We start from the raw sequence: 57,671 nt of genomic DNA on the forward strand, positions 1-57,671 counted from the left end.
ATTTCCAAGGAAGATTGGTCCCTCCATCGCAAAGGATTTGACGATCAACAGCGCCATCAGGAAAAAGTCCAAGAAGCCATTCGTAACAATTTACCGGATTTAATTTCAGAAGAAAACATCATTATGTCAAACGGCCGAGAAGTGATCAAAATTCCGATTCGTTCATTAGATGAGTATAAAATTCGCTATAACTATGATAAAAACAAGCATGTCGGCCAAGGTGACGGAGACAGTCAGGTGGGCGATGTAGTGGCCCGTGATGGATCAGCTCAGCAGAAAGGACCTGGAAAAGGGCAGGGTGCCGGAGACCAAGCTGGTGAGGATTATTATGAGGCTGAGGTATCTTTAATGGAGATTGAAGAAGCTTTGTTCAGTCAGCTGGAGCTTCCCAACCTGCAGCGAAAAGAGCTGGATGAAAATTTCGTAGAGAACATTGAATTCAATGATATCCGAAAAACAGGACTCATGGGCAATATCGATAAAAAGAAAACCATGCTTACGGCCTTTAAGCGTAATGCTTTAAGCGGCCAACCGAAGTTTCATCCTATTTATAAGGATGACCTTAAATTTAAGACCTGGAATGAAGTCGTCAAGCCCGAATCCAAAGCGGTTGTTCTTGCAATGATGGATACATCGGGATCGATGGGATTATGGGAAAAATATATGGCGCGCAGCTTCTTTTTCTGGATGACTAGATTCTTGCGAACGAAATATGAGTCTGTGGAAATTGAGTTTATCGCACACCATACAGAAGCAAAAATTGTATCGGAGGAAGACTTTTTCACAAAAGGTGAAAGCGGAGGTACGATTTGTTCGTCAGCCTATCGCAAAGCATTAGAAATCATTGATTTTAAGTATAATCCTCAGAGGTATAATATTTATCCGTTCCATTTCTCCGATGGCGATAACTTAACCTCAGACAATGCCCGTTGCGTCAAGCTCGTAGAGGAAATTATGAAGGTTTCGAATATGTTTGGGTATGGGGAAGTGAATCAATACAACCGTCACTCCACACTCATGAGCGCCTACAAGAACATTAACAACGAAAAATTCCGCTACTACATCCTTAAGCAAAAATCCGATGTATTCCATTCGATGAGAAGCTTTTTTAAGAAGGAAGAGAGTAAGCAGTATGCTTAGTTAAAAATATATTTTCCTGTACGGTATTATTACGTACAGGTTTTTGTTTTTATAGGATTTTATTTGTCAAAGCTCATTTGGAAGTAGGATGTTGGGTGTGAGTGTGAAGGCGAGAAGTAAAAGATTCACAGGACTAGCGCTTACTCACTGACACAGGCGGTTTATCCGTAGCCTCCCCGCTTCCCTGGTTCCCATTGGCTGATTCTATTGAACCAGTAAGTGCCATCAATTGTTGATCAACCGATGATTCAATATAATGTAGAGGGAGCAACCGCTTCCAATAAGAAGACTTCCACTGTTTCTCCAAGGGAAGCTATTATGTTAAAGGTGGACATATATGAAAAATATAGCTATTGTTGGTGCAGGATATGTGGGGTTAGTGACGGGGACTGCCTTCGCCCATATAGGGAACCGGGTAACTTGTATAGATATAGATGCTGATAAGATCAAGTTGCTTTCTGAAGGGATTTCTCCAATTTTTGAACCAGGTTTGGAAGAAATGCTTAAGGAGAATTTGAGTAAAGGGAAATTGTCTTTTACCACTAGCATGAAAGAGGGAGTTGAGAGTGCAGAGATCATTTTCCTGACTGTTGGGACACCACCAATGTCTGATGGCAGTGCGGATTTATCGTTTATTTTTAATGCGGCTTCTGAGGTAGGCAAGCATTTGGCTCGAGACAGCATTGTCGTTACGAAAAGCACCGTTCCAGTGGGAACAAATGAAAGGATCAAGGAAATACTTGAGGATCACAAAAGTAAAAACATAAGAATCGATGTGGTATCGAATCCGGAGTTTTTAAGGGAAGGCTCTGCCATTCATGACACCTTCCATGGAGATCGGATTGTAATTGGCTCTGAAAATCCTAGAGCTGCTCATGTAATCGAGGAATTATATAGTCCTTTTCAGATTCCGATTATGAAAACAGATACACGTAGTGCAGAATTAATCAAATATGCCTCTAACGCTTTTTTAGCGACAAAAATTAGTTTTATTAATGAAATGGCGATATTGTGCGAAAAACTGGGAGCCAACATTGACGAAGTTTCCTCCGGAATGGGCATGGATCAACGAATTGGCAATCAGTTTTTACAGGCGGGAGCTGGCTATGGTGGCTCTTGTTTTCCGAAAGATACTCGAGCACTGATTCGAATAGCAGAAAATGTAAATCATCATATTCCTCTTTTAGAATTTGTCATAAACATTAACAATCGCCAACAAGAATATTTGGTTAAGAAAGCCCTTGAAAGGTTTGGTAGCTTAAAAGGGAAAAGTGCTGCCATATTAGGGTTATCTTTTAAACCAAACACGGATGATGTGAGAGAATCACCTGCCATTAAAATATGCCAGAGCCTAATTGAGCAAGGGGCGTACGTTACAGCCTTTGATCCTATTGCAATGGAGAAAGCAAAAGCGTATCTGCCAAAAGAAACGAAGTATGCATGTTCAATAGAAGAATGTCTACAAGATGCAGATCTTGCCTTTATCGTGACAGACTGGAACGTATTTAAAGAGATGACTGCAGAAACATTTATTAAGTGTATGAAACATCCGATTGTTTTTGATGGGCGAAATTGTTTTAGTCTAGAGGCGATGAGGCAATATGAAGTCGATTATTATTCAATAGGAAGACCTATTTTACAAAATTGGAGCACGAAGAATGGGAAATAGACACAAATGATGGATCACTGTTTTGTTAACAGCGCACCTGTCGACCGATATCTAAGTTCTGACGACCGATATCTTGCTTCTGACGACCGATATAATAAGCTGACGACCGATATCTAAGTTCTAACGACCGATATCTTGGTTCTGATGACCGATATAATAAGCTGATGGCTGATATGTTGCAACTGATAACCGATATATGGAGATGCCATCCGAAATCTTGCTCCTCCGAAAGCTCTAATTCTATTGATTTAAGCGGAAATTTTGTGGATTTAAGCGTTCAGTGCTTTGATTTAAGCGTTCATCCCATTGATTTAAGCGAAAATCCCTTCGATTTAAGCGAAACCTTTTTCACGGTCTACCTACTCTCTATAGACGACCGATATCCTGGTTCTGACGACCGAAATCTTGCTCTTGACGACCGATATCCTGGTTCTGACGACCGAAATCTTGCTCTTGACGACCGATATAATAAGCTGACGGCCGATATCTTGCTCTTGTCGACCGATATAATAAGCTGACGGCCGAAATCTTGCTCCTATGATTGAAATATTAAAATGACTGATATTTTGTACTTAATGACCGATATAATGGAATCATGGCCGATATCTTACTCCTAATGGTCGCTCAACTAGAATTTCGGTCGATAAATGGCTCCTAAAAGACCAGATTTATATAAGGAGATGAACAAATGGAAAGAGTTCAACTAGCAGAAGATTTATCTTTTTCGCGTATTATTCATGGTTTATGGCGTTTGGCGGAGTGGGAGTATTCTAACGAAGAGACGCTTTCATTAATTGAGCATTGTTTAGAACAAGGAATTACGACGTTTGATCATGCGGATATTTACGGCAGCTACACTTGTGAGGAGCTGTTTGGAAAAGCGATGGCTCTTAAGCCTGAACTTCGTGAAAACATGGAGATTGTCACCAAGTGTGGCATCGTGCTGGAGTCTCCAAACCGTCCTGAGCATCGATCGCATCATTACAATACAAGCAAAGAGCATATTATTAAATCAGCCGAGCAGTCCTTAAAAAATTTACGGACTGATTATATCGATGTACTGTTAATTCATCGACCGGATCCTTTGATGAATCCTGAAGAGGTGGCGGAAGCCTTTATGAAGTTAAAAAAAGAAGGCAAAGTCCGTTATTTCGGAGTTTCTAACTTTAAGGATCATCAATTCAATATGCTGCAATCGTATTTAGATTTCGATTTGGTCACGAATCAAATTGAGGTTTCAGCTTATCATTTAGAGAATTTTGATGATGGAACATTACATTTCTGTCTTGAGAAAAGAATCAAACCTATGGCATGGTCTCCTTTAGCAGGCGGAAAAATATTCTCCAGTAATGATGAAAAAGCGGTGAGACTGCGAAGTACATTAGAAAAGATTGCAGGAGAAATTGGAGCTGAAGATTTAGACGAGGTGCTGTACGCTTGGATATTAAAACATCCTGCGAAAATTATGCCGATCGTAGGTTCTGGGAAAACAAAACGTATAGACAGTGCCGTTAAATCCCTAGATCACAAGTTAACCCTTGATCAGTGGTTTGAGATTCTACATAGTTCAATGGGGCATGAGGTGCCTTAACATCTAAGCTAAAAAATTCATTCAACCAATATTCTTAATAACAGGGCTGGAAATAGTACTTCCGAGTGGGAATGCAGTTTCCAGCCCTACTATTTAAAATTAAAGGTCGTTTATCACGATGAAAGCAGAACCATATAAAGGATCTCAGCCACCAGGACTATTGCTCTTAATCGATGTTTTACATTATAACACGAAGCGATAATCATCTACCGCCACTCCAAAAGACCGTTCAAATCGTTGTATTCATAATTCGGAGTAACAGGCAATTTTTCGGTCGGCATGTTTTGACGATTGATCCAGGCGGTTTGAAATCCGAAATTTTTTGCTCCAGCAATATCCCAGCCATTGGACGAAAGAAATAACACCTCATCTTTCTTCACTTTTAAAACGTCAACAGCGTGTTGATATGCTTCTTTAACCGGCTTATAGTGTTTCACGTCATCTACACTGATGATGATGGGTAACCATTCATGTAATTCGGACTCATGAATTAAGGGTTCCAGCATATCTCTTGAGCCATTAGAAAAAACAGCCACTGTTTTTCCTTGAAGCTGGCTCAGTACATCTTTTGTTTCTTGGAATGGTTCTAGGTTCCGATAGGCGATTAGTAACTGATTCATTTGTTCCGCATTTATGGTTTCTCTGCTTTCTTCCACTGCATATAAAAGAGAATCCTTTGTCACTTCGCTAAATGAAGTGTATTGGCCCATCATCTCACGCAAAAAAGAATATTCGATTTGTTTTTTTCTCCATGTAAGGCTTATTTGTTCACCCTTTGACGGGAAGAACTCTTCACATTTTTCCTTTACAGAATATACATCAAATAATGTTCCGTAAACATCGAACAGAAAAACATTAGCTTTTTTCAAATCATCACCTCCATTATTTTTATTCTATTTTTGACACAAATTCATTAAACCCTTTATTTGTTCCTATTAAAACAACAAAAACAAACTAAACCTAACTAAACCAAACTAAAACTAACTAAATGTTATTGACAATACGATTTTCCTAGATTTTAATAAAAATAGTACGTACTGGTTTTTTTATCCATAAAGAGTGAGGTTTGCCAATGGTCGAGAATTATTACACAGTAGAAGAAGTAGCAAATCTTCTGAAATTATCTAAATATACCGTTTATGAAATGGTAAAACGAGGTGAGTTATCTGCAGTAAAAGTAGGCAGGCAGGTCAGAATTAGCCGGGATGATATAAATAGAATGATAGATAAAGGCAAAAGACAGCATTCTCCAGACGATTTTTCGAAAAGTGTACTTCCCATTCCTATTATGTTTATCGGGAGTCATGATTTATTAGTAGAAAGCGTTATCAATTATGCGAATGAAAAGAAAAATGGATTGCTGATCATTCCTGCATTTGTAGGAAGCATGGAAGGCTTATTGAGTTTATATTATGGACGGGCTGATATTGTAGGCTGCCATTTATTTGACGAGGAAACAGGTACATACAATATCCCTTTTATCAAAAGATTGTTTCCCGGTGAAACACCAGTTGTCGTTCGTTTTGTTTCCCGAAACATAGGATGGATTGTTCCAAAAGGTAATCCGAAAAGGCTTGAAGGATGGAACGATTTACTCAGAAATGATCTAACCTTCATGAATCGCCAAAAAGGCTCCGGTACAAGAATACTCCTCGATTTTCACTTGAAAAAACTAGGAGTGGACGGTAGCCAAATCAAAGGCTACGAAAAAGAAGAAATGACCCATTACAGTGCTGCTTCAGCCGTTTCAAGAGGGGAGGTGGATTTTGCTTTAGGTACGGAAAGTGCAGCACAAGCACTTGGCCTTGATTTTGTAGTTCTTGAAAAAGAACGATATGACCTTGTTATGAAGAAGGATTTTTATGCTAGCCATCAATGGAAGAATTTAGAGAGTTTATTACTTTCAGATGAAATAAAAGAACGGATGTCCAAGCTTGGAGGCTATGAATGGATCCATATTGGAGAAAAAGTGACGGAGGGGCTTTAAATGAAAACAAATAAATCATGGTTGGTATGGACTTTATGCCTGTTGTTCGCAGCTTTCATGATGTCTGGTTGCTCTGCTGAAAAAGAGGCACAACCAGCAAGCAATAAAGAAAAAGAGACGACTTCAGCAGCTACTGAAAATAAAAATCTTTCAGGTGAGTTGATTCTAGCGACGACAACGAGTACACAAGATAGCGGTTTGCTCGATGTACTGATTCCGTTATTTGAAGAACAAACGGACGTAATGGTTAAAACGATCGCTGTAGGAACTGGAAAAGCGTTAGAAATGGGGAAGACAGGCGAAGCAGACGTACTATTAGTTCATGCGCCAGCTGATGAGGAAAAGCTAGTTGAAAGCAAGGATGCTGTTAACAGACAGCTTGTCATGCACAATGATTTCATGATTGTGGGTCCAAAAGAAGACCCAGCTGGTGTGAAAGGTAAGACTGTTCAAGAAGCATTGAAAAAAATAACGGAATCTAATGCACTGTTCGTTTCACGTGGCGATGATTCTGGTACTCACAAAAAAGAGCTTGCCCTTTGGAAGGAAGCAGGAATTGAACCTTCAGGTAAAATGTATCAGGAAACAGGCCAAGGAATGGGAGACACGTTAAAGGTTGCTTCTGAAAAAGGCGGCTACACGATCACAGATCGAGGGACTTATTTAGCATTAAAAGACAATTTGGACATGGACATTTTGGTGGAAGGCGACGATCGTTTACTCAATATTTATCACGTCATGCAGGTGAACCCTGAAAAATCAGAGAAAATTAACGGGGATGCTGCAAAAGCCTTCGTTGAATTTATGATCGATCCAGACATACAGAAGGTGATTGGTGAATTCGGTGTAAAGGAATTTGGAGAGCCATTATTTTTCCCTGATGCAGTAAAATAAAGAGTACAATCTAATGGGCTGTCCAAATAGGGCACCTTCATTAAAAATTGAAAATCAAGAATGGTGATATATCCATATTCTTGAACATAAAAAGGGGCATCCAAAAGCCGAATATTCGACTTATTGGACTGCCCCTTTTCAAAGAGAGTTCATAATTCGGGGGATTCATTCATATGGAAATGATCATAAATGGAATAATAGAAGCATTTCGGATGATTTTTACTGGCGATCCTGAAATTTTTTCCATAACTTGGCTGACTTTGAAGGTGTCAGGGCTGGCCACATTTATTAGCTTACTGATCGGAGTTCCATTAGGAGTTGGATTATCTTATACTCAATTCCCTGGAAAAAAACTATTAATGAGTGTGATTAATACAGCAATGGGATTTCCTCCGGTTGTCGTGGGCTTATGGGTATTTTTACTACTAAGCCGTAATGGTCCGCTTGGCTTCTTGAATTTGCTTTACACCCCCACAGCTATCGTGATTGCACAAGCTGTGATCGCTTCTCCCATCATTATCGGTTTAACGTGCGCGGCGATTATGCAGGTGGATGATCGGCTGAAGCTTCAGATCAAAGCGCTGGGGGCAAATCGTTTTCAATCGCTTTTGTTGGTGATCAGAGAGGCGAGATTTTCTTTGCTGGCAGCATGTATTGCTGGATTTGGCGCGGTTGTGAGCGAGGTTGGAGCTTCTATGATGGTAGGAGGAAATATTAAAGGCTACACAAGGGTATTAACCACTGCTACGGTGATGGAAGTGTCGAAAGGGCACACTGAAGTCGCCATTGGTATATCTGTGATATTGCTGCTGCTAGCCTATCTTGTGACGCTGGGATTGACTATGCTGCAGCAAAGAGAAAGAAGAGGCTGATTTACATTGATCACGATTCAGAATGTAACGGTTGAAAAGTATGGAAAAAAAATATTGTCCATTCCACATTTAGACATTCAAGAAGGCGAAATGACAGCTATTATTGGTCCAAATGGAGCCGGTAAAAGCACACTTATCAAAACAATTGCTCTATTGGAAGATACGGCAACGGGAAGCATCCAATTCGAAGGTCAATCAATCCACCCTTCAAATGCTCCTTTAGGTGCTAGAAGAAGCATCAGCGTTGTATTCCAACAGCCCCTCATGCTAGATACTACTGTGTTTGGAAACGTTTCGGTCGGGTTAAAAATCAGGGGTTATTCCAAAAAAGAAGTAAAAGAAAAAGTGAGCTATTGGCTAAACCGCTTAAACGTTGGACATCTTGCAAACCGGCATGCCAGAACTCTATCGGGTGGTGAAGCGCAAAGAATCGCTTTGGCACGGGCGTTAGTAACAGAACCGAAAATATTGCTGCTGGATGAGCCTTTTTCCGCTTTGGATTTGCCTACGAAACGAGCTATTCTGCACGATTTGAAAACGATTTTAAAAGAAACCGGAATAACCACTCTTTTTATTAGCCATGATTATCAGGAGGCTCTTTTTTTAACAGATGAATTCATCGTCATACATAGGGGCGAATTAATTGGTCGGTATACATATGAGAATTTAAAGCAATTTAATTCATCAAAAGAATTAGGCTCTTTTATTAAAGAGTGGATGACACCTTTAGTGGCTAATGTTTGAAGTTCTATTGCTTTATTGGTTAAGATGGAGGAAAAAGAAGCGGAGGACAGAAATGAAAAGAGTATGTTCCCAGCCTTATATTAAAATAGAACGGTTGATTCAGGATTTTAAGCAAAAAATAGTGGAAAAAGAAGAGTTCCTTCATTTATGTGACCATTATATTACCACACCCACTCATCAATTTCATTTAAAGGAAGTTCATGATCTTTCATTTAGAACGATTCATAAAGACTCAGGTTTATTATATCTTCATACCAATCAAGGCCTTTTTGCTTATCATGTAAAATTGACTCCACACCGCTTTATGGACGCTTTCCAAGAATTAAAGCAGCGTTATTTTGAAACATAAGGATGGTCGGTAACCCAAAATCGCCAAGGGTAATCCTTTGCTTCTCCTGCATTTGGAATGCCTATTCGAGGTCCGGCCGAAATATTGGAAGGAGTAAAGCCGTTTGCGATCAATAATGGTGGGAGCATAAAGCTGCCGCCATAGTCACTCATCGTAATGCCTAAGGCCTTTGTTAATTTTCCAGGACCATTTGTTGTTTTTCTGAGGTCTTTCACGTTTCGTCTTTTGAGCATCAATTCCTGTCCAATAAACGGTTCAACCGCACGAATTAAAATTGCTTCAGGCTTGTTAATCGGTCCGCTTACAACATTGACAAGGCAATGTGTATGCATCACATATGTATAAATTCTCCCAGCTTCAGCATACATGATTTCCGTTCTTTTTGTCCTTCGATTGTTAAAGCTATGGGCTGCGCGGTCTTCTGGCCCCAAATATGCCTCTGTCTCTACAATAAATCCTCCTGCAACGCCTTCGGATGTCTCTTTCATTAGCAAGCATCCAAGCAGCGATTGAGCAAGCTCCAAAGTTGGCATAGAGAAGAACTCAGCAGGCAGCGGTTGTATTGGCAGATTGCAAATCCATTTGTTACTCATCGTATTTCTCCTTTCCATGAGAGCTCCATCCTATTTGTTCCCGAATTCTATATAAATTAACAAACTCAATACACTAGATTAAAAAACTCTTCATTAGAAAATAATACTTTATTCTGTGGTTAAAAGGTGATTGAAACACATTCAAAATAGAAACAAGATTCACCCAATCTCTGGGTGAATCTTGTTCATTGCAGACAAAGTATGTTATACACACATTCAGGCTGTTTTATGAGGTAGCTTCTTCAACTGGTTCATTGTCCTGCGCTTTGTCTCGTTTAATTTTCCCTTTGCCCACTGCTAAGGCAACGAATATTCCTAATGCTAAGATCGAAAGTCCGGTCAAAAACACAGCAGAGAAAGATTCTGTCCAAGAAGTTTTTATTGTGGTAAGGACAATGTTTTTTACATCCTTCGGAAGCTGGAGAAGTTCAGGATGAATTAATAATCCAAATAATTCATCCGTTTTCTCAGCCATAGCTCCTAGAATTTTCTTAATCATCGGATTGGATTCAGCTTCAGCAGCTCTATCTATTTTATCTTTCAACGTGCTGTTCATCACGGCATTCAAAATTGTAATCCCAATGGTGCCGCCGATTGAACGGAAGAAGGTTGATGCTGAAGTAACAGCACCCAGCTGTGATTTCGGAAACTCATTTTGAACTGCAATCATTAAAGTTGGCATAACAAGCCCCATACCTGCTCCAAGGACAACCATATACGCATACGCTGTGAATTGACTAGATTCCAAGTCCATTGTGCTCATTAAGTAAAATCCGAGTGTTGCAATGATCATTCCTGTAGTTAAAACAGTTCGGAATTTTAATTTCAAAAGCAGTCTACCGCCTAGTATGCTAGCAATGATCATCGAAATCATCATTGGCGTCATTGTTGAACCTGCACGGGTTGGAGATACACCAAGAATACCTTGCATGAACATCGGTACAAACATGATGGCACCAAACATTCCTAGCCCGAGTAAAAATCCGAGCGCATTCGTTGTTGCAAACACTCGATTTTTAAAGAGTGATAAATCTAAAATTGGCTCTTTTGCTTTTTTTTCTATGAAACCAAACAGGAGGATTAATAGGAATGCTCCCCCAAAAATCATAGCGGAAGTTCCAGACTTCCATTCAAATTTATCTCCACCAAATGTCAACCCTATAAGCAGCAATACAAGCCCTGGAACTAAGGTTGCAATACCCAGGTAGTCAATATGCACCTTGCCTTGTGTATAAATGGTTTCATGCTTCATACCAATGTAAATCAATCCGGCTGAAAGCAAACCTGTAGGGACATTAATTAAGAAAATCCAATGCCAGCTGATATGGTCAACAATGAGTCCCCCAATGAAAGGACCAATAACAGAGCTCAATCCGAAAATACCGCCGAAGACTCCCTGCCATTTTGCCCGCTGTTCAGCTGTAAAAATATCGCCAATAATGGTTTGGGAAAGAGGCATGATCATACCGCCACCTAAACCTTGCAGACCTCGGTAAAGGATTAGCTGTTCCATAGAAGTAGCTGTTGCACAAAGTGCTGAACCAATGGTAAAAATAATGGTTCCAATTAAATAAAGAAGCCGTCTGCCGTATAAATCAGAAAGCTTTCCAACAATGGGTACAATGGTTGTGGAGGTAATTAGGTAGGCAGTCGTTACCCACGCAAAAATGGAAAAGCCATTCAACTCTCCAATGATCGTTGGCATAGCTGTTCCTACGATCGTTTGTTCTAAAGCACTAAAAAACATACCTATTATCAATCCAGCTAATACAAGTTTTCTATTGATTCCTTGTTGTTGGGTTTTCATATAAGCTAACTCCTAACTTTCAAAATGACTTAATGGTCAAGATTATACCTGTAAAATGACCTTTAAGTCAATAATTTTATCTTAGATAGAAAACAAACTTGTTTTTTGTATATAATTGAGAAGGAATTTGTTAAGACTGGAGCGTTGATTCAATATGAAAATAGGTTTTATCGGTTGTGGAAAAATGGGCCAGGCCATTTTAGAGGGAATTCTATCATCAGGCGCTCATAGAAAAGAAGATGTAATCATTAGCGCTAAAACGGAGAGTACTCTTACTACCATTAAGAATACATATCATGTATTCGTTACTCAGGACAACACACAGGTTGCAAGGGAAGCTGATCTTTTGTTTCTTGCTATTAAACCTGAGCTTCATCAACAGGTGATTGAAGAAATCAGAGACTTTGTCAAAACATCCGCTATTGTCATAACAATGGCTGCAGGAATAAATATAGAATTTGTTGAAAAAGCGTTTAACAAGGAAACAAAAATCTTTCGTACGATGCCCAATACTCCGTCTTTGGTTAGAGAGGGCACGACAGCGGTTTGTTATAACGATCTTGTCAGTAAAGAAGATTGTAAGAGGGTGGAAAATCTATTAAGTAGCATAGGAAGAGTAGAGTTTATCCCGGAATTTTTAATGGATAGTATTCCTTCCATAAGCGGGTCTTCCCTAGCATATGTATATATGATGATTGAAGCATTAGCAGATGGAGGAGTAAAGCAAGGAATTCCGCGTGAACAGGCATATAGACTTGCAGCAAGTACTGTCTTAGGAGCAGCAAAAATGGTTTTAGAGACGATGGAGCATCCAGGAGCACTAAAGGACCAAGTGTGTACACCTGGAGGAGCGACCATTGAAGCTGTTGCAGAGCTTGAAAAAACAGGTTTTCGATCCTCTATCCTTTCAGCTATGGAAAAGTGTACGGAAAAAGTTAAAAAGTTATCTAGATAAGGCGGCTGAAAAAGCTGCCTTTTTATTGCCCCAGTTTAATCTATCAGATCTTATAGAATTTAACCCGTTTTGGAAATCATTCAACCCAATTCTTAAAATCATTCAACCGGTTTAGAGTAAAGAGGGAAAAAAATCGGTTTTTCGCAGTTTAACTCCTTAATAACATATGGAATAGATTTTAAATCAAAGGGGATGATAAATCTGGAAGGAGGGACTAACTTCAAAGAATAGTTGGAATAAAAATGACGGATCCTACAATAATTCTGACTTGACTTATAGGAATAGTTATTTTATAGTTTTTTCATTATTATATATAAAGGAGGAACTATGATGGAAACAGGACTTATGCTAGTGAATCTAGCGGTAATGCTTTTACTTATTGGTCTATTATTCTATATGCAGAAAAAACATGTTTCTTTTTCAAAGCGAGTTTTCACTGCATTAGGATTAGGGATTTTGTTTGGGTTTGCCCTGCAATTCCTATATGAACCGGGTTCTAAGAGCTTAACCAATTCAGTTGATTGGTTTTCTATAGTGGGAAGTGGATATGTTAAATTTTTGCAAATGATTGTTATGCCTTTAGTTTTTATTTCTATTTTGTCCGCATTCACTAAGCTGAAATTGACAAATAATATTGGAAAAATCAGTGTGTTGATTTTAGGGATTTTAGTTGGTACAACTGCCATTGCTGCAGCAGTTGGTATTGCCTCCGCAGTTGTCTTTGATTTAGAAGCCGTTCAAATTGAAAAAGGAGAGGCTGAAACAGCTCGTGCTGCAGAACTTGAGGAAAAGTTTGGTACAGTAGAAGATAAAACAATGCCTCAACAAATTTTAGAACTGATCCCTTCTAACCCTTTTTTAGATTTTACGGGAGCTCGACCAACCTCCACTATATCTGTGGTAATATTCGCAGCTTTCCTTGGATTGGCATTCTTAGGAGTAAAACGGAAGCAGCCTGAGCAAGCAGATTTGTTTGCAAAAATTGTCGCTTCGTTCTATGCTATCATCATGCGTGTTGTAACACTTATCCTAAGATTAACACCATATGGCGTGCTTGCTATTATGACAAGTACTGTTGCAACTAGCGACATTGATGCAATCTTAAAATTAGGGAAATTTGTTTTGGCCTCTTATATAGCGCTCGTTGTCATGTTTGGAATTCACTTGTTACTCTTAACATTTGCTGGCTTAAATCCATTCACGTATGTCAAAAAGGCATTTCCAGTATTAGCATTTGCTTTTACATCCCGTACAAGTGCCGGTGCACTACCGATTAATATTCAAACCCAAAAGTCACTTGGAGTTCCAGACGGTATTGCAAACTTTGCAGGTTCATTTGGATTATCCATTGGTCAAAATGGTTGTGCTGGTATCTATCCTGCGATGCTAGCTGTCATGATTGCACCAACTGTAGGAATCGATCCGTTATCACCAACCTTCATTATTACATTAATTGTTGTCGTCGCCATCAGTTCGTTTGGAGTTGCTGGAGTAGGTGGTGGAGCGACTTTTGCAGCATTGCTCGTTCTTTCCGCGATGAATCTTCCAATCGCATTAGCCGGTCTCTTGATTTCAGTCGAGCCACTCATTGACATGGGGCGTACTGCGGTTAATGTAAGCGGAAGTATGACGTCCGGTATCCTTACAAGTCGTATTACAAAAGAATTAGATACAGACGAATATAATAGCCCAGCAAAAGAGCTTGAAGTAGAGGCTTAAATGAGAGGAGACTAACCACAAAAATGGTTAGCCCTCCTTTTTCATGTAAAGTAGTCGATCTATCATGCTAATAGTCGATATAAAGTGCAGCATGATATTAAAGAGTGCTCCATATAAACTTGACAGTTAATATAAACTAACAAAAAAACGCATGAGATCTTTTGAAAAGATCCATGCGTTTTTCATTAATTTTCCATGAGTTGAACAAGTTTTTTAGAAATCAGCAGAAGAAGGGAACCGGCAGCGATTACGGCGATCGCAATAACTGTAAATACTTCCATGTATCCCATAGACTGCGTGAATCTAGCAACTTGTCCTCCGACAAAATTTGCTATACCAGAGCTAGAAAGCCATACACCCATCAACAATGATGCCAGTTTAACTGGAGCAATGCGGCTAACCATGGATAAGCCGACTGGTGATAAAAACAATTCGGCAATCGTATGGAAGAAGTATGTGATGATAATAAACATGATATGAACGTTTCCGACTAAATTTGCTTCATTGTTGCCGTATCCTAATACAGATCCTACAAGTACAAGGAACCCGATTCCTAGTAGGATTAAAGCGATACCCATTTTAACTGGTGCACTTAAGTCCCCACGTTTTGATTGACCTAGTTTTACCCAAAGAATGGAAACAAGTGGTGCAAATAGAATAATGAAAAGTGGGTTAATGGATTGAAACCAAGGCGTAGGAATTTCAAAGCCAAAAACGGTACGATCGACAAATTTATCTGTATAAAGTGTAATAGAACTTCCTGCTTGTTCAAATCCAGCCCAGAAAAAGACAACAAAGCAAGCTAAAATCAAAATAACGGCAGTGCGTCTTTTTTCTTTAGGAGTTAAAGGAGTATTCTGTTTTACACCATTGTCGCTTAATACAGGCTTTCCTGTAGGTTCTTTACCAAGATCGCCTAAATAACGGTTACCAAAAACATTAAATAGGACTTGTCCAATTACCATTCCAATGGAGGATGCCAAAAAACCATATTTATAACCGTAAACAAAAACTCCATTTACTGAATCAGAAAGCCATTTGTCTGTAATGAAGGCGATGACAAGTGGTGCTAAAAATGCTCCTAAGTTAATACCCATGTAGAAAATGGTAAACGCTGCATCTCGTCTCGGATCCTTTTCTTCATATAAGTCCCCTACGAGAGTAGAAATGTTTGGTTTAAAAAAGCCGTTACCAACAATTAACAGAGCTAATCCTGTATACATGGCCCATTCTGCTTGCTCCAGGAAAATGACGAAATTTCCAAGAGCCATGAAGATACCGCCGATTGTTATCGCAAGCCTCTTCCCAATAAAACGATCTGTTAAATATCCACCTACAAGGGGAGTGATATAGGTAGCACCTGTATAAAAACCATATATACTCAAAGCGAGGCTTGGGTTCATGCCTAGCCCACCGCTAATTAATTCTTTCGTTAAATAGAGAATAAGTATACCTCTCATTCCATAATAACTGAATCTTTCCCACATTTCGGTGAAAAACAGTAAATAGAGACCGGGAGGATGCTTCATTTTCTGCTGATTTCCTACTGCCGATGTTTGCATAAGAACCTCCTAAAAATTTTAAAAAATGTATGAATATTAATTGTCTTGTATTATTTTAAAATAACTTTTATAGGACGTCAATTAATCGAAAAAGCAATAATAATTGAATTCTTTGAAAAATAATACTATATTAAGAAAATAAAAAAAGAGTGGATAGAGAAACAATTGTAAAATTTTATTAAAAAATTGACATTTAATGAAGCATAGGTAATAGAAAATATGATATAAAATAGGTAAAAAGTATTATGTAGTTGTATTTTTGTTACATATAGGAGGGGCGTTATGCCTAATTTAGAAACGGAAAGATTACAATTAATTCCATTATCTCTTGAGTATGTAATTGCTGCAATGAGAGGGCGTGAAGAGTTAGAGGCACTCTTGCTTCACAACGTATCAAGACAGTGGCCCAATACAGATTTTGCTCAAATATTACCAATGTTAGCAGATGAATTGGAGAAAGAACCATCTAAAGCAATATGGAATGGATTAATGATTCAAAAAGACGAGAAGATGGTTATAGGTGATATGGGATGTAAAGGAGGACCTGATCGAAACGGGGTAGTAGATATTGGATATGGGGTGGTCCCGGAATATAGAGGTCAAGGATATGCAAGTGAGATGGCAAAAGCTCTCGTAGTTTGGCTCCTTTCTAGAAAAGATGTAACCAAAATTACAGCAAACTGCTTAGAAGATAATATCGGTTCTATACGTGTTTTAGAAAAAGTCGGATTTACAAGATTAAGTGAAAGTAATGGATTACTCTGTTGGGAGTTCGAAAAATAAGCTAAATGGAGGATCTATTTTTAAGGCTCTTTTCTAAAAGATTGTTGTTTTTACATAGGTTCTGGGAATGAAAACCGTTGATAAAAAAGTTGGTTGATTGGAGCGTAAGGTGCGAGACTCCTGCGGGAGCAGCGGGACAGGTGAGACCCCACAGGCGCTGCACGCCGAGGAGGCTCACCGCCCGCCCCGCGGAAAGCGAGCATCCTGGAGCGGAAATCAACCTATCCTCACTACTTGTTAAAAAGCAACAAAGTTTGCGAAAACAGCCATTTTTAAAGAAGTCTGCAGACCGCTTACTATTAACGTGTATACAAAAACTGACGAACATCCTCCAATTTTTGGAGATGCTCGTCAGTTTTTTTATGCTTTAATGTTATAATTTTCTAATGCTTTTTCAACAGGTACATATTCGTAGCCTAGGTCGCGAGCTACTGCTTCATATGTGATATGTCCAGAAGCAACGTTAACTCCTTTAGCTAAAGCTGCATTTTCTTTGATCGCTTGAAAAGCGCCTTTATTAGCAATTTGAAGAGCAAATGGAACCGTTACGTTTGTTAATGCGATTGTAGATGTGCGTGGAACAGCGCCAGGCATATTGGCAACCGCGTAATGAACGACACCATGCTTTTCATAGGTAGGATTGTCGTGGGTTGTAATATGGTCAACTGTTTCAAAAATTCCACCCTGGTCAATGGCAACATCGACAATTACAGAACCCGGAGTCATAGATTTTACCATTTCTTCCGTCACTAATTTCGGTGCTTTTGCTCCAGGAATTAATACTGCACCGATTACAAGGTCGGATTCCGCAACAGCTTGAGCGATATTGTATGGGTTGGACATAAGAGTTGAGATTTCATTTCCGAAGATGTCATCTAGCTGGCGTAAACGGTCTGGACTTAAATCAATAATGGTAACTTCTGCGCCAAGACCGATGGCGATTTTTGCTGCATTTGTACCAACTACGCCGCCTCCGATGATGGTTACTTTTCCTCGTTTTACTCCAGGTACTCCACCAAGCAATATTCCTTTTCCACCTTTAGGCTTTTCAAGGAATTGAGCCCCGATTTGAGCTGCCATACGTCCAGCGACTTCACTCATTGGTGTTAACAGAGGAAGAGTGTTATTCACAGAAACTGTTTCATATGCGATTGCTAGTACACCTGATTCTTTTAACGCTTTTGCCAATTCGGGCTCTGCGGCTAAATGCAAGTATGTGAATAGGATTAAGTCATCTCGGAAATAGTTGTACTCACTTGGAAGCGGTTCTTTTACTTTCATAATCATTTCAGCGACTTCCCAAACAGAAGAGGCTTCATCAACAATCACAGCCCCTGCAGCCATGTAAGAGTCATTTGTAAAGCCTGAACCCAAGCCAGCATCTCTTTCAATGTATACTTCATGGCCTGCATTGACGAGGGCAACTACTCCTGCAGGGGTTAGTGCTACACGGTTTTCGTTATTTTTAATTTCTTTAGGAACACCAATTCGCATGTTATTGAATCCTCCAGACATAGCATTTGTTCTTCTTCTTTTTAAAATAGAAAGGTCAATTGTTCCAAACATCAGGTTTTGGCAAAATGGCAATTCGTTTGTCATCACAATTGTTTAGGAAAGTAGGGATCAAGAGTCTAACCAATCCTTTTGGGTCCGTTTCTTATCCTTTTAGAAAGAAGAAAACCTCTTTACAAAAAGTATAACCAGTTGAAACTATTTTTAGTTTGTGAAACTAGAAAAATGAAAAAAGGAGCATTTGTAGATTTCTACAAATGCTCCTTTAGATTGTAGATAAATGCTTACATTTATCTACAATCTACAGTAAGCCGCTCAAGGATTCTGCGTTTTCGGTAAAGCATCATTCCAGTATCTGCAATATCTTGAATCATGGATCGATTGGTGAAGGCTCCAAAAATCATCCCCGCGATCGGGACCATTTGCAATAGTTTTTCCAGCCGAATTGGTCCCTGTACGTATAAACTACCTCCCGCCAGCCCTGTAATTGCGAGACCATTTCTTTTGATTCTCGTTGGTTGTACGTTGACGATAACTCGTTGAGAATCGCTTCTTTCCCAACAATGTCTGCTGACGCAAATTGAAGGAAGGTGTAATTTTATCGAGAACTTTAAAAGGAATCCTCCCGATTTTTTCCCAGATAAAAAGTCCTTTCTGATCCTTTTCCCAATCTTCAATTTCTTTTAATTCCATTAACAAATAGTCTTTTGATTCCATACATTCTCCTGATTGTTTGATTTTGTTTAATTATACGAAACAGCATCTTTTTCAGTTTCGTATTTCAATAAAACTAATTGAAGCAATAGAGCCATTTTTTCCAATGGGTTTCTTAAATTAATATTTCCAATTTCTGAGATCCTTTTTAATCGGTAATGAATCGTATTGACATGGACATGAAGACTATTTGCAGCATCATAAGGGTTCGAATCACACTCTAAATAAGCATGTAAGGTTTTGATCAGGTTGCTCTGATTTTTTTCATCATATTCTATTAGAAGTTGTATGCCGCTGTGTACAGCCTTATGAGGATGCCGTGACAAAACATCCAAATATTGATAGATTCCCAATGAATTGTATGAATGGATAGGGGCTGTTTCCTTTGGGAATATTTTTTTGATTTTCAAGGTGTACAGAGCTTCGTTATAGCTTTCTTTTGCAAGAGATAGCTTAGAATAAGGTAAGCCTGCGGCCCCAGCAATTTGATCAACAACAAAACGGGTTTTCATCTGTGTAATAAACGAAGTAATAAAATCCTGAATGGATGCTGAAAACGAATCAGATTGAATAGGTCCTACAAGGAGAATGAGCTGGCTCTGGTTAATTGTATAAAAAATGACTTTCAGTTTTTGAGATGTCGTTAACGTATAGTAAATATTTCGTTCCGTTTCAGAAGAAATATCAGTTGGGAATGTAAAAACAATGATTGAAAACAAGGATGGAGCTGTAATGCCGTAGCCTTGAAGTATTTTTTGGATTTCCGCTTCTTCTTCATAGTGTCCGGTAAGCAGTTGCCATAAAAACTCTTGATAGCTTTCTTCTCTTCGTTTCTTTTTAAGCTGCAGCTGCAGGAGCTGGTTTTTGGCTTCTTTTGCTGCAAGCTCCAAAAACTTTAAATCTTTTTCGGTGAATGGCTTTTCCGTCTCTAATGCCCAAATAAAGCCGAGAACTTCACTGTTTTTTCTAATTGAAATCGCGGCCCGTTTTCCCAAGCCAACATTTTGAATCGCTGGAATCAATATGGGTGAGCTGTTTTTCAGTAACGCTGGAATTACACCCTCTCTCCAGAGACTGTTAATGACTTTTTCGGGAACTCTCCTGCCAATGATGGTAGCGATTCTGGCCTGATCTGTTCGGTCATCATGCATGCTATATGCCAGCAAACGGTGGTTGGCATCCTCAATCGTAATAGGGCAGCCCAAAACAGTGCTGACTCGATCGGCGAACTCTACCAAATCCCCATATACCCCTTTGAAAATATTATGGTTGGAACCTTCCACTACAAACTACCCCTTTAGAATGATTAATACTTAAATTTTAATATATATATTTTAGAAGTGCATGATTTTCATAAAAAATAAAAGCCCGAAATAAATCGGGCTTTTAGAAGAATAGATCTAAAATATAATATGTGATGGCTGCTAAAGTACCTGAAATAGGAAGAGTAATAAACCATGTAATGATCATGCGTTGGGCAGTTCCCCACTTAACTCCTTTTACCCGATGAGCAGCACCGACTCCTAGAATAGAAGAGGAGATGACGTGTGTCGTACTTACTGGTAAATGGATATAAGTAGCACCGAAGATGATCGCGGCTCCTGTTAAGTCAGCTGCGACTCCGTTTACAGGGCGGATTTTCATAATTTTTCCGCCAACTGTTTTAATGATTTTCCAGCCGCCTACAGAAGTTCCTAGTCCCATTGCAAGCGCACAGGAGAATTGCACCCAAAATGGAATGTCAGTCGAACTAGCATAACCGTTTGCGATTAATGCCATCGTTATGATCCCCATTGCTTTTTGAGCATCATTCGTTCCATGTGTATATGCCTGAAGGGCTGCAGTTGCGATTTGAATATAACGGAATCGCTTGTTCGTTTTTGGAAGATTATTATTTTTAAATATGATTTTAAAAATGCTGTATACGATAAAACCTACACCAAAAGCCAAAATCGGAGAAATAATCAAAGACTGAACGATTTTTCCGAAGCCTGAAACATTTAATGACCCAAAACCTGCTGCAGCAATGGCTGCTCCAGCGATTGATCCGATAATTGCATGAGAAGATGAACTTGGGATCCCATAATACCAAGTGATAAGGTTCCAAGCAATTCCGGCTATTAATGCGGATAGGATAACAATTGATCCGTTTTCCAAGGTAAAAGGATCGACGATATCTTTTGTAATGGTTTTGGCTACCCCTGTAAAAGTCATGGCGCCAACAAAGTTCATGACGGCTGCTAAAATGATCGCTCTTCTTGGTGTCAATGCTTTTGTTGAAACGGATGTAGCGATAGCGTTAGCTGTATCGTGGAATCCGTTAATGAAATCAAATGCAAGAGCACCAATTACGATCAACACAGTCAATATTAGTAATGTATCCATGAAATTGATACCCCTTATGCGTTTTTCATAATAATGGTCTCAAGCGTGTTTGCCACACCTTGACAGCTATCGGCTATTTCTTCCAGATTTTCGTAAATTTCTTTGAACTGAATGATTCGGATAGGGTCTTTTTCAACAGCAAACAAATTTTTAATGGATTGACGTAGAATACCGTCGCAAGTAGATTCAAAATCCTTAATCTTAATGGCATGGTCACGAATTGGTAATAACTTTTTGGTTGTCAATAAATCGACAGCCTTATCAATTTCATAAGCACTATTACGGATTGCATCTACAAATTTCAACATGTACTCATCAGCATTTACCATAGAATACATCTCAAATAAAGCAGAGCAATGCTCTAAACCATCGAGCACATCATCCATGCTCATAGCAAGGTGCAGAATATCCTCGCGCTCAATTGGAGTGATGAAAGCATTGTTAAGTTCCATGATTACTTCGTGAACAAAGGAATCTCCTTTATGTTCATATTCCTTCATTTTCTCAGAGAAAACTTTAAGATCGCTAACGTTTTGAAGCTTATAATCCGCAAAATAATCAGCAGCTTGCTTTAAGTTCTCTGAGATATTCATAAGTAATACAGCGAACTTGTCTTTTTTCTTAAATACCATGTGTGTTAACCCCCACAATCCAAGAAGAATAAATTTTTTAAGACCCTTTGTCTAACTATGACGAACGAAAAATATTTTACTTATTTATTATTGGCTAAGTAAAGCTACTTTTAATAAAATTTACAAAAAATTAATATTAGGTACCTTTTTCGCTTGTTAAATTTACATTGGTGTAACAATCGTACCTGGGATTCGGAGAAATCTAGAACGATCGTTTTGTTTTTCTATGTCTTACGTTAGGTGAATTTCTTCATAGATAGGGATTGTTCTATAAAATGGAACCCTGGCATAAAAATGGATTGTAATGACATTTTGCGGGGGGGACAGCTTTGATTAAACGCATAGATAAATTATTAATTGAGCTTCCAAGACCAAAACACGGAGATCCTAAGGCAGCAAGGGTTGTACAGGAATTGCTGGGTGGAAAATATGGAGAAATGTCTACATTAAATAATTATATGTTCCAATCCTTTAATTTTCGAAATAAAAATAAGCTAAGGCCATTTTACGATTTAGTGGCAAGCATTACAGCTGAGGAGTTTGGACATGTAGAACTTGTCAGCAACACGATAAATCTCTGTTTAGAAGGAACTACTTCACCAGGAGATCCGGATTCGACTCCTTTACGGGAAGGAGCGAAAGGGAATACGTATCACTTTATTGCTACAGCACAAACTTCACTACCAGGCGATTCTATGGGAAGACCATGGACCGGAGATAACGTGTTCAATAGCGGGAATTTAGTGCTTGATTTGTTGCATAACTTCTTCTTAGAATGCGGAGCAAGAACTCATAAAATGAGAGTCTATGAGATGACGGACAATCCAGTAGCTCGTGAAATGATTGGGTATTTGTTGGTTCGAGGAGGAGTGCACATTTTAGCTTATGCAAAGGCTCTAGAAATGGCAACGGGTGTAGATTTAACAAAAATGCTTCCGATCCCAGATTTGGATAATAAAAAATTTGACCACGCGAGGAAATATGAAGAACAAGGTATTCATACTCGGCTTTATACGTTCAGCGACACAGATTATCGTGAGGTTACAAAGATTTGGAAAGGGAATCATCCGCTCGACGGCAGTCCGCTTCAGGTATATGAAGGGACACCAAAGGGTGCACCTATACCGGATTTACCGGATTTACCTGAAGAATTTGCACCGGGCATTTCACAGGAAGATTTCTTAGAAATTGCAAAACGACTTCAGCAAGCAGGGAATATATCATAGGATCTTTTAAGGATGGTTTGAGGGCTCTTGTAGCATTCCTAGAGTCTCTGAGTGGAGAACCACCAAAAGTAGAAGCACCTGAAATGTATTAAATAAATAATAAAAGCAATCGGTAATTTACTATTTCCGGTTGCTTTTTTTAGCTAGCTCCTATACCTATCAAAAAAGTGTAAAAAGTAACATTTGGCGGGATTTTGTAGAAAACACGCGGGATTATCATGTGACCTGGCGGGATTTTCACACCAATTGGCGGAAATATCTAAAGAACTCGCGGGATTATTACACCAATCGGCGGGATTATCTAAAAAGCTTAAGAGATCATCCCGTGAACTAGCAGGATTATTGTTAAGAGTCCTGCAGATTAAAAACTGCCAATGATCTACCGAATGATTGCGACATTTAGAAATGAATTGAGTATTAAGAGTAGAATAGAAGCAACCATTTAGATAATATTATGTACGAGTGATACAATGAAACATATGAATAACTAGGAGGGAAAAAAATGACGGGTTCCATTCGAGATACGATCACTTTACATAACGGTGTGAAAATGCCGCAGTTTGGTCTTGGCGTCTACTTGGCAGAAGCTGGCCAAACAACCGTCAATGCAGTAAAAAAGGCATTAGAGGTGGGCTACCGCTCTATTGATACAGCTGCTATCTATAAAAATGAGCAAAGCGTCGGACAGGCAATTAAAGAGTCCGGAATTAAAAGGGAAGACATTTTTGTCACCTCAAAAGTGTGGAATGATGACCAAGGCTATGAATCAACATTAAAGGCATTTGAAGATAGTCTAGAGCGTCTTGGATTCGATTATTTAGACCTTTATTTAATACATTGGCCAGTGAAAGGCAAGTATGTTGAAACATGGAAAGCAATGGAAAAGCTATATGAGGAAGGAAAGGTAAGGGCAATCGGAGTCAGCAACTTTCATATCCATCATTTAGAGGAGCTTTTATCTGAAGCGAAACACAAGCCAGTTGTAAACCAAATCGAGCTTCATCCTTTCTTGGCTCAAGAGGAGATACGAGCATTTTGTAAAAAACATGAAATAGCGGTAGAAGCTTGGTCACCAATTGGACGAGGTAAACTGCTTGATGAGCCGACCATTCATCACATTGCATCGAAACATAATAAAACAGCTGCCCAAGTGATTTTGAGATGGCATATTCAACATAATATTATTGTAATTCCGAAATCTGTGACGCCTTCAAGAATTGAAGAAAATGCCAATATTTTTGATTTTGAATTAAGCCAAGAAGAAATGCAACAAATCGATGCTTTGAATAGAAACGAAAGATTCGGTTCGAATCCGGAAAAATATGATGTTTAGTAGTAAATTCAAAATGACTCACAGCATTCTTGTTTGTGGGTCGTTTTTTTATTGCATTTGTGGTTCATTAACCAACGACTTAGTCAACAAAAAAACCCCGATAAAGAAATAAACGGGGTTTCTTGTGTAGAAATCATTCTGTTTATCATTAGATGAAAAGATTTTCACCAAGTTCAGGAAAGATAGGTGGTTGGTCTATAAAAGGTGCATATACTGTAATACATTCCTCAGTAATAGGATGAGTAAGCTCCATTTTATAGGCATGTAAAGCTTGGCGAGGAAAGATGTTTTTTCCTCCGTATAAAGTGTCCCCAGCTAGAGGATGTCCTATATGACTTAAATGAACGCGAATTTGGTGAGTTCTGCCTGTCTCTAGATTGCATTTAATGAAAGTGAGCTTTTTATCAGGAAAATATTTTATTTTTTCGATATGGGTAACTGCTTTTTGGCCAGTTGGCGAGACTCTCCTTCTTGTAGGATGATGGCGATCCCTTCCGATAGCAGCATCGATCTTTAACTGGTTTTTTTTCAAATCCCCATGAACAAGAGCGAGATAGGTCCGTTTAATTTGACGTTCTTCTAGCATCCGGTCAAGTATCGCTCCGACAAAAGGATGCTTAGCAAACAAAACAGCTCCGGTGGTGTCCCGATCCAATCGATGAATATGTTTCACTTCCCTATCTTCTCCCTGCATTGACACATGAAAGGCGACAAAGTTTAAAAGTGTAGAAGAATCCTCTGGTGACGATGGATGAGTATCAATAGAAGAAGGTTTATTCACGATCATGAGATGATCATCCTCATATAAAACATCCAAATCATGAAAAGTTGGGATAATGGTGCTTTTTCGATTTTCAAAGAAAGGAAGTGAAATGGAATCTCCAGGAGTAAGAGGAATGGACCATGAAGCTGTTTTCCCGTTTAGTAAAATGGCTCTATCCATTCTCCATTGATGTACCAATTTTTTAGGTCCTTTCCAATAATCCCTTAATAAGGTATCAATCGTAAAGGACTTCCAATTTTCTGGGATTATTATTTCTGCATATCGACCTTTTTTATTAGTGGGTATCATAGCAACGTAAGCCTTTCTTCTTAAAATGAGTTGTAATAAATTCAATAAGACTTATTGAATTAAAAGATTATAGAATTTTTATGAGTAAATATAACTAGAAAAAAAAAGAATGTGGGAAAAAATCCCACCCTGTTTTTTATAGATTTATGTTATTCTAAAAAAAGATTAAACGAAAACTTATTTGTAATTCAAAGGTCATAAAAAAGGTGGGTTATATGTGAAGATTGTATACTCTTCGACTTATGAGCAGGAAGAAGAAATTTCAGCTCTTATTTCCTATATTTATTCGAATGTTTTTACAAAATACTTGAAAGAAAAGGAAATTAAACAATATAAAAAAATGAGAGTCTTTGATTATCCGAGCTTAGGTACACATTATTATGGAACATTAAAAGAAGCTTATCAAATCATGACTAGCCTGCAAGTGATTATATCAATCATTGAGAAAAAAAATCAATTTGAAGATTGTGACGATGTGAAGCTTGAAGAATTATTTGTTCGTAATGTTAAAATATTAGAGAAGTATGGCATGTTCTTTCCATTAACATTTAAACATTTTTCATCCATAACACCTCTCGAGGGAGAAAAACCTTTTTTTATGGTTCCTCAACCGTCTAACACAATGCTTATTTAATACATAGCCTTGTTTTTGTAGTATTTAATACGAACAGAGAGAGAGGATAAAAAAGTAAAAAGCTGACCTAAAACAAAGAGCCAGTCACCCTTAGTTGCTACATATTGAAACAACGATATGTAGCAACTAGATACGAGGGCAAGGCGCATTTAGGAGGTCAGCTTCATTTTTTATTTCGCGTTTTTTTCTAAAAATTCTTTGTACGCAGCTTCTCCGTCTTTCTCGCTGAAGCCTACGATACGGTCTACTTCTTTGCCTTTTTCAAAGTGGACCAGCGTTGGAGTGGATTCAATTCCGTAGTCATCCCAGCCTTGTTCGAACTCAAGTAGGTTGTATTGTACGATATCTACACCCATTTCATCAGCCAGTGGCATTAAAACTGGTGTAGCTTTTTGACAATGTGGGCAGGTAGGACTGTAAAAATAAACCGTTACGTCTTCTTTATTGTTCAACTTCTTTTCCAGTTCTTCAGGCAGAATTAGGTTTTGATAATTAGGATCATCAAGCTGATCGACAGTTGCAGGATTAAGCTCGTCTTTTCCGTAAGGGTTTCCTTCTGCTTTTTCTTTATTCTGCATGTTTGTTACATATGCGATGCCGGCGAATAAAGCAACAATGATAACAAGGAATAGTATGATTTTTTTCAATACGATCTCTCCTTATGATTTTTCCAAACTAAAAAACTACAAATAAAAATGATGATAAATGCAAGTAAAGCCAAGAAAGGGATCGTTACAAACCCAAACCAGTTGATGTATTGTCCGGTGCAAGGGATACGACCACAAGCAGGAGCTCGATCGGCAAAAAATGACACCTTTTGAAGCAAGTAATGATAGGTAGACATCGTTGCGCCAATTGCGGACAGAATCATCGTGTAAAAGGCTATGCCAAAATCTTTCCTAACAGTGGCGATCCCAAGAATCACTGTAAACGGGTACATGATAATTCTCTGATACCAGCATAGCACGCAAGGCTCATATTGCCTAATTTCGGAAAAATACAAGCTTCCAAACATGGCTACGATGGAAGCAGCCCATGCAAGGAATAACAGGTTTTCCTTTTTCTTATCATGATTGTTCATTCTCTTCTCACCTCATTGTTATTCAAAAAAAATTATAGTATTTTATGATAGGAAAAGTAAAATTTTTTTAAGTCCGTAAAAAATTTACATAAGGATGTGTACTCAAATGGAGAAGCGATGGTGGAAGGAAGCGGTTGTCTATCAAATTTATCCTAGAAGCTTTATGGATTCAAATGGAGATGGAATTGGCGATATTAAGGGGATCACATCGAAGTTAGATTATCTTCAAGAATTGGGTATTGATGTCGTATGGCTTTCTCCTGTCTATCAATCTCCAAATGATGATAACGGTTATGATATAAGTGACTATCGTAACATTCTGGATGAATTCGGCACGATGGCTGATTGGGAAGAGATGCTTTCTGAAATGCATAAGCGCAATATTAAGCTTATGATGGATTTAGTGGTAAACCATACATCCGATGAACACGCCTGGTTTGTAGAATCAAGAAAATCCAAGGACAACAAGTACCGTGACTATTATATTTGGAGACCGGGAAAAGACGGGAAGGAACCAAACAACTGGGAATCTATATTTAGTGGATCGGCTTGGCAGTATGATGATCTGACAGGAGAGTACTATCTGCATTTATTTTCTAAAAAACAGCCGGATCTTAATTGGGAAAACCCAGGGCTCCGCCAAGAAATCTACGATATGATGAAATTCTGGCTTGATAAAGGGATCGATGGATTCAGAATGGATGTCATTAACTTTATTTCAAAAATGGAAGGGCTTCCATCTGCACCTGAGGAGCCTGGCAAAAAATATGTTTCCGGAAGCCGGTATTTCATGAATGGTCCAAGAATTCATGAATTTTTACAGGAAATGAACAAAGAAGTGCTTTCGAAATATGACATTATAACGGTTGGAGAAATGCCGGGCGTAACACCGGAGCAAGGAATTTTATATACAGGTGAGGATCGAAATGAGCTACAAATGGTTTTCCAATTTGAACATATGGGCATTGATGGAGGACCAGGTGGGAAATGGGACCTCATTCCATTCGATCTTGTGAAGCTAAAAAGAATCCTGTCAAAATGGCAAGTTGAGCTGTACGGTAAGGGCTGGAACAGCTTGTATTGGAATAACCACGACCAACCGCGTGTTGTATCCCGTTTTGGCAATGACAAAGAGTACAGGGTTCTTTCAGCCAAAATGCTTGCAACGTGCCTTCATATGATGCAGGGGACCCCATATATCTATCAGGGAGAGGAAATTGGCATGACAAATGTCCAATTCACATCCATTGAAGATTATAAAGACATTGAGACTTTAAATATGTATAAAGAAAAAGTCCATGAGAATGGTGAAAGTCCTAAAAAGGTTATGGAATCCATTTATGCAAAGGGTAGGGACAATGCAAGAACACCTGTACAATGGAACAACCAAGAAAATGCAGGATTTACCACGGGAACTCCATGGTTGGCAGTAAACCCGAATTATAAAGAAATTAATGTAGAAGCCGCTATCGCTGATCCAAATTCAGTGTTCCATTACTACAAAAAGTTGATTCAATTGCGAAAAGAAAATGAAATCATCGTATACGGACAGTATGAACTGTTAAACGAAGAGCATCCGCATATTTTTGCCTATTTAAGAAGCTACAATGGAGAACAATTGCTTGTCGTGACAAATTTCTCAAGTGAAGAACAAGAATTTCATTGCTCCAAAAAATTAGACTATACAAACAGTCAACGATTCATCGGTAATTATGATGAAATAGAAGAAGTGGAAGACATTCACCAATTCCGTTTGCGTCCTTGGGAAGCTATTGTTTATAAGCTTTCATAATAAAATGCCGTGACTCTCTATTTGGGAGTACGGCCTTCTTATTTCTCATTTTTCCCAACAATTCCGTAGAAGAACATATGAATGATTTCATTTGTAAAACGGTTTTTTTGTTCAGAATCTATTAGGTATTCTGTGTAATTTTTCAACCCTTCAGACAGTATATTCAAAAAAAGGATCATGGTCTCTAAAGATATGTCTTGTGATATAGCTCCTTCTTTTTTTCCAGTTTCAAAAAAATCGGTCAAGACGGGCATCATTTTCTTTTCAGTAAATTCTCGGGAAAATTTTGATAATCTTGGATTTTCTATTAGGATGGCTTTTAAAAATTCCGGGCTGAATTTTTTGGTATTGCTCATTTTAAAATGAATCATTTGTTCAACTTTCTTTAAAAAGGGCATGTCGCTTTTTATGATTTCATTCAATTCTTTCAACTGCTGTTCATATAAATATTCAATAACGTCAAACACAAGTTCGTCCTTGCTGCCAAAATAATTATAAATGGTAACTTGTGAGACATTTGCTTTCTTGGCGATTTCTTGAATATTCACCTTTTGAACTCCGAATTGAGTAAAAAGCGAAAGAGCCGCATGTCGTATTTGTTCCATTTTTTGCTGCCTACGTCTTTCAAAACCGTTCATAAATTCACCTCTAATCGTTATCTTATCCTTAATTTTGTAATAATACAATTCATATATTTCATATTTTTCTTTATGTAGGCAAGAAAATTAATAGTACATTCGCTTTAGATTTCCCATGAATACACCAACGAAATGCATAATATGATAAAATGAGGGACAAGCGTTGAACACGTAATCGTTTTTTGTTGAGTTATCAAACAACTTTCTGAAGGGGATTGAACATATGGAGTGGAAACATACATACTTAAAGTGGGATTCCTTTGAAAATCTCGATCCCGAAATGAGGGAGCAGTTAGATGAATTAAGGCATGATGACAAAAAGCTAGAGGATGCTTTTTATAAAAATCTTGAGTTCGGAACAGGCGGCATGCGTGGTGAAATTGGGGTTGGAACAAATCGCATGAATCTTTATACGGTGCGTAAAGCAAGTGAAGGCCTAGCACAATACATATTGTCTTTTGGAGCAGAAGCAAAAGAGCAAGGAGTCGTTATTGCTTATGATTCAAGGCACAAATCGCCTGAATTTGCCATGGAAGCAGCTAGAACATTAGCGACACATGGCATTAAAGTATATATTTTTGATGAGCTAAGACCAACACCTGAGTTATCATTTGCGGTCAGACATTTGAATGCTTTTTCTGGCATCGTCCTAACAGCAAGCCATAACCCCCCTGAATATAACGGCTTTAAGGTATACGGTCCTGATGGAGCACAATTGCCGCCAGGTCCTGCTGATGAGGTTATTAAGTACGTGAATGCGGTTGAAAATGAATTAGAGCTTAAGGTTGAGTCTGAACATGTTCTAAAAGAAAAGGGACTCATCGTAGAAATCGGTGAAGAAGTGGATGATGCCTATAACAAGAAGCTTCTTACAATTCTCGAAAATCCACAGCTTGCAGAGAAGTCTGATATCAAAATCGTCTTCACACCTCTACATGGAACAGCAAACAAGCCTTTAAGAAGAGCGCTCCAAAGCATGGGATACAAAAAGGTGACAGTCGTTGAGGAGCAGGAGCTGCCTGATCCTAATTTTTCCACAGTTATATCGCCAAATCCTGAAGAGCACGCAGCTTTTGAGTTAGCCATTAAAAAAGGAAAAGAAATGAATGCTGACATCTTAATTGCTACAGATCCAGATGCAGATCGTCTTGGTATTGCTGTAAAGGATCAGAGCGGTGAGTATGTTGTATTGACAGGGAATCAAACGGGTGCCTTATTTTTAGATTATTTGCTTTCTCAGAAGAAAGAAAAAGGAACGCTTCCTAAGAATGGTATCGTATTAAAAACCATTGTAACGTCCGAAATTGGTCGAGCTATTGCTGAAAAATATGGATTAAAATCAATGGATGTTCTGACAGGCTTTAAATTCATTGCTGAAAAAATCAAAGAATTTCATGAGACTGGAGAATACACATTCCTATTCGGATATGAGGAAAGCTACGGGTACCTTATTGGAGACTTTGCCCGTGATAAGGATGCCATTCAAGCTGCCATTTTAGCGGTTGAAGTATGCGCCTACTATAAAGAAAAAGGAATGACTCTTTACGAAGGTCTGCTAAGTGTTTTCGAAAAGTATGGTTATTATTTAGAGGGACTTCGCTCCTTAACGTTAAAAGGAAAAGAAGGAGCAGAAAAGATCCAGTCAATCCTGTCAAAATTCCGTGAAGAAACCCCAACAGAATTGAACGGTCTAAAAGTGGTTAAATTCGAGGATTATCAAACAAGTATTCGCTATGACATTGAAAACAACAGCCAAGAAGTGATCGACCTGCCTAAATCAAATGTTATTAAATACTTCCTGGAGGATGGTACATGGCTCTGTCTACGTCCTTCCGGTACCGAGCCGAAAATTAAATTTTATTTTGGCGTACGTGCCAATTCAATGGAAGATGCACAGGAAAAGCTTTCAGATGTCATGAAGGCATTTATGAGTCAAGTTGAAAAGTTGCTTTAATCAAGTTTGAGGGCTTTGTCGCGGATGTCGGCGAAGCCCTTTTTTATTGATGTTAAACATGAACTAAATTTTGTTTAACAAAGCCTTAAAAAGTGAATGTCTTCACCAAAAAAAGAACCCATTTTTATCATGGGTTTCAATTTTGTTTCGCTCTTTATTTCAGCCTGTTTTCGTCCTCTAAAAGTTGTCCCCAAATCAATTGCTTAGGAATATTTTTGATGCTTTAACGAAAAAATATTTTTATACAGCCTATTGTTCGTTTTTGGAAACATTAAACGATTCACATTATGGGAAGAGAATGGTTTGTGAACAGTCTTTTATTTATCCGAACATGGATATATCGTTTGTTGTAACAGATGCAGCATGATCCAAATAGCGGAATAACGCATATAGCTTATTTTGGATGATGGTGTAATCATGCTCGAATTGATAAGCATGAAGAAAATGCTCGATTTTTTTGGATAAAAAATGATCCTTTGTTCGTACCATAAGAATCAATAAATTATCCCATTCAGATCGGTGCGTATAGTACAGCGCGCGATCATAATCCGTAATATTCATTTTTTCTCCTCCTTAATTAGGAGTTGATTATAGTTTGGTTTTTTTGTACAAAAGGTTGTCATGTAAAAGTTGGTCATGTAGCAAAATGGCGGTTGTACATTATTGGCAGAATAACTTGAAGGATCGAAATGCATGATGAAAATAAAGTGTACTTTGTGCTTATTCCTAATACTGAATCTGTTTTCGATTAGGGCCATTGCTGATTATGATACGATTCCATACGATTATGAAAAAGTTACGGAAGGCTTACAAAAGCTTATTGAAATCTATCCTGAAGATATTATGGTTACTTCCATCGGACAAAGTCATTTTGGTAGGGAGCTATGGGCGGCCAAAATAGGCAAGGGAAAAGAAAGTGTGTTATTAATTGGCAGTCATCATGGAAGGGAATGGCTTACATCGAACATCCTCATGAAGCTTTTGGAGGAATATACAAAGGCGTATGCCCGAAATCAAAAGTATGGGAAGTACGATAGCTCTATATTAGATGAGGTTTCACTCATAATCATTCCCATGATCAATCCAGATGGAGTGGCGATTCAACAAGGGAAATTTAAAGAAATGGATTATTGGCAGCGTTTTAATATATGGAAAATGAATGATTTTTCATTTGATTTCAAGAGGTGGAAAGCAAACGGAGTTGGCATTGATTTAAACAGACAGTATCCAGCGGGATGGGAAAAACTTGACAAGGAAATGAAAGCTCCATATTACCAATTTTATCGTGGCACACATCCAGCTGAAGCCGAGGAAGTAAAAGCAATGATTCGATTTACAAAACAGGTAAAGCCTCTTATTGCAGTAGCTTACCATACTTCAGGTCGAGAGATTTATTGGTATTATCAAAATAACTCTTCAAATATGGCTCGCGACTACCATATTGCCAAGAAAACCGCGGACTTAACAGGTTACATGCTGGATTTTCCGGATCAAAATGCGGTCGGCGGAGGATTTACGGACTGGTTCATATCAGCCTTTAAACGTCCTGCTATGACATTGGAGCTTAGTTATTTAGTTGAAGAACGCAATCCGCCGTTATCTGTATTCCAAGAAGAATGGAACAGGAATCGTTTTGTTCCGTTTATGCTCCTTGAAGAAACAAAGCATCATCGTTTTTGAGCATTTTTTATTAAAAAATCGATGTTCGGTTTTTTGTAAGGAGAATGGAACGTCATTTTCCAGAAATATCGGTCGTCAGGAACAAGATATCGGTCATCAGCGTTAAAATATCGGTCGTTGTATCGATATATCGGTCGTCAGCGTTAAAATATCGGTCGTCGTTCCGAATATATCGGTCGTCAGGAACAAGATATCGGTCGTCGTATCGATATATCGGTCATCAGCGTAAAATATCGGTCATCGTATCGATATATCGGTCGTCAGCAATAAATTATCGGTCGTCGTTCCGATATATCGGTCATCAGCGTTAAAATATCGGTCGTCGTATCGATATATCGGTCGTCAGCAATAAAATATCGGTCGTCGTATCGATATATCGGTCGTCAGCGTTAAAATATCGGTCGTCGTATCGATATATCGGTCGTCAGCAATAAAATATCGGTCGTCGTTCCGATATATCGGTCATCAGCATTAAAATATCGGTCGTCGTATCGATATATCGGTCATCAGCGTTAAAATATCGGTCGTCGTATCGATATATCGGTCGTCAGGAACAAAATATCGGTCGTCGTTCCGATATATCGGTCGTCAGCAATAAAATATCGGTCGTCGTTCCGAATATATCGGTCGTCAGGAACAAAATATCGGTCGTCGTACCGATATATCGGTCATCAGCAATAAAATATCGGTCGTCGTATCGATATATCGGTCATCAGCGTTAAAATATCGGTCGTCGTACCGATATATCGGTCATCAGCAATAAAATATCGGTCGTCGTATCGATATATCGGTCGTCAGCGTTAAAATATCGGTCGTCGTATCGATATATCGGTCGTCAGCAATAAAATATCGGTCGTCGTTCCGATATATCGGTCGTCAGCATTAAAATATCGGTCGTCGTATCGATATATCGGTCATCAGCGTTAAAATATCGGTCGTCGTATCGATATATCGGTCGTCAGGAACAAAATATCGGTCGTCGTTCCGATATATCGGTCATCAGCATTAAAATATCGGTCGTCGTATCGATATATCGGTCATCAGCGTTAAAATATCGGTCGTCGTATCGATATATCGGTCGTCAGCGTTAAAATATCGGTCGTCAGGAACAAAATATCAGCTGTCAGCGGCAATATATCAACCATCAGGAGTAAAATATCAGCTGTCAGCGGCAATATATCAACCATCAGGAGTAAAATATCAACCGTCAATCCGGATAAATCGGTCAATAAAAAACAGGGCATAAACACCCTGTTCAACACTCATATTCTTTGTTACAAAGTAACAATGCATTAATTATTGGTTTTTCAATACTTTATTCATTTGTTCCGCTTGTGCCAAAGCTACTATATCATTTTCGATTTCCCCTGGTGCATTGCCCTTTCCGATGATATATCCGGCAAATTCCATTCCCATAAAGTCAAAAATATATTGGAATTGCTGCACGAGAGGCAGTGCCTTTAGTTTAGGATTGTCGCCCCCACAAATGACTACGAATGCTTTCTTTTTTCCCATTTCTTCTTTGAAATTGAAGCGTGAATCTCGTAAATATTGCGACCAACGATCAATAAAGTCCTTCATACAGCCAGACATCCCGTACCAGTAGAGAGGGGTAGCAAAAATCAAAGTATCGTGTTTAAAAATCTGTTCAATCATTTCATCATAATCATCTAGCACCGGTTGAAACCCAGCGGCATCATGTCTGGCATCCTTAATTGGAAGGATGTTTTTATCTTTAAGAAACACAACCGTATGTGGAATTCCCTCAAGCAGCTTTTTTGTAAGCCGCTCTGTATTACCGTTTTCTCTTGTACTGCCATTGATGACTAGAATACTCATGTTCATGTCTCCTTTTTTAATCGTGCATTTGGTATATCACATAAAATCTTGCTTGACGGATGCACGATTACTATAACATGAATGAAGATTAATGATAAGTAATCGGAGAGCCCCATTTACTTTTTATCGTTTTCTAAATATAGTGGATAAATGAAAAAAAGACCGGAGAGGAATCACCGATCTCTGCTAAGCTCTTTTTACAACCTCAAAATTTTCATTCAACAACAGCCAGTTTTGCGGGAAGGATAAGCCGAGCTTCCAATAGCTCATACCTCTTAAATTCAATTCTTTTATCAGGTTAAACTTTGCCTGGATAGACCGGGCGTCCTCAAACCACACTTCATGCTGTTTTCCTTCTGAATCAAAATATCTAAAATAGGGAGCCTGGGCCTCCTGATCATAGGAAATACTTACTTTGTGCTGCCGGGCAATCTCGATGGCTTCCTGAGGGCTGATTGCTTTTGAGATGCTTCCTGGTACAAAAGGGAGCGTCCAATCGTAGCCGTATAAATTTTGTCCCATTAATATCTTCTTCGAAGGTATTTCACTGATCGCATAGGTCAGTACTTCTCGTACAGGACCAATTGGTGAAACAGCCATGGCTGGTCCGCCGCTATATCCCCATTCATATGTCATGATGACGACAAAGTCGACAATTTCTCCATGTGCCTTATAATCATGCCCCTCATACCATTTTCCTTTTTGGTCTGCCCTTGTTTTAGGAGCAAGGGCAGTTGAAAGAAGCCAGCCTTCCTGAGAAAATCTCTGCTTGGCTTTCCGTAAAAAGCGATTGTACGCTTCTCTGTCTTCTGGACGCAAAAATTCAAAATCAAAATGTATATCTCTGAAACCATATTTTTTCGCGGTTGATACGATGTTATTTAGAAAGCGATTCTGTATTGCCATATCATTCAATAAAATTCTCCCCAGCTCATCGCTGAATTGGTCTTGTTCCTGATTCGTGATCACCATCATCAATACGACGTTATTCGCTTTGGCAATGTTCGGAAAATCATTTAATAAAGGCTCTTTTAGGGAGCCATCCCTAAGTGCTTGAAAGCTGAAAGGAGCCAAATACGTTAAATACGGTGCTGCTTCTCGGGCGCTGTCTATGAGATTTTGGGACACACTCGCCCCTCGTGGTTCCACATAGCCATTAAATTCTGCGGACGTCTTTTTCTGTGGTGGAATATATAGTCTAAAACCAACAGGTAACGGCTGATTGACGTTGATTCGATTGATATTGGCTAATTGTTGATAGGAAAGGCCAAATTTCCGTGAAATAGAAAACAAGTTGTCACCAGGCTGAACCCAATAATAGCTTCCAATAATCGGAATAACTAAAGCTTGACCGACGACCAGTTCATTTGGAGCCTGTAATTCGTTTGCTCGTATAAGATCCTCGACAGGTACGTTATATGCCTGTGCAATTCCGTAAACGGACTGACCTTGCTGAACGACGTGAATTTGCATGATGTACCTCCTACTTCATGACGTTACAACCATTTTATGAATGGGGAGGATACATCATGACAACGATCATAAAGAAATTCCTGTCAAACATCCTGTGGGCCTCAACTACCCATCAGTGGGAAAACCCCCAATGATAGAAGTTTCACTTTATGTTTGACATTTTTTTGGTTGTGGAATAGTATAAAGTTAAAAGTTGGTCTAAGGCAAAAAATATAGTCATATAAAATATTTATAGGGACATGCAATTTTATAATAAGAACGCAATTCTTTAAATCTAACGAAAAGGAGTGTTAATTATGAAAAAAATCATGATTTTTATTAGCGCGATTATGTTGTTGTTTGCTGCGGGCTGTGCCCAAAAAGACAACGAAGAGAGTAATGGAAAAATAAAGGTAACATCGACGATTGGAATGATTAATGATGTGGTGCAGCAAGTTGGCGGTGAGCATGTAGATGCAGTAGGATTAATGAATTCAGGTGTGGATCCACATCTTTATAAAGCCTCTCAAGGTGATATTAAAAAGCTAAATGAAGCAGACATTATTTTTTACAATGGTCTTCATCTTGAAGGAAAGATGGTAGATATTTTTGAAAAAATGTCCAAAGAAAAGCCAACCATTGCTGTGACAAAGAATATACCGGAGTCAGAATTACTATCCCCACAGGATGGATCAGATGGTCATGATCCGCACGTCTGGTTCAACGTTCAGCATTGGATTACAGCAACAGAAACGATTCGAGATGAACTGATTGCTCTAAAGCCTGAGTTAAAAGAAGAATTTACGGCAAATGCAAACGAGTATATTGCTAAGCTGAAAGAATTGGATAAGTATGTAAGAGAGCAAATTGCTCTTATTCCTGAGGAATCTCGTGTGCTCGTGACAGCTCATGATGCGTTTGGTTATTTCGGAGAGGCATATGGTATTGAGGTAAAAGGTCTTCAAGGAATCAGTACGGCCTCTGAATATGGAGCAAAAGACGTGAGCAAGTTAAGAGATTATTTAGTCGAAAACAAAATTAAAGCCGTGTTTGTTGAATCCAGTGTTCCGAAGAAAGCGATCCAGTCTGTCATTGAAGGAGCAAAAGAAAAAGGACATGAAATCAAAATTGGCGGGGAGCTTTTCTCAGACGCAATGGGAAAAGCGGGAACTGAAGAAGGCACGTATATAGGAATGGTACGCCACAATGTCGATACGATTGTAAATGCATTAAAATAAAGAAGGGGTGAGACAATGAAAACTCCATTAGAAGTCAAGGATCTAACGGTAGCTTATCAGAAAAAGCCGGTGCTGAAGAACGTTTCTTTCAGCGTACCGGAAGGAAAACTTATTGGAATTATCGGTCCTAACGGAGCTGGTAAATCCACATTAATAAAAGCTATTCTGGAATTAATTCCATCTATATCAGGGGAAGTTAAGATTTTCGGAGATTCTTATAAAAAATCAAGGAAACTAGTAGGCTATGTGCCGCAACGAGAGTCTGTAGACTGGGATTTTCCAACGAATGCACTTGATGTTGTAACCATGGGACGCTACGGACATTTAGGATGGTTTAAAAAACCAGGTGCGAAAGAGAAAAAAATAGCCCTAGAATGTTTGGAAAAAGTAGGAATGGGTGCTTTTGCAGACCGACAAATCAGCCAGCTTTCTGGCGGTCAGCAGCAACGTGTATTTTTGGCACGTGCTTTGGCACAGGATGCGGAGCTATATTTTATGGATGAACCGTTTGTTGGTGTAGATGCCATGACCGAAAAAGCGATCATCGGCCTGTTGAATGAGCTTAAGCGCCAAGGAAAAACAGTGCTCGTTGTTCATCACGACCTGAATACAGTCAAAGAGTATTTTGATTGGGTCATGTTACTGAATCAAGAGCTGATTGCAATTGGTCCGACAGAGGAGATATTCACAAAAGACTACTTGCAAAAAACGTATGGTGGAAAACTAACAATGCTTGAAGCGGAAAACCAACCGCTGATAGTGAGTTGAGGTGATTTTTGTGGATTGGAAAACCATCATACTTGATCCAAACACGCAATGGGTACTGTTCGGATCACTCTTATTAGGTCTCTCAAGCGGTGTGATTGGCAGCTTTGCTTATTTGAGGAAGCAATCTCTTATGGGAGATGCGTTAGCACATGCAGCCCTTCCGGGAGTATGCCTTGCGTTTATGATAACGGGTACAAAATCGATATTCTCCTTTCTGATCGGGGCCATTGTTGCCGGAGTATTAGCTACCTTTTCAATCGGTTATATCACTCGTCACACAAGAATTAAGCAGGATGCAGCACTCGGTATGGTCCTTTCCGTGTTTTTCGGATTTGGAATTGTGCTCTTGACGCAAATTCAGCATAGTGACAGCGGAAATCAGAGCGGTCTGGATAAATTTTTATTCGGCCAGGCAGCTTCATTGGTGAAAAGTGATGTGTACACGATTGGAATCATTGCCGCACTGCTTGTTCTGATCTGTACGTTGTTTTTTAAAGAGTTTAAGCTGCTTTCATTCGATCCTGGTTTTGCCAAAGGAATTGGGCTTCCGGTTGTATGGCTTGATCAATTTTTGATGGTATTGCTTGTCGTGGCGGTTGTTGTTGGTATTCAGTCTGTAGGAGTAGTCCTGATGGCGGCAATGCTGATCACACCTGCTGTCTCAGCCCGCTACTGGACGGATCGGCTCCATATAATGGTTGCTGTTTCTGGATTGTTCGGAGCTTTAAGCGGGGTGCTCGGAACGATCTTCAGTACAATGGCCGACAATATGCCAACAGGACCGATGATTGTTCTTTCGGCAACCGTCTTTTTTGTCTTATCTGTCTTGTTTGGACCAACGCGAGGTGTTGTTGCAAAAGCTAGGGCAAAAGCGTCTAACAAAAAATATGTACTTCAGCAAGCGGTAAAGGATGTGAATGGACTATGAACGATTTTTGGATCATTCTAATCGGTGCGCTTGTTGCTTGTTCGTGCAGTATTGTTGGTTGTTTTCTAGTACTGCGGAAAATGAGTATGATTGGGGATGCAATTAGCCATTCAGTGCTTCCGGGCATCGTCATCGCGTTCTTGGTGAGCGGCTCAAGAGATTCACTGATCATGATGCTTGGGGCAGCAGCGTTAGGCTTGCTAACCGTCTTTTTGATCGGGATGTTCCATAACAGCGGCGTTCAATCGGATGCTTCCATCGGCGTTGTGTTTACAGCATTATTTGCGGTCGGCGTTGTACTGGTCAGCTTGTTCACTCGCCAGGTGGACTTAGATTTGGACTGCGTATTGTATGGAGAAATCGCCTATGCACCATGGAACACACTGGAGATTGGCGGAATGGACTTAGGTCCGAAAGCAGTGTGGGGAGTAGGCGGAACGTTTTTATTAAACTTGCTAGTCATCGGCTTATTTTATAAACAGTTTAAAATTTGTGCGTTCGACCCGGCAATGGCAGCTGCTGTCGGCATTCCGGTCGTGTTCTTTCATTACCTATTAATGAGTCTCGTGTCTGTTACAACCGTTGCTTCATTTGAAAGCGTCGGTGCGATTCTGGTGGTGGGTATGCTCATTGTACCTGCAGCGACAGCCTATCTACTAACAGAAAGACTCAGCACAATGATCGCGATCAGCATGGGAATTGGTGTCGTAAGCTCAGTGTTAGGGTATTATGCCGCTTACATGTTTGACGCATCCATTGCAGGCTGCATGATTACCGTAGCAGGTATATTATTTGTTATCACACTTTTCCTTTCTCCAACACACGGCGTACTTGTGAAAAAATGGCGTAGAAAACGGATCGTGGTGTAAGAGATTGATTGATTGATCGTCTGGACTTTCTGATAGAGCGAATCTGTTTGAGAATCAGGTTTGCTTATCAGAAAGTCCAGACTTTTTTAGTGGGGGAAGATTCAACAGCGGTCAGCTCCTACGCCTTTCTAAAAAGTAACGTTTGGCGGGATTCATTCAAGTATCGGCGGGATTATTCCTGAAGATTGCGGGATTCTTAGAAAAACCGGCGGGATTACTATTATTGCCGGAACTCGCGGGATTTTCAGGAAACTCGCGGGATTCTTGTGAAGGGTGGTTGAACGATCGTAAAAGACCACACTTTATCCTTCGAATCAATCGTTATGTAGCAATGAATCTTTCCACACGTAACATGGCAAGTGCAGGATCTCCTTCTAGATATCCCTTTTCTCTCATTTTCTTATAAACTTGTAATTCTTGAACACTATAAACAATCATTTCTCTCATTCTACTTCCTCTTCTTTTATAAAATCATTCAATCTTTCAAAAAACCGTATCATCATACCATTTGCTATATTGCTTAAAATAAATCCTTCAAAGAAGTGATTTCTTAGAATAATGGAAGTAATGAGTTTCCTCACTGTTTCAAAGTCAATGTCATGTACCTTAGTAGGATCATCAAAATAGATGTATCCTCCTTCGTTCACCCACTCGGTATAGTCAAAGCTGTATACAAGCTCTGCCTCATACATCAACTCAATGAGTTGGGACAATTTTTCCTGGTCTATGATGGATAGTTCCCATTCTGTCTGCAATTTGGTTTGCAGGTCCAATAGAAAAGGTTTATATTTTAAGACTTCCTTCAATGCTTCTATATTTACTTGCTGGTCAAAGTCTACGTATATCAAGTGGATCCCCCTTAATAAGGCATTTATGTAGTATGTATTTACTATACAAAGTGTACTTATCAAATTTTTGGGAGGGATGGTCGTTCTGTTATTGCCTAAATTGATGAAGGTAAGGATTTTGTCTTACAAGAACGCTTGTTGAATAAAATAATATTTCTGTTCAAATAAACTATTTTAAAAGTCAGTTACTGAGCACCAAAATATACCCATCTAAAATGTTTTGTCAGAGCCAACATAGCCACTCTTATTTATTAAATATTCAAAAAAGTATAAAAATTAACTAGATAAATTCCTTTGGAATGTTATAATAATATCATTATTTTTATTATTTTGAAAAATAAAGGGGGAATATTTGAATGCTAAGAAAGAGCTTGTTAGGTGTTTTGTCTGTTTTCATTTTAAGCATTGTATTAGCAGGTTGTGGCAGCTCTAAATCTAACGGGAAGGAAGAGTCACAAGATGAAACATTTACATTAAAGGCAGGTCACTCCTTAACAGAGGATCATCCTTATCATGTCGTTTTATTAGAGTTAGCAAAAGCGGTGGAGGAGCGTACGAATGGGAAGGTTAAGATTGAAGTATTTCCGTTAAGCCAGCTAGGTGCGGAAAGGGAGTTAACAGAGGCTCTTACGCTAGGAACTGCCGATATGTCTATTTCGTCAACAGCCCCTATTGCCAACTTCTACAAACAAATCGGTATTCTTGATTTGCCATTTTTATTTGAATCAAGAGAGCATGCATACAAGGTGTTAGATGGGGAAATTGGGCAGGAGCTATTAAAAGGTATGGAAGATATCGGCATAGTCGGACTAGCCTGGGGAGAAAATGGATTCCGTCATATTACAAATAGTAAGCATGACATTACGAAGCCAGAGGATTTAAAAGGATTGAAAATTCGTACACAGGAAAACCCAATACATATTGATGCGTTTACAGCATTGGGGGCAAAGCCAACTCCAATGGCCTGGAATGAGGCGTTAACAGCTCTACAGCAAGGTGTTGTTGATGCACAGGAAAACCCAATTATTGTTGCAGATACGTACAAGCTTTATGAATCAAAGCAAACTCATATGACGTTAACAGGTCATCTCTATTCTCCTGCTGTCTTTATGATCAGTAAAGCTACCTGGGATAAGCTTCCTAAAGAGTATCAAAACATTCTTAAAGAAGAAACGAAAAAAGCAGCAGACCATGAACGCGAACTGATTGCTAAGTCTGACGAAGATTCTTTGAAAGTTTTAAAAGAAAAAGGCGTCAAAATTATTGAGAACATTGATGTTGCTCCATTCCGTGAAGCAATTAAGTCTGTTTATGAAAAATATGAATCTCAATTTGGTAAAGATAAAATTGAGGCAATCTTAAACGGAAAATAAAAAAATTAGAAACTTGGCGAGTGCTGGCGTCTTTTATTGGCACAGACCAAGTTTTTCTAATCATAAGGGGAAGGTAAAGGTGGCTAAAAGAATCATTGATTCGTTAAATAGAGTAATAAAATGGATCCTCATTTTTCTCTTTTTTATTATGGTAATCGCTGTATTTTTGCAAGTTCTTTTTCGGTTTGTTCTTGATCAACCGTTGGCTTGGACAGAGGAATTAGCTCGTTATTTACTTATTTGGATTGCCTTTTTAGGGACGGGCTATGCAATGAGTGTAAAAGCTCATCCGAGTATCGAGTTGCTTTTTGAAAAAGCGAGCATCTCTGTGAAAAAGGTTTTAATCGTTGTATCAACAGGACTAATGATCTTTTTCTTTTGGAATATTGTTGTCAATAGCATTGAATTTATCCAACGGAGTATGACACAAACATCGCCAGTATTGCATGTACCAATGGGCTTAGTTTATACAGTTATTCCGATATCAAGTGTTCTGTTTGTCATAAATCTTCTGTATATCGTCATTTCTGAATGGGGAAAGGAGGCAAGTCATTAATGGCTTGGCTATTATTCGCGTTATTAATTGTACTTTTCTTTATTAACATTCCAGTAGCAGTTGCACTTGGACTTGCCTCGATGATCATTCTAATGATTCAGGATAATGTTCCGTTAATGGTCATTGTCCAAAAAATGTTTAATTCCACTGATTCTTTTACTTTAATGGCTGTTCCGTTTTTTATCTTAGCGGGGAAATTGATGGAATCAGGCGGGATTTCTAAACGATTAATGCATTTTGCTAGTACAATTGTGGGAAGTCTTCATGGAGGATTAGCGATTATTTCTATTGTTACCTGTATGTTTTTTGCAGCTATTTCTGGATCCTCTGCTGCAACAACCGCAGCAGTAGGTAGTATTCTCATACCTGCTATGACGAAACGTGGCTATGACATAAATTTTGCTACAGCGGTTCAAGCTGCAGGTGGTACCATTGGCGTTATGATTCCGCCTAGTGTTCCGTTAATCTTATTTGGTGTAATTGCTGGAACATCGATCGGTGATTTGTTCATCGCAGGAGTACTCCCAGGAATTTTTGTCGGGATCTCTCTTATTATCGTTGCTTATTTTATTTCACGTAAAAGAGGCTACGGTAAAGAAGAAAAAAGCTCATTGAAAGATATTGTCATTGCATTTAAAAATGCCATTTTGGCTATGTTAATGCCTGTCATTATTTTAGGGGGTATATACGGCGGTATTTTTACCCCTACTGAAGGCTCTGTTGTCGCCGTTGTTTATGGATTAATCGTTGGTCTATTAATCTATAAAGAGATTAAATGGAGGGATTTGCCAGAGATCTTTATCTCTTCTGCAGTCACCTCTGCCGTCATTTTATTTATCATCTCTTGTGCATCGATTTTTGGTTTTTTATTAACAAGAGAACAAATTCCTCAGCAAATTTCAAATATCATGCTGGGAGCTACTACGAATCCTATAATGCTTTTAATCATTATTAATATCATTTTGTTGATTGTTGGTACGTTTCTTGAAACGGCAGCTGCTATCGTTATATTGGCACCGATTCTTGTCCCTGTAGTTTCTGCCGCTGGAATTGATCTTGTACACTTCGGCGTTATTATGGTTGTAAATCTTGCCATCGGGATGGTAACACCTCCTGTTGGAATAAACTTGTTTGTTGCATCGAATATCGCAAACATCAAATTAGAACAAATTGTTCGAGCGATTATTCCGTTCATCATCATCTTGATTGTGGATGTATTAATTTTAAGTTTTATGCCATCGATTAGCCTGTTTTTACTAGATAAATAGAGGTGAAAAAAATGTACAAAGATTTATTAGCTATCCTAGATGATCCTGAGCGGGTGAGTGTGAATGAGACTGTGCTGGAGCATCATAGTGGTGGTATGTCGTATCATGAGCGAAAAAAGCCAGATATTGTCGTGTTTCCAAAAACTGAACAAGAGGTTGTTGACATTATAAAATATGCAGCCAAAAATCGTATTCCTGTTATTCCTTATGGTGCGGGAAGTAGTGTAGAAGGTCATGTAATCCCGATGTATGGGGGAATTAGTATGGATTTTACATTAATGAATGAAATTCTCTCGGTTTATCCGGATGATTTTGTCGTTAAAGTTCAGCCAGGTGTTACGAGAATGCAATTAAACAAGTATTTAAAAAAATATGGATTGTTTTTTCCGATTGATCCTGGTGCAGATGCCACAATTGGTGGCATGGCGGCTACAAATGCTAGTGGAACAAATGCGGTGAAGTATGGAACGATGAAGCATAATGTGCTGGGACTCCATGTTGTCACAGCAGATGGCAGCCTCATTTCAACGGGGGGAGAAACGATCAAATCTTCAGCTGGCTATAATTTGACAGAGCTTATGATTGGTTCAGAAGGTACACTGGGTGTTTTTACAGAATTAACGTTAAAGCTGGCTGGGATCCCGGAAGCAACAGTTGTTGCTAAAGCTATTTTCGAAACGGTTGAAAAAGCAGGTAAGGCAGCTGAGCTTGTTCTTCAGTCAGGTGTAGGAATCGGTAAAATGGAGCTCGTCGATGATGCGACGATACAAGCTGTTAACGAATTTAAAGGGACAACTTTTGAAGAAGCTCCTACTCTTTTTCTAGAATACAGTGGCACTACAGAGGCAGTTAATCAAGGAATTTCTTTAATTAAGGAATTAATAGAAGAAGCTGGGGCGATTCGATTTGAATTTGAGAGCGACTCTATTAAACGTGCGCAGCTATGGGAAGCGCGCCATCAAGCTGCGTTGGCCATCGTAAGCAGAAAGCCAAATAGAAAGCTTGTTTCAACCGATGTTTGTGTTCCGATTTCGCAATTAGCGATTTCCATTGCATATACACGGAAATTATTAGAAGAATACCATTTAGATGGAGCTATTCTCGGTCATGTTGGAGATGGGAATTTCCATGCGGTCTTTGGACTAAATACCGACGATGAAGATGAAATGAGGCGTTTTCATGAATTGAATGAGAAAGTTGTCACGTTTGCTCATGACCATAGAGGGACATGTACGGGCGAACATGGTGTAGGCATAGGGAAAATGAGCTTTCTCAAAAAAGAACGCAGATCTTCTTTACATGTAATGAAAATGATTAAAAAATCACTCGATCCAGACAACATTTTAAATCCAGGAAAAATTTTGGAGATGGAAGAGGTATATCAATCATGAAAACCAATCGGATTGCCATTTTACCAGGGGATGGAATTGGTCCAGAAGTAATGAATGAAGCGATTAAAGTATTAAATCTCTTAAAACAGCTAGATTTTTCATTGAAGATGGAATTTGATACGTTTCATTGGGATAGTGAATATTATTTACAACATGGAAGAATGATGCCAGAAAATGGATTAGATCTATTAAAACAATATGATGCTATTTTATTTGGAGCGATTGGAGATCATCGAGTCCCTGATGATGTTACAATTTGGGAGCTTATTATGCCAATCCGTAAAGGCTTTAAGCAATACATAAATTTACGGCCAGTTAAATTGCTACAAGGTGTACCTCGACCATTAGCCAGTGAAGCTTCCATCGATTTTGTCATTATACGTGAAAATGCAGAAGGTGAATATTCAAACAGCGGCGGAAGATTGTATCCTTCTTTAGATGAAGAAATTGCAGTTCAAAATACCATTTTTACTCGAAAAGGTACTGAAAAAGCAGCAAGATTTGCTTTTGAGTATGCAAAAAAACATGGAAAGGGAACGGTTACAAGTGCAACAAAATCGAATGCAATCATTCATTCGATGAAGCTGTGGGATGAGGTGGTACGTGAGGTAGCCAATGATTTTCCGGAAATTAAACTAGAAAGCTATTATATTGACGCTCTAGCTGCATATTTTGTATCAAGGCCACAACATTTTCATGTAGTCGTTGCCTCTAACTTGTTTGGAGATATATTAAGTGATTTAGGCTCTGCTGTTGTAGGTGGGCTTGGTCTTTCTCCATCTGCGAACTTAAATCCTGAAGGAGATTTCCCATCTATGTTTGAGCCTGTACACGGGTCAGCACCTGATATTGCTGGGAAAGGAATCGCTAATCCAATCGCACAAATTTGGTCAGCAGCTCTCATGCTGGAGCATTTGGGAAGAGAAGATTTAGCCAACCTCATAATGGAAGCGGTTGAACAGGTTCTTTTGAAAAAGGAAGTGCGTACTCCAGATCTAGGTGGCAGTTCGACAACGAGTGAGTTAGGTTCTGCGATTTGTGATGCTTTATATAAATTAATGCGAGCGAAAGAGGAGTATAGTAATGAGATTACACAATGAAGTGTTTGTTATAACAGGCGCTCAAGGCGGTATGGGAAAAGAGACGGTCAAGCGTTTTTTGGAAGAAGGAGCTTACGTTTGTGCCGTTGATTTGAATATGGGGGGAGTTGAGAAAACAGATCGACTCCTGCCAATTGCTGCAGATGTAACAAAGGAAGAGGATGTAGCGAAAGTATTTTCAAAGGTGTATGAAACATTTGGGTATATTAACGGGCTTGTAAATATTGCAGGAATCGCACAGCCGGCCACACCGATTGAAGAGGTGAAATTGGAAGATTGGGAGAAGATTATGCGAGTAAATACAACAGCACTTTTTCTCACATGCCGTGAAGTCACTCCTTATCTGAAGAAGCAAAAAGAAGGTGTGATTGTGAATGTCGCTTCGATCTCAATGGTAAGACCTCGGCCAGGCTTAAATGCCTATATTGCATCAAAAGGAGCAGCTGTTTCCTTGTCCCAAGCATTAGCGATCGAATTAGCCGAATATGGAATCCGAGTAAATGTTGTGAATCCAGGTCCAGCTGACACGAATATGCTAGGGCAATTCACTTCAAAAAATGCTGATGTGGAAACAACGAAGGAAACGATTTTTAAGAAAAGTGTTCCGTTAGGGAGGTTAATTCAACCGATTGATATTGCTCATTCCCTTGTATACCTATGTTCAAAGGAAGCTGCAATTGTCACAGGTGCAGTTTTACATGTAGATGGCGGGAGGGGAATTTAACCATTGAAAGCAACGGATGTGTTCACTGTAGGATGTTATATAGGTGGGAAATGGACGTTTCCAGATGAAACTAGAATAATAGAAGTAAAAAATCCTGCCGACGGCTCTCTCATTGCTAGAGTTCCAAGAGGAGATCAGGAAGAAGTTGATTTAGCTGTTCAAGCAGCGAAAAAGGCTTTTTATTCCGAAGAGTGGAGAGTGCTCCAACCGTATAAACGGGGAAAAATTCTGTTTGAAATGGCTGAAATGATTCGTCAACATAAAAAAGAGTTAGCGAGGCTAGAGACACTAAATGTTGGTAAACCTTTGAACCAAGCGGAGGTGGATGTTGAAGTAGCAGCTCGTTATTTTGAATTCTATGCAGGCGTGGCAGATAAAATTATGGGAGAAACCATTCCAATTGAATCGGGAATCATCGATTACACCGTTCGTGAGCCAATCGGAATCGTGGGTCATATTATTCCATGGAACTACCCGTTGCAAATTGCTGCAAGAAGTATTGCTGTATCGATTGCTACTGGAAATGCGGCCGTATTAAAGCCTGCAGAAGACACTCCGCTAACTACATTAAAACTTGTTGAATTAATGGAATCTTTAGAGCTGCCAAAGGGAATTGTCAATGTTGTAACGGGTTATGGCCACGAGGCCGGCGCTGCCCTTTCTGCTCATAAAGAGATCAATCATATTACCTTTACAGGATCAGTGGAGACAGGAAAAAGAGTCATGGAAGCAGCAGCGCAAAACATTGTTCCCGTAACACTTGAGCTTGGAGGGAAGTCACCCAATATTGTGTTCGCTGATTGTAATGAGGAAAAAGCACTCGAGTGGGTTCTTCGCTCGATTGTCCAAAATGCAGGTCAAACATGCTCTGCCGGTTCCCGCTTAGTTATTGAGAAATCGATTAAGGAAACCTTTGTGCCAAAACTAGCAGCAGCTATGGAAAAGCTTACGATTGGACCTGGAATCGATAATCATGATCTTGGTCCTGTACTTTCCAAAAAGCAATTTGAAAGAATTCAAAGTTTCATCGATACAGCGAAGGCAGATGGTATTCACATTGTAACCGGTGGAAAACGTGCATTTGTTGAAAATTGTGAATATGGCTATTACATTCAACCGACTATTTTAGATAACGTTCCACCAAATCATCTCGTTGCACAGGAGGAAATTTTCGGTCCTGTACTGACTGTTACAACATTCGAATCGGAAGATGAAGCGATTGTATTGGCGAACAGTACCCCATACGGCCTCGTTGCAGGTGTTTGGACTGAAAATGTGGGAAGAGCACATCGTGTGGCAAACCAGCTTCAATGCGGCCAAGTATTCATAAACCACTACGGTGCCGGCGGAGGCGTTCCAATGCCATTTGGCGGCTACAAACAAAGCGGTTTCGGAAGAGAAAAAGGATTAGAGGCCATACGAAATTATACACAGGTGAAAAATATTGCTGTGAAATATTGATGGGGCTATCTAAAAATACGGTGAAGTGATTGTGGGAAATCAAAAAATGAGAAACCTAGCTTAGAGTTTAGGCAATGTATATATTACGCACAATCAGACTGATTGAAAACGCTTGTCACAAGATACTCAGGGAAGTTATTTCAAGGATGAAAACTGGCTAGGGGCTGTAGCTAGACAGGGTTCGTGACGATGAATGCGAGCGTTTGCGGGGCAGTCTGAAACTAGCTTAGTTTGATGCTAAGCTAGTTTTTTTGTCCTGGGCCGTACAAATGAAAGACCTTCAATTTTTAAGTTTTTCATCCCCAATTTTTGAACCAACAATAATAAAAAATGTTTGTTAAAACTCATATTATTGAGCTATAAAGGTGTTCATACTTTATTTGAGGATCTCCAAATATTTACCTATTCGCAGGCATCATCTGTTGTCCAGAATACATCTGTGAAGGCATACCAGAATAAGGCATCATCTGTCCCGAATACATTTGGGCAGGCATAGAAGAGTAAGGCATCATCTGTTGTCCTGAATACATTTGTGAAGGCATACCAGAGTAAGGCATCATCTGTTGTCCTGAATACATCTGTGAAGGCATAGAAGAGTAAGGCATCATCTGTCCCGAATACATCTGTGTAGGCATGCCGGAGTAGGGCATCATCTGTCTCGAATTCATATTGTTTCCTCCTTGGAAAAATAGTCTTTTGACCATATTTATTTTATGAATAACGCATTAAAGTGTGTGTGATATGAAATGAATCGTATAAATACATCCCCACATAAATGAGTTTTGCACCAAAAGTGACAGGAAATTGGGGTTGGTTAATCCCGCCTTTATCGCCTGCAACAACTCATATCTTCCATAAGCCCTATCCAAATGAAGTGGTTAAGCCGAATTTCTTCTTTCAAAAAGGTTATTAGGAGGAATTATATGATCAGCCTACCAATTACGAGATGGTAGGCTGATTATATGATTTTTCTATATTTAGATTTGACATTGGCTGGTAGTACAACTTCTTCTCTAAGCTTTTGAGAACATCGATTTCTAAAAAAATGTACACTATGTCTCAATATGCAGATACATTTATCGTTTATTAATTTACATATAGAAATGATCATCATAGACATCGAATAAATAGCTATAAAAATCTTTTGTGTTTTTTCTAAAGTTCTTTTTTGAAGGGTTCTTTTTTTGGTATAGAGAAATAGTAAGTGATGATAAAATAAGTATAGAGCCACACAAGAAAATGATGCACAATATTCCCACAAGTATAACCATATGGCATTCCTCCTTTTTTTATACGTAAAGCTTAAATTATGAAACGCATTTCAGAGCAAGAACTAGTTTTTTGAAAAGGTGAGCATATGGCAAATATTAAAGATATCGCAAAGATGGCAGGAGTATCAGTAACCACAGTCTCTCGTGTATTAAATAATCACCCATATGTCAGTGCTGAAAAAAAGGCTGCTGTTAGGCGGGCCATTGAGATGTGCAATTATCAACGAAATATAAATGCAGTCCATTTAAGTAAAGGAAAAACCTTCCTTATAGGTGTGGTTGTCCCTTTTACAAATCATCCTTATTTTGGATTGTTAGTCGAAGGAATAGCAAATGAGGCAGTAAAAAACAACTACAAGTTAGTTCTGTTCCAAACGAATTACGAGGAAAATAGAGAGATTGAAGCTTTAATGATGTTAAAGCATAAACAAATAGATGCATTAATCATATGTTCCAGAATTTGTGGGTGGGATATGATCGAGGAGTATGTGTCTTATGGTCCAATCATTCTCTGTGAAGATGGGAGAGGTAAAAAAGTATCTTCCACGTATATCGATCATTACAAAAGTTTCTCCAAAGCTCTAGAGTATTTACATAATAAGGGGCATCACAAGATTGGTTATTGCATAGGAAGAAAGTCTGGAACCAATAGCAAACAAAGAGAATTGGCTTACAGAGATTTCCTTATGAAAATCAATGAACCGTTTGAGCCCAATTATATTTTCTATGAGTGTTTTAATTTTGAAGACGGGGAACGGGTGGTACAACGTTTAATGACTATGACGAATCCACCGTCGGCTCTATTAATAACGAGTGACCAGGTAGCTGCTGGAATTTTAACCTGCTGTAAGGAACAAAATATTTCAATACCAAATGATCTTGCGATAATGGGATTTGATAATCAGCCAATAGCTAAAATTATGAACATAACCACTCTAGAAATTCCTTTAATTGAAGTAGGAAAAAAACTATTCCTTCAAGCAATTGGCAAAACAAAAATGGCTCATGAAGAGATATTTGTCAAATTAATTGAACGGCAAACCGTATAGTGCGCTGACACGTCCCGAAGTTTGATAGGGTATTAGTTTAAATGAATGTGAGTAGATGGAGATTTAAGGGTGGTCGTCAAAATCGTTTACCATGGATTGAAAGTATAAAGAAACTTGCCGCTTTGGTAAGTTTCTTTTTTTAATGATATAGCTTTCACGTCATTTCCATCCTTCCCATATCATACATTGTGATAAGAGCAAAAAGGGGGAGTGACCAATGAAGGCTTCTGATCAAAAGGCTCTGGAATATGCGATTGGTGAGATTACGGAGATTGCTAAAGGATTTGGGCTGGATTTTTATCCGATGCGGTATGAGATTTGTCCGAGTGAGATCATTTATACGTTCGGCGCTTACGGTATGCCGACACGTTTTTCACATTGGAGCTTCGGCAAGCAGTTTTACAAAATGAAGGTTCATTATGATTTGGGATTAAGTAAAATTTATGAGCTTGTGATTAATTCTGATCCGTGCTATGCATTCTTGTTAGATTCCAACTCACTCATCCAAAACAAATTGATTGTCGCTCACGTGCTTGCACATTGTGATTTCTTTAAAAATAATGCCCGTTTCCGAAATACAAAACGGGATATGGTAGAAAGCATGGCGGCAACGGCGGATCGGATTCGTCAGTATGAAATTCAATATGGAAAGTCCGAGGTGGAATCGTTTTTAGACGCGGTGCTTGCGATTGAAGAGCATATCGATCCTTCTTTGGTAAGGCCAACTTTTTCCTGGACGATGGATGATTTAGAGGAAGAGGAGGATGTGAAGCCGGCTTCGTCACCTTATGATGACCTTTGGAACTTAGATAAAAAGGCAACAAACTCAAAACCGGTTAAGAAAAAAAAGAAGTTTCCGCCACAGCCAGAAAAGGATCTCATGCTTTTTATCGAGCAGTACAGTCGAGAGCTAACCGACTGGCAGCGCGATATTATGACGATGATGCGGGAAGAGATGCTATATTTCTGGCCACAGCTCGAGACGAAAATCATGAACGAAGGCTGGGCTTCGTATTGGCATCAACGAATATTACGCGAAATGGATCTTACTTCCGATGAAGCCATTGAGTTTGCAAAACTAAATGCGGGAGTGGTGCAGCCATCACGTACCGGGATTAATCCATACTATTTAGGATTAAAGATTTTTGAGGATATTGAAGAACGTTTTGATAATCCGACAGAGGAAATGCAAAAGCGCGGTGTAAAGAAAGGCTCTGGTAGAGCACAAATGTTTGAGGTACGTGAAGTCGAGTCGGATATTTCATTCTTACGCAATTACTTAACAAAAGACCTTGTCATGCGTGAAGACATGTACCTGTTCCAAAAGCAAGGCAAGGATTATAAAATAGTCGATAAAGATTGGGAGCATGTACGCGACCAGCTTGTCAGCATGCGGGTGAATGGAGGATTTCCATATATCACAGTCAATGACGGAGACTTCTTGAAAAACGGAGAGCTTTACCTGAAGCATTGGTACGAAGGAATCGAGCTAGACGTGAAATACTTAGAAAGAGTACTACCATATATTAACCAGCTATGGGGAAGAGCCGTGCATCTAGAATCCATTGTCGAAGGAAAACCAATCCTCTTTAAGTACGATAGCAAAGGGCTGCATCGGAAGTATTTATAAAAAGTATACACTTCCAGTATTAAGCCTGTAGACAGCATCCGAGTTTCTTGGACCAGTCTACAAGCTTTTTTTTGTGAAATTTTTTAGGGTTTTCATGTAATCGAGCGCTTTGAAAGATCGTTGAAATAAACCATCTTAGCCACTACTTACTAAATATTTGTTGTTTATATAAGCAAATTATTATATATTAATACTCGGATGAACGAAGGAGGTGCTTTCATGGAAGGAGCAACTGTTGAAATCGAAAAAGCTGCAACGATTTTAAAGTTGTTAGGGGATAAAACAAGGCTCACAATGGTGAAGATGTTAGACACGAATGATTATTGTGTTTGTGAGTTTGTTGAGATTTTTCAAATGAGCCAGCCTGCTATTAGTCAGCATCTACGTAAGTTGAAAGATGCAGGAGTCGTAAGAGAGACAAGAAGAGGACAGTGGATTATTTACTCATTGAATAAAGAGAGTGAATATTATCCATTCGTACAAAGCTTGCTTCATCATCTTCCTAACCAAGATTTTAGATTAAAAGAATTAGAAGAACAGGGATTACGGATTTCGTGTGATTAATGGGAGGTTGGTACATTGACATCAGTTATATTGGCATCAGTGATTTTTTTACTAACACTTATTTTAGTGATCTGGCAGCCTAAAGGTTTGTCGATTGGTTGGTCTGCTTGTGGGGGAGCGATCCTGGCCTTACTCGTTAAAGTAGTCGATTTTAACGATGTAATAGATGTAACTTCCATTGTGTGGAATGCGACATTGGCTTTTATCGCTATTATCATTATTTCCCTCATTCTTGATGAAATTGGATTCTTTGAATGGGCAGCTTTACACATGGCAAGAGCTGCTAAAGGAAATGGAGTTCGAATGTTTGTCTATGTGACAATATTAGGAGCAATAGTGGCAGCCTTTTTTGCAAACGATGGAGCAGCTCTTATTCTAACGCCGATTGTTTTAGCAATGGTTCGAAACCTAAACTTCAGTGAAAAAATGGTGTTTCCATTCATTATGGCGAGTGGATTTATTGCGGATACCACTTCACTTCCGCTCGTTGTAAGTAACTTAGTAAACATTGTTTCGGCAGACTATTTTGGAATCGGATTTGTCGAGTATGCTTCAAGAATGATCATTCCAAATTTCTTTTCATTAGCAGCAAGTATCTTCGTCTTATATCTATATTTTCGTAAAAGCATCCCTAAGCAATATGAAATGTCTCAATTGAAAAAACCAATTGAAGCCATTAAAGATGAAAGAATGTTTCGTATATCTTGGATTGTGTTAGGAGTACTTCTTATTGGGTATTTTGCAAGTGAATTCACAGGTATTCCTGTTTCCTTCATTGCAGGGATTGTTGCTATTTTCTTTTTAATCATGGCAAGAAGGAGTTCAGCAGTTCATGTACGTACCGTAATTAAAAGTGCACCTTGGGCCGTCGTATTTTTCTCAATCGGAATGTATGTGGTCGTTTATGGTTTACGAAATGTAGGATTAACGAAGGTTCTAGCTGATCTTATTCAAGCGGCAGCAGATCAAGGATTATTTGCTGCAACAATAGGCATGGGGTTCATTGCTGCTATTCTTTCTTCTATCATGAATAACATGCCAACCGTTATGATTGATGCACTTGCCATCTCTGATACAAACACAAGTGGTGTAATAAGAGAAGCGCTTGTATATGCAAATGTTATTGGTTCTGATTTAGGTCCAAAAATTACTCCAATTGGTTCTCTGGCAACCTTACTATGGTTACATGTTTTATCCCTAAAAGGGGTTAAGATTTCATGGGGAACCTACTTTAAAACAGGCATTATTTTAACCATTCCAACACTGTTTATTACTTTAGTTGGTCTCTATATATGGTTGTTAATGGTTTAAAACAAACGATAAAGGAGAAATGCATCATGGCAAAAAAAACAATCTATTTTTTATGTACAGGTAACTCTTGCAGAAGCCAAATGGCTGAAGGATGGGCGAAGAAACATTTAGGTGATGAGTGGGAAGTGTACAGTGCTGGGATTGAAGCACATGGATTAAACCCGAATGCGGTAAAAGCAATGAAAGAAGCTGGCATTGATATTTCCAATCAAACGTCTGATGTGATTGACCCAGAAATTTTAAATAAGGCAGACTTAGTTGTAACCTTATGCGGACATGCTGCTGATCATTGTCCGGTTACACCACCTCATGTAAAACGTGTTCACTGGGGATTCGATGATCCAGCAAAAGCGGAGGGTACTGAAGAAGAAAAATGGGCATTTTTCCAGCGTGTTCGAGATGAAATTGGCGAAAGAATTAAACGATTTGCTGAAACTGGAGAATAAGAAATAATTAAATAGCCAAGAGACATGGTACTCTTGGCTATATATTACATAGATATATAATGATAAACTGAATCAAAACTTAACGATAAGCAGAAATTTAGGCAGCTACTTGGGCATGATTTCGGTATTGAACCGGACTCATGCCTTTTAATTTTGCCTTAATCCGTTTTTCCCCTCAGATGGAAGTTTCACTTTATTATTTTTTCTTACAATCTGGAATCCTAACAATCTTTTATATTTTTTAAGGGCGTGACCAAGCACCGTTCCGTAGAAGTCAGACTTCAGACTTAAAAACTGGAAAGATCATCCGATATATGAATAGAATTCAAACTTTGGAGGGACAAAACTTGTTTAGAAAATTTTCCATATTACTTTTGATTACTTTTTTACTAGGAGGGTGTTCTCTTTCTACTAGCTCTCATATGAAAAAGGCGAAAAAAGAGTACAAAATTGGCATTCTCTTATCAGATATCGGGCTTGGTGATGAATCTTTCAACGATTCAGCTTTCCGTGGACTTGAAAAAGCACGTGATGAGCTAGGGGTATTATTTGATTACAGAGAAGCGCAAGATGGAAACCTTGAAAAACCTTTAGAAGAACTGGTAGAACAAGGAAATGATTTAATCATTGGGCTTGGTTTTTCTTCGCAAGAAGCGTTAGAAAAAACGGCCAAAAAATACCCTAATCAACAATTTCTATTAATAGATGGTGTTTCAGAGCTTGATAATGTAGTTTCGATCACATTTAAAGAACAAGAAGGAAGCTTTTTAATCGGTATGATTGCAGCTATGAAGAGCAAAACGAATAAAATAGGCTTCATTGGAGGAGCAGACATACCTGTAATCCACCATTTTGAGAAAGGATTTATTCAAGGAGCAAAATATGTCAATCCTAAAATTAATGTTTTGGTTGAGATTGCCAATAACTTTGGAGACGCTGAATTAGGTGGAAAAATAGCTGAGAAACAAATCAAACAGGGTGCCGACTTTATTTATCCTGCTGCTGGCTTTACAGGCTTTGGTGCTTTACAAAAGGCGCAAGAAAAGAAGGTATTAGCTGCTGGAGTGGACTCTGATCAATACTTTGTAGCCGAAAAAGCGGTAGTGACTTCCATGCTAAAAAATATTGACGTGGCAGTATTTAATATTGCCAAGACTTTAAAAGAAGAAGGAGCCATTAAAACCTCCTCCTATCAATTAGGATTAGCGGAAGATGGAGTCGGATTGGCAGATATTAGGGTGATTCAATTAAAGCAAGACGAACAAAAAGCGATTGAAGAAGCAAAAAATAAAATCATTTCCGGTGAGATTACCGTAGAATCGAATTAAAGGAGCATGAAGATGAAACTACGAAGCCGTTTATTAACCATTGCCATTATCCCTCTAATCCTTTCGACTATTATTATAGGCTTTATGATCTATCAGCTTTTGAGTGTCCAAAGCTCAGCAAAAGATGATGTTCAAGTATTGCTAAAAGTTGAAAACCTCGAGGGAGAAATGGTTATAGCTAAGCAATCTTTGGCCAACTATGCATTCAACGCTTCAGAAGCAAATAAAGCAGAAGCAATAGGCATCATGCAAAAAATTGAAAAAAACATCCACGATTTAAATAAGATCTTAAAGGAAGAAGAACATCAAAAGATATTTGCACAAGCGAAAGAAAAATTCTCGATCCTATCAGACGATGTTCATAAGGCGTTTCAAGAAAATGACAAAGCATCAATCAAACGCCAATCCATTCGCATATCAGGAATCTTGAATGATATGTATCTCTTAAATAAACGAGCAAATGAATGGTATGAAGAGATTTTACAAGAAACACAGCACAAAATTAACTTTATGGTCTCTTTTTCTTTAATTTCAAGTTTATTGTTATTTGTTCTTTCAGGTGTTTTTTCCTGGATATTAGCTAAGAAAATTACAAAGCCGTTGAACGAAATTGTTTCCCAGGCTGAACGAGTGGCTGATGGAGATTTAACCGTACAGGTTGCAGATGCAAAAGGAAAAGAGAAAAGCCAATATGAAATCGATAAGTTAACCATCGCCTTCTCTCATATGATCATGAACTTAAAGAAAACCGTCCAATCCATTGAGCAAGTGGGAGAAAAAGTGTCAGGCTTTACGGAAGAAGTCTCTTCTTATATGGAAAACTTAAAAGAAAGCAGCAACCAAGTCGCTATTTCAACAGATGAACTGGCAAGAGGAAGCCAATCAATCTCAGAGGATATTCAATCAACCGCTTCATTGATGAACACCATGAAAGAAGAA

Annotated in this window: 56 protein-coding genes and 2 pseudogenes (1 of these 58 running past the window's edge); 38 read left to right on the forward strand and 20 right to left on the reverse strand. The window is 38.8% G+C overall.

The genetic code is table 11. The features are described 5' to 3' along the window. The 4 genes from yhbH to GD441_RS04915 all read left to right on the forward strand — a co-directional run. The coding region (gene yhbH / locus GD441_RS04900) for a sporulation protein YhbH (RefSeq protein ID WP_153124320.1) at positions 1 to 1,140 on the forward strand (1,140 nt) is incomplete at its 5' end. A 337-nt stretch (positions 1,141 to 1,477) separates the two neighbouring features. Continuing rightward, the gene (locus tag GD441_RS04905) at positions 1,478 to 2,809 is read left to right on the forward strand and encodes a UDP-glucose dehydrogenase family protein (protein ID WP_153124322.1); all 1,332 of its coding nucleotides are present in this window, start codon (positions 1,478 to 1,480) and stop codon (positions 2,807 to 2,809) included. Positions 2,810 to 3,072: 263 nt separating this feature from the next. Then, the gene (locus tag GD441_RS04910) at positions 3,073 to 3,327 is read left to right on the forward strand and encodes a hypothetical protein (RefSeq protein ID WP_153124324.1); all 255 of its coding nucleotides are present in this window, start codon (positions 3,073 to 3,075) and stop codon (positions 3,325 to 3,327) included. Between the two features lie 170 nt (positions 3,328 to 3,497). Continuing rightward, a complete protein-coding gene (locus GD441_RS04915; RefSeq protein WP_153124326.1) occupies positions 3,498 to 4,400 on the forward strand; it encodes an aldo/keto reductase in 903 nt (300 codons plus the stop codon). A gap of 206 nt (positions 4,401 to 4,606) precedes the next feature. On the opposite strand, the gene GD441_RS04920 is transcribed toward GD441_RS04915, so the two are convergent. Next, the gene (locus tag GD441_RS04920) at positions 4,607 to 5,269 is read right to left on the reverse strand and encodes a haloacid dehalogenase type II (protein ID WP_153124328.1); all 663 of its coding nucleotides are present in this window, start codon (positions 5,267 to 5,269) and stop codon (positions 4,607 to 4,609) included. A 203-nt stretch (positions 5,270 to 5,472) separates the two neighbouring features. Between GD441_RS04920 and GD441_RS04925 the strand changes: the two genes are divergently transcribed. From GD441_RS04925 to GD441_RS04945, 5 genes are all read left to right on the forward strand, one after another. Then, positions 5,473 to 6,387: a helix-turn-helix transcriptional regulator gene (locus GD441_RS04925; RefSeq protein ID WP_153124330.1), complete on the forward strand. Its 915-nt coding sequence runs from the start codon at positions 5,473 to 5,475 to the stop codon at positions 6,385 to 6,387. Then, entirely contained in the window at positions 6,388 to 7,281 is an 894-nt protein-coding gene (locus GD441_RS04930) for an ABC transporter substrate-binding protein (RefSeq protein ID WP_191992099.1), read from the forward strand. Positions 7,282 to 7,454: 173 nt separating this feature from the next. Continuing rightward, on the forward strand, positions 7,455 to 8,153 hold the full coding sequence (locus tag GD441_RS04935) for an ABC transporter permease (protein ID WP_153124332.1): 699 nt from the start codon (positions 7,455 to 7,457) through the stop codon (positions 8,151 to 8,153). A gap of 6 nt (positions 8,154 to 8,159) precedes the next feature. Then, on the forward strand, positions 8,160 to 8,897 hold the full coding sequence (locus GD441_RS04940; protein WP_153124334.1) for an ABC transporter ATP-binding protein: 738 nt from the start codon (positions 8,160 to 8,162) through the stop codon (positions 8,895 to 8,897). A gap of 52 nt (positions 8,898 to 8,949) precedes the next feature. Next, positions 8,950 to 9,246, forward strand: coding sequence for a hypothetical protein (locus GD441_RS04945; RefSeq protein WP_153124336.1), 297 nt, complete (start codon positions 8,950 to 8,952; stop codon positions 9,244 to 9,246). On the opposite strand, the gene GD441_RS04950 is transcribed toward GD441_RS04945, so the two are convergent. Together GD441_RS04950 and GD441_RS04955 are read right to left on the reverse strand one after the other, a co-directional pair. Further along, positions 9,231 to 9,839: a DNA-3-methyladenine glycosylase gene (locus GD441_RS04950; RefSeq protein ID WP_225434132.1), complete on the reverse strand. Its 609-nt coding sequence runs from the start codon at positions 9,837 to 9,839 to the stop codon at positions 9,231 to 9,233. The genes GD441_RS04945 and GD441_RS04950 overlap by 16 nt on opposite strands. 226 nt (positions 9,840 to 10,065) lie before the next feature. Beyond that, a complete protein-coding gene (locus GD441_RS04955) occupies positions 10,066 to 11,646 on the reverse strand; it encodes an MDR family MFS transporter (RefSeq protein ID WP_153124339.1) in 1,581 nt (526 codons plus the stop codon). Between the two features lie 154 nt (positions 11,647 to 11,800). Here GD441_RS04955 and proC point away from each other — a divergent pair, with 154 nt between their 5' ends. Together proC and GD441_RS04965 are read left to right on the forward strand one after the other, a co-directional pair. Continuing rightward, on the forward strand, positions 11,801 to 12,601 hold the full coding sequence (proC, locus tag GD441_RS04960) for a pyrroline-5-carboxylate reductase (RefSeq protein ID WP_153124341.1): 801 nt from the start codon (positions 11,801 to 11,803) through the stop codon (positions 12,599 to 12,601). A gap of 330 nt (positions 12,602 to 12,931) precedes the next feature. Then, on the forward strand, positions 12,932 to 14,320 hold the full coding sequence (locus GD441_RS04965) for an L-cystine transporter (RefSeq protein WP_153124343.1): 1,389 nt from the start codon (positions 12,932 to 12,934) through the stop codon (positions 14,318 to 14,320). Positions 14,321 to 14,505: 185 nt separating this feature from the next. Here the strand turns inward: GD441_RS04965 and GD441_RS04970 are convergent, their stop codons facing one another. Continuing rightward, entirely contained in the window at positions 14,506 to 15,882 is a 1,377-nt protein-coding gene (locus tag GD441_RS04970) for a peptide MFS transporter (RefSeq protein WP_153124346.1), read from the reverse strand. Between the two features lie 282 nt (positions 15,883 to 16,164). Between GD441_RS04970 and GD441_RS04975 the strand changes: the two genes are divergently transcribed. Further along, positions 16,165 to 16,665 (forward strand): GNAT family N-acetyltransferase, encoded by a 501-nt coding sequence (locus GD441_RS04975; protein ID WP_153124348.1) that lies wholly within the window; start codon positions 16,165 to 16,167, stop codon positions 16,663 to 16,665. A 360-nt stretch (positions 16,666 to 17,025) separates the two neighbouring features. Here the strand turns inward: GD441_RS04975 and ald are convergent, their stop codons facing one another. The 5 genes and pseudogenes from ald to GD441_RS05000 all read right to left on the reverse strand — a co-directional run bounded on the left by ald (position 17,026) and on the right by GD441_RS05000 (position 21,908). After that, positions 17,026 to 18,159 carry an alanine dehydrogenase gene (gene ald, locus GD441_RS04980; RefSeq protein WP_153124350.1) on the reverse strand — a complete coding sequence of 378 codons (1,134 nt, stop codon included), beginning with the start codon at positions 18,157 to 18,159 and terminating at the stop codon, positions 17,026 to 17,028. 308 nt (positions 18,160 to 18,467) lie between these two features. After that, positions 18,468 to 18,763 (reverse strand): annotated as a pseudogene (locus tag GD441_RS04985) (EcsC family protein); the annotation flags it as partial. A 157-nt stretch (positions 18,764 to 18,920) separates the two neighbouring features. Continuing rightward, positions 18,921 to 20,174: a PucR family transcriptional regulator gene (locus GD441_RS04990; RefSeq protein WP_225434133.1), complete on the reverse strand. Its 1,254-nt coding sequence runs from the start codon at positions 20,172 to 20,174 to the stop codon at positions 18,921 to 18,923. A gap of 103 nt (positions 20,175 to 20,277) precedes the next feature. Beyond that, positions 20,278 to 21,276 carry an inorganic phosphate transporter gene (locus tag GD441_RS04995; RefSeq protein WP_153124352.1) on the reverse strand — a complete coding sequence of 333 codons (999 nt, stop codon included), beginning with the start codon at positions 21,274 to 21,276 and terminating at the stop codon, positions 20,278 to 20,280. A gap of 14 nt (positions 21,277 to 21,290) precedes the next feature. Further along, the gene (locus GD441_RS05000; protein WP_153124354.1) at positions 21,291 to 21,908 is read right to left on the reverse strand and encodes a DUF47 domain-containing protein; all 618 of its coding nucleotides are present in this window, start codon (positions 21,906 to 21,908) and stop codon (positions 21,291 to 21,293) included. A 329-nt stretch (positions 21,909 to 22,237) separates the two neighbouring features. Here GD441_RS05000 and GD441_RS05005 point away from each other — a divergent pair, with 329 nt between their 5' ends. Then, complete coding sequence (locus GD441_RS05005; RefSeq protein WP_153124356.1) at positions 22,238 to 23,134, forward strand: manganese catalase family protein; 897 nt, start codon at positions 22,238 to 22,240, stop codon at positions 23,132 to 23,134. A gap of 502 nt (positions 23,135 to 23,636) precedes the next feature. After that, positions 23,637 to 24,467, forward strand: a complete 831-nt coding sequence (locus tag GD441_RS05010; RefSeq protein ID WP_153124358.1) for an aldo/keto reductase — start codon at positions 23,637 to 23,639, stop codon at positions 24,465 to 24,467. Between the two features lie 148 nt (positions 24,468 to 24,615). On the opposite strand, the gene GD441_RS05015 is transcribed toward GD441_RS05010, so the two are convergent. Continuing rightward, positions 24,616 to 25,536 carry an RluA family pseudouridine synthase gene (locus tag GD441_RS05015; RefSeq protein WP_420849651.1) on the reverse strand — a complete coding sequence of 307 codons (921 nt, stop codon included), beginning with the start codon at positions 25,534 to 25,536 and terminating at the stop codon, positions 24,616 to 24,618. Positions 25,537 to 25,756: 220 nt separating this feature from the next. On the opposite strand from GD441_RS05015, the gene GD441_RS05020 reads away from it, so the two are divergent. Next, on the forward strand, positions 25,757 to 26,173 hold the full coding sequence (locus tag GD441_RS05020) for a DUF5365 family protein (protein ID WP_153124363.1): 417 nt from the start codon (positions 25,757 to 25,759) through the stop codon (positions 26,171 to 26,173). Positions 26,174 to 26,343: 170 nt separating this feature from the next. Here GD441_RS05020 and GD441_RS05025 read toward each other — a convergent pair whose 3' ends face one another. Then, entirely contained in the window at positions 26,344 to 26,820 is a 477-nt protein-coding gene (locus GD441_RS05025) for a thioredoxin family protein (RefSeq protein ID WP_153124365.1), read from the reverse strand. Beyond that, positions 26,817 to 27,254: a disulfide oxidoreductase gene (locus GD441_RS05030; RefSeq protein WP_153124367.1), complete on the reverse strand. Its 438-nt coding sequence runs from the start codon at positions 27,252 to 27,254 to the stop codon at positions 26,817 to 26,819. Before GD441_RS05030 ends, GD441_RS05025 begins: the two co-directional genes overlap by 4 nt. 106 nt (positions 27,255 to 27,360) lie before the next feature. Between GD441_RS05030 and GD441_RS05035 the strand changes: the two genes are divergently transcribed. Continuing rightward, the gene (locus tag GD441_RS05035; protein WP_153124369.1) at positions 27,361 to 29,046 is read left to right on the forward strand and encodes a glycoside hydrolase family 13 protein; all 1,686 of its coding nucleotides are present in this window, start codon (positions 27,361 to 27,363) and stop codon (positions 29,044 to 29,046) included. 38 nt (positions 29,047 to 29,084) lie between these two features. Here the strand turns inward: GD441_RS05035 and GD441_RS05040 are convergent, their stop codons facing one another. Next, on the reverse strand, positions 29,085 to 29,684 hold the full coding sequence (locus GD441_RS05040; RefSeq protein WP_153124371.1) for a TetR/AcrR family transcriptional regulator: 600 nt from the start codon (positions 29,682 to 29,684) through the stop codon (positions 29,085 to 29,087). 223 nt (positions 29,685 to 29,907) lie between these two features. On the opposite strand from GD441_RS05040, the gene GD441_RS05045 reads away from it, so the two are divergent. Next, positions 29,908 to 31,638, forward strand: a complete 1,731-nt coding sequence (locus GD441_RS05045; RefSeq protein ID WP_153124374.1) for a phospho-sugar mutase — start codon at positions 29,908 to 29,910, stop codon at positions 31,636 to 31,638. A gap of 321 nt (positions 31,639 to 31,959) precedes the next feature. On the opposite strand, the gene GD441_RS05050 is transcribed toward GD441_RS05045, so the two are convergent. Beyond that, positions 31,960 to 32,199 carry a YhdB family protein gene (locus GD441_RS05050; RefSeq protein ID WP_153124376.1) on the reverse strand — a complete coding sequence of 80 codons (240 nt, stop codon included), beginning with the start codon at positions 32,197 to 32,199 and terminating at the stop codon, positions 31,960 to 31,962. Between the two features lie 132 nt (positions 32,200 to 32,331). On the opposite strand from GD441_RS05050, the gene GD441_RS05055 reads away from it, so the two are divergent. Next, positions 32,332 to 33,318: a M14 family zinc carboxypeptidase gene (locus GD441_RS05055; protein ID WP_153124378.1), complete on the forward strand. Its 987-nt coding sequence runs from the start codon at positions 32,332 to 32,334 to the stop codon at positions 33,316 to 33,318. 44 nt (positions 33,319 to 33,362) lie between these two features. Next, complete coding sequence (locus GD441_RS05060; protein ID WP_153124380.1) at positions 33,363 to 33,629, forward strand: hypothetical protein; 267 nt, start codon at positions 33,363 to 33,365, stop codon at positions 33,627 to 33,629. A gap of 735 nt (positions 33,630 to 34,364) precedes the next feature. Here GD441_RS05060 and GD441_RS05065 read toward each other — a convergent pair. The 3 genes from GD441_RS05065 to GD441_RS05075 all read right to left on the reverse strand — a co-directional run bounded on the left by GD441_RS05065 (position 34,365) and on the right by GD441_RS05075 (position 36,630). Beyond that, entirely contained in the window at positions 34,365 to 34,562 is a 198-nt protein-coding gene (locus GD441_RS05065) for a hypothetical protein (protein WP_153124382.1), read from the reverse strand. Positions 34,563 to 34,614: 52 nt separating this feature from the next. Next, positions 34,615 to 35,151 (reverse strand): flavodoxin family protein, encoded by a 537-nt coding sequence (locus GD441_RS05070; protein WP_191992105.1) that lies wholly within the window; start codon positions 35,149 to 35,151, stop codon positions 34,615 to 34,617. Between the two features lie 192 nt (positions 35,152 to 35,343). Further along, on the reverse strand, positions 35,344 to 36,630 hold the full coding sequence (locus GD441_RS05075; RefSeq protein WP_153124387.1) for a glycoside hydrolase family 18 protein: 1,287 nt from the start codon (positions 36,628 to 36,630) through the stop codon (positions 35,344 to 35,346). A 296-nt stretch (positions 36,631 to 36,926) separates the two neighbouring features. Here GD441_RS05075 and GD441_RS05080 point away from each other — a divergent pair, with 296 nt between their 5' ends. Genes GD441_RS05080 through GD441_RS05095 form a run of 4 tightly spaced genes read left to right on the forward strand, consistent with a single transcriptional unit; the run spans position 36,927 to position 40,412 of the window. After that, positions 36,927 to 37,847, forward strand: coding sequence for a metal ABC transporter solute-binding protein, Zn/Mn family (locus tag GD441_RS05080; protein WP_153124389.1), 921 nt, complete (start codon positions 36,927 to 36,929; stop codon positions 37,845 to 37,847). 15 nt (positions 37,848 to 37,862) lie between these two features. Then, positions 37,863 to 38,615 carry a metal ABC transporter ATP-binding protein gene (locus tag GD441_RS05085; protein WP_153124391.1) on the forward strand — a complete coding sequence of 251 codons (753 nt, stop codon included), beginning with the start codon at positions 37,863 to 37,865 and terminating at the stop codon, positions 38,613 to 38,615. Positions 38,616 to 38,625: 10 nt separating this feature from the next. Next, entirely contained in the window at positions 38,626 to 39,543 is a 918-nt protein-coding gene (locus tag GD441_RS05090) for a metal ABC transporter permease (protein ID WP_153124393.1), read from the forward strand. Beyond that, complete coding sequence (locus tag GD441_RS05095; RefSeq protein ID WP_153124395.1) at positions 39,540 to 40,412, forward strand: metal ABC transporter permease; 873 nt, start codon at positions 39,540 to 39,542, stop codon at positions 40,410 to 40,412. Before GD441_RS05090 ends, GD441_RS05095 begins: the two co-directional genes overlap by 4 nt. A 321-nt stretch (positions 40,413 to 40,733) precedes the next feature. Here the strand turns inward: GD441_RS05095 and GD441_RS17410 are convergent, their stop codons facing one another. Next, entirely contained in the window at positions 40,734 to 40,859 is a 126-nt protein-coding gene (locus tag GD441_RS17410) for a hypothetical protein (protein WP_263862424.1), read from the reverse strand. Further along, on the reverse strand, positions 40,856 to 41,260 hold the full coding sequence (locus tag GD441_RS05100; protein ID WP_153124397.1) for a DUF6508 domain-containing protein: 405 nt from the start codon (positions 41,258 to 41,260) through the stop codon (positions 40,856 to 40,858). Before GD441_RS05100 ends, GD441_RS17410 begins: the two co-directional genes overlap by 4 nt. A 356-nt stretch (positions 41,261 to 41,616) precedes the next feature. Here GD441_RS05100 and GD441_RS05105 point away from each other — a divergent pair, with 356 nt between their 5' ends. The 7 genes from GD441_RS05105 (at position 41,617) to GD441_RS05135 (ending at position 49,133) form a co-directional block, all read left to right on the forward strand. After that, the gene (locus GD441_RS05105; RefSeq protein WP_153124399.1) at positions 41,617 to 42,633 is read left to right on the forward strand and encodes a TRAP transporter substrate-binding protein; all 1,017 of its coding nucleotides are present in this window, start codon (positions 41,617 to 41,619) and stop codon (positions 42,631 to 42,633) included. A 79-nt stretch (positions 42,634 to 42,712) separates the two neighbouring features. After that, complete coding sequence (locus tag GD441_RS05110; protein WP_225434134.1) at positions 42,713 to 43,189, forward strand: TRAP transporter small permease; 477 nt, start codon at positions 42,713 to 42,715, stop codon at positions 43,187 to 43,189. Next, complete coding sequence (locus GD441_RS05115; protein WP_153124401.1) at positions 43,189 to 44,457, forward strand: TRAP transporter large permease; 1,269 nt, start codon at positions 43,189 to 43,191, stop codon at positions 44,455 to 44,457. Before GD441_RS05110 ends, GD441_RS05115 begins: the two co-directional genes overlap by 1 nt. Positions 44,458 to 44,468: 11 nt before the next feature. After that, positions 44,469 to 45,848: an FAD-binding oxidoreductase gene (locus tag GD441_RS05120; protein WP_153124403.1), complete on the forward strand. Its 1,380-nt coding sequence runs from the start codon at positions 44,469 to 44,471 to the stop codon at positions 45,846 to 45,848. Next, positions 45,845 to 46,948 (forward strand): tartrate dehydrogenase, encoded by a 1,104-nt coding sequence (locus GD441_RS05125; RefSeq protein WP_153124405.1) that lies wholly within the window; start codon positions 45,845 to 45,847, stop codon positions 46,946 to 46,948. The genes GD441_RS05120 and GD441_RS05125 overlap by 4 nt, the downstream gene beginning before the upstream one ends. After that, a complete protein-coding gene (locus tag GD441_RS05130; protein WP_153124407.1) occupies positions 46,932 to 47,672 on the forward strand; it encodes an SDR family NAD(P)-dependent oxidoreductase in 741 nt (246 codons plus the stop codon). The genes GD441_RS05125 and GD441_RS05130 overlap by 17 nt, the downstream gene beginning before the upstream one ends. A 3-nt stretch (positions 47,673 to 47,675) precedes the next feature. Further along, positions 47,676 to 49,133 carry an aldehyde dehydrogenase family protein gene (locus GD441_RS05135; protein ID WP_153124409.1) on the forward strand — a complete coding sequence of 486 codons (1,458 nt, stop codon included), beginning with the start codon at positions 47,676 to 47,678 and terminating at the stop codon, positions 49,131 to 49,133. Between the two features lie 398 nt (positions 49,134 to 49,531). Here the strand turns inward: GD441_RS05135 and GD441_RS05140 are convergent, their stop codons facing one another. After that, positions 49,532 to 49,801 carry a hypothetical protein gene (locus GD441_RS05140; RefSeq protein WP_153124411.1) on the reverse strand — a complete coding sequence of 90 codons (270 nt, stop codon included), beginning with the start codon at positions 49,799 to 49,801 and terminating at the stop codon, positions 49,532 to 49,534. 125 nt (positions 49,802 to 49,926) lie between these two features. Here GD441_RS05140 and GD441_RS05145 point away from each other — a divergent pair. The 8 genes and pseudogenes from GD441_RS05145 to GD441_RS05180 form a co-directional block, all read left to right on the forward strand. After that, positions 49,927 to 50,046, forward strand: a pseudogene (locus GD441_RS05145) (nitric oxide synthase oxygenase); the annotation flags it as partial. 444 nt (positions 50,047 to 50,490) lie between these two features. Next, positions 50,491 to 51,453 (forward strand): LacI family DNA-binding transcriptional regulator, encoded by a 963-nt coding sequence (locus tag GD441_RS05150; protein WP_153124413.1) that lies wholly within the window; start codon positions 50,491 to 50,493, stop codon positions 51,451 to 51,453. A gap of 217 nt (positions 51,454 to 51,670) precedes the next feature. Further along, the gene (locus tag GD441_RS05155; RefSeq protein ID WP_153124415.1) at positions 51,671 to 53,083 is read left to right on the forward strand and encodes a SpoVR family protein; all 1,413 of its coding nucleotides are present in this window, start codon (positions 51,671 to 51,673) and stop codon (positions 53,081 to 53,083) included. A gap of 219 nt (positions 53,084 to 53,302) precedes the next feature. Next, the gene (locus GD441_RS05160; RefSeq protein WP_153124417.1) at positions 53,303 to 53,647 is read left to right on the forward strand and encodes an ArsR/SmtB family transcription factor; all 345 of its coding nucleotides are present in this window, start codon (positions 53,303 to 53,305) and stop codon (positions 53,645 to 53,647) included. Positions 53,648 to 53,662: 15 nt separating this feature from the next. Further along, positions 53,663 to 54,958 carry an arsenic transporter gene (locus GD441_RS05165; protein WP_153124419.1) on the forward strand — a complete coding sequence of 432 codons (1,296 nt, stop codon included), beginning with the start codon at positions 53,663 to 53,665 and terminating at the stop codon, positions 54,956 to 54,958. Between the two features lie 26 nt (positions 54,959 to 54,984). Then, the gene (gene arsC / locus GD441_RS05170; RefSeq protein WP_153124421.1) at positions 54,985 to 55,404 is read left to right on the forward strand and encodes an arsenate reductase (thioredoxin); all 420 of its coding nucleotides are present in this window, start codon (positions 54,985 to 54,987) and stop codon (positions 55,402 to 55,404) included. 314 nt (positions 55,405 to 55,718) lie between these two features. Then, positions 55,719 to 56,732, forward strand: a complete 1,014-nt coding sequence (locus tag GD441_RS05175) for a BMP family lipoprotein (RefSeq protein ID WP_153124423.1) — start codon at positions 55,719 to 55,721, stop codon at positions 56,730 to 56,732. Positions 56,733 to 56,744: 12 nt separating this feature from the next. Then, positions 56,745 to 57,671: the 5' portion of a methyl-accepting chemotaxis protein gene (locus tag GD441_RS05180; RefSeq protein ID WP_153124426.1), read on the forward strand. The gene runs 735 nt beyond the window's last position; only the first 927 of its 1,662 coding nucleotides appear in the window; the start codon lies at positions 56,745 to 56,747; its stop codon lies off the right edge, out of view.

Source organism: Peribacillus tepidiphilus (genome assembly GCF_009466385.1).
GTDB lineage: Bacteria > Bacillota > Bacilli > Bacillales > DSM-1321 > Bacillus_BN > Bacillus_BN tepidiphilus.

Excerpts from the sequence above, each read along its gene's own strand:
- GD441_RS04905 (WP_153124322.1), top strand. The coding sequence starts at position 1,478 with ATGAAAAATATAGCTATTGTTGGTGCAGGATATGTGGGGTTAGTGACG.
- GD441_RS04915 (WP_153124326.1), top strand. The coding sequence starts at position 3,498 with ATGGAAAGAGTTCAACTAGCAGAAGATTTATCTTTTTCGCGTATTATT.
- GD441_RS04925 (WP_153124330.1), top strand. The coding sequence starts at position 5,473 with ATGGTCGAGAATTATTACACAGTAGAAGAAGTAGCAAATCTTCTGAAA.
- GD441_RS04930 (WP_191992099.1), top strand. The coding sequence starts at position 6,388 with ATGAAAACAAATAAATCATGGTTGGTATGGACTTTATGCCTGTTGTTC.
- GD441_RS04935 (WP_153124332.1), top strand. The coding sequence starts at position 7,455 with ATGGAAATGATCATAAATGGAATAATAGAAGCATTTCGGATGATTTTT.
- GD441_RS04945 (WP_153124336.1), top strand. The coding sequence starts at position 8,950 with ATGAAAAGAGTATGTTCCCAGCCTTATATTAAAATAGAACGGTTGATT.
- GD441_RS04950 (WP_225434132.1), bottom strand. The coding sequence starts at position 9,839 with ATGAGTAACAAATGGATTTGCAATCTGCCAATACAACCGCTGCCTGCT.
- GD441_RS04955 (WP_153124339.1), bottom strand. The coding sequence starts at position 11,646 with ATGAAAACCCAACAACAAGGAATCAATAGAAAACTTGTATTAGCTGGA.
- proC (WP_153124341.1), top strand. The coding sequence starts at position 11,801 with ATGAAAATAGGTTTTATCGGTTGTGGAAAAATGGGCCAGGCCATTTTA.
- GD441_RS04965 (WP_153124343.1), top strand. The coding sequence starts at position 12,932 with ATGGAAACAGGACTTATGCTAGTGAATCTAGCGGTAATGCTTTTACTT.
- GD441_RS04970 (WP_153124346.1), bottom strand. The coding sequence starts at position 15,882 with ATGCAAACATCGGCAGTAGGAAATCAGCAGAAAATGAAGCATCCTCCC.
- GD441_RS04975 (WP_153124348.1), top strand. The coding sequence starts at position 16,165 with ATGCCTAATTTAGAAACGGAAAGATTACAATTAATTCCATTATCTCTT.
- ald (WP_153124350.1), bottom strand. The coding sequence starts at position 18,159 with ATGCGAATTGGTGTTCCTAAAGAAATTAAAAATAACGAAAACCGTGTA.
- GD441_RS04995 (WP_153124352.1), bottom strand. The coding sequence starts at position 21,276 with ATGGATACATTACTAATATTGACTGTGTTGATCGTAATTGGTGCTCTT.
- GD441_RS05000 (WP_153124354.1), bottom strand. The coding sequence starts at position 21,908 with ATGGTATTTAAGAAAAAAGACAAGTTCGCTGTATTACTTATGAATATC.
- GD441_RS05010 (WP_153124358.1), top strand. The coding sequence starts at position 23,637 with ATGACGGGTTCCATTCGAGATACGATCACTTTACATAACGGTGTGAAA.
- GD441_RS05030 (WP_153124367.1), bottom strand. The coding sequence starts at position 27,254 with ATGAACAATCATGATAAGAAAAAGGAAAACCTGTTATTCCTTGCATGG.
- GD441_RS05035 (WP_153124369.1), top strand. The coding sequence starts at position 27,361 with ATGGAGAAGCGATGGTGGAAGGAAGCGGTTGTCTATCAAATTTATCCT.
- GD441_RS05040 (WP_153124371.1), bottom strand. The coding sequence starts at position 29,684 with ATGAACGGTTTTGAAAGACGTAGGCAGCAAAAAATGGAACAAATACGA.
- GD441_RS05045 (WP_153124374.1), top strand. The coding sequence starts at position 29,908 with ATGGAGTGGAAACATACATACTTAAAGTGGGATTCCTTTGAAAATCTC.
- GD441_RS05050 (WP_153124376.1), bottom strand. The coding sequence starts at position 32,199 with ATGAATATTACGGATTATGATCGCGCGCTGTACTATACGCACCGATCT.
- GD441_RS05055 (WP_153124378.1), top strand. The coding sequence starts at position 32,332 with ATGATGAAAATAAAGTGTACTTTGTGCTTATTCCTAATACTGAATCTG.
- GD441_RS05060 (WP_153124380.1), top strand. The coding sequence starts at position 33,363 with ATGGAACGTCATTTTCCAGAAATATCGGTCGTCAGGAACAAGATATCG.
- GD441_RS05065 (WP_153124382.1), bottom strand. The coding sequence starts at position 34,562 with ATGCCCTGTTTTTTATTGACCGATTTATCCGGATTGACGGTTGATATT.
- GD441_RS05075 (WP_153124387.1), bottom strand. The coding sequence starts at position 36,630 with ATGCAAATTCACGTCGTTCAGCAAGGTCAGTCCGTTTACGGAATTGCA.
- GD441_RS05080 (WP_153124389.1), top strand. The coding sequence starts at position 36,927 with ATGAAAAAAATCATGATTTTTATTAGCGCGATTATGTTGTTGTTTGCT.
- GD441_RS05085 (WP_153124391.1), top strand. The coding sequence starts at position 37,863 with ATGAAAACTCCATTAGAAGTCAAGGATCTAACGGTAGCTTATCAGAAA.
- GD441_RS05095 (WP_153124395.1), top strand. The coding sequence starts at position 39,540 with ATGAACGATTTTTGGATCATTCTAATCGGTGCGCTTGTTGCTTGTTCG.
- GD441_RS17410 (WP_263862424.1), bottom strand. The coding sequence starts at position 40,859 with ATGAGAGAAATGATTGTTTATAGTGTTCAAGAATTACAAGTTTATAAG.
- GD441_RS05105 (WP_153124399.1), top strand. The coding sequence starts at position 41,617 with ATGCTAAGAAAGAGCTTGTTAGGTGTTTTGTCTGTTTTCATTTTAAGC.
- GD441_RS05115 (WP_153124401.1), top strand. The coding sequence starts at position 43,189 with ATGGCTTGGCTATTATTCGCGTTATTAATTGTACTTTTCTTTATTAAC.
- GD441_RS05120 (WP_153124403.1), top strand. The coding sequence starts at position 44,469 with ATGTACAAAGATTTATTAGCTATCCTAGATGATCCTGAGCGGGTGAGT.
- GD441_RS05125 (WP_153124405.1), top strand. The coding sequence starts at position 45,845 with ATGAAAACCAATCGGATTGCCATTTTACCAGGGGATGGAATTGGTCCA.
- GD441_RS05130 (WP_153124407.1), top strand. The coding sequence starts at position 46,932 with ATGAGATTACACAATGAAGTGTTTGTTATAACAGGCGCTCAAGGCGGT.
- GD441_RS05140 (WP_153124411.1), bottom strand. The coding sequence starts at position 49,801 with ATGAATTCGAGACAGATGATGCCCTACTCCGGCATGCCTACACAGATG.
- GD441_RS05150 (WP_153124413.1), top strand. The coding sequence starts at position 50,491 with ATGGCAAATATTAAAGATATCGCAAAGATGGCAGGAGTATCAGTAACC.
- GD441_RS05155 (WP_153124415.1), top strand. The coding sequence starts at position 51,671 with ATGAAGGCTTCTGATCAAAAGGCTCTGGAATATGCGATTGGTGAGATT.
- GD441_RS05160 (WP_153124417.1), top strand. The coding sequence starts at position 53,303 with ATGGAAGGAGCAACTGTTGAAATCGAAAAAGCTGCAACGATTTTAAAG.
- arsC (WP_153124421.1), top strand. The coding sequence starts at position 54,985 with ATGGCAAAAAAAACAATCTATTTTTTATGTACAGGTAACTCTTGCAGA.
- GD441_RS05175 (WP_153124423.1), top strand. The coding sequence starts at position 55,719 with ATGAATAGAATTCAAACTTTGGAGGGACAAAACTTGTTTAGAAAATTT.